Annotated in this window: 51 protein-coding genes, 1 other RNA gene and 3 pseudogenes (1 of these 55 only partly in view); 31 read left to right on the forward strand and 24 right to left on the reverse strand. The window is 72.0% G+C overall.

Translation table 11 applies throughout. The features are described from left to right. Positions 1-1,003 carry the 3' portion of a globin domain-containing protein gene (locus OHB41_RS15685; RefSeq protein ID WP_266698776.1) on the forward strand. It extends 191 nt beyond the left edge of the window, so the window shows 1,003 of its 1,194 coding nt (coding positions 192-1,194); the start codon falls outside the window, past its left edge; its stop codon occupies positions 1,001-1,003. A 112-nt stretch (positions 1,004-1,115) separates the two neighbouring features. Here OHB41_RS15685 and OHB41_RS15690 read toward each other — a convergent pair whose 3' ends face one another. Then, positions 1,116-1,550 carry an RrF2 family transcriptional regulator gene (locus OHB41_RS15690; RefSeq protein WP_266698777.1) on the reverse strand — a complete coding sequence of 145 codons (435 nt, stop codon included), beginning with the start codon at positions 1,548-1,550 and terminating at the stop codon, positions 1,116-1,118. A gap of 181 nt (positions 1,551-1,731) precedes the next feature. On the opposite strand from OHB41_RS15690, the gene OHB41_RS15695 reads away from it, so the two are divergent. The 4 genes from OHB41_RS15695 to OHB41_RS15710 all read left to right on the forward strand — a co-directional run bounded on the left by OHB41_RS15695 (position 1,732) and on the right by OHB41_RS15710 (position 7,450). Then, positions 1,732-2,403 carry a thioredoxin-like domain-containing protein gene (locus OHB41_RS15695; protein WP_266698779.1) on the forward strand — a complete coding sequence of 224 codons (672 nt, stop codon included), beginning with the start codon at positions 1,732-1,734 and terminating at the stop codon, positions 2,401-2,403. Positions 2,404-2,408: 5 nt separating this feature from the next. Continuing rightward, on the forward strand, positions 2,409-3,032 hold the full coding sequence (locus OHB41_RS15700; RefSeq protein ID WP_266705886.1) for a DUF305 domain-containing protein: 624 nt from the start codon (positions 2,409-2,411) through the stop codon (positions 3,030-3,032). 263 nt (positions 3,033-3,295) lie between these two features. Further along, on the forward strand, positions 3,296-5,236 hold the full coding sequence (locus OHB41_RS15705) for a S53 family peptidase (RefSeq protein WP_266698780.1): 1,941 nt from the start codon (positions 3,296-3,298) through the stop codon (positions 5,234-5,236). Positions 5,237-5,404: 168 nt separating this feature from the next. After that, the gene (locus tag OHB41_RS15710) at positions 5,405-7,450 is read left to right on the forward strand and encodes an NAD(+) synthase (protein WP_451289683.1); all 2,046 of its coding nucleotides are present in this window, start codon (positions 5,405-5,407) and stop codon (positions 7,448-7,450) included. A gap of 4 nt (positions 7,451-7,454) precedes the next feature. On the opposite strand, the gene OHB41_RS15715 is transcribed toward OHB41_RS15710, so the two are convergent. The 4 genes from OHB41_RS15715 to OHB41_RS15730 all read right to left on the reverse strand — a co-directional run bounded on the left by OHB41_RS15715 (position 7,455) and on the right by OHB41_RS15730 (position 12,461). Next, positions 7,455-8,678 (reverse strand): MFS transporter, encoded by a 1,224-nt coding sequence (locus OHB41_RS15715; RefSeq protein ID WP_266698783.1) that lies wholly within the window; start codon positions 8,676-8,678, stop codon positions 7,455-7,457. Between the two features lie 199 nt (positions 8,679-8,877). After that, positions 8,878-9,915, reverse strand: a complete 1,038-nt coding sequence (locus OHB41_RS15720) for an endonuclease/exonuclease/phosphatase family protein (RefSeq protein WP_266698784.1) — start codon at positions 9,913-9,915, stop codon at positions 8,878-8,880. Positions 9,916-10,135: 220 nt separating this feature from the next. Next, on the reverse strand, positions 10,136-10,756 hold the full coding sequence (locus OHB41_RS15725; protein WP_266698785.1) for a TetR/AcrR family transcriptional regulator: 621 nt from the start codon (positions 10,754-10,756) through the stop codon (positions 10,136-10,138). 112 nt (positions 10,757-10,868) lie between these two features. Further along, the gene (locus OHB41_RS15730) at positions 10,869-12,461 is read right to left on the reverse strand and encodes an MFS transporter (RefSeq protein WP_266698787.1); all 1,593 of its coding nucleotides are present in this window, start codon (positions 12,459-12,461) and stop codon (positions 10,869-10,871) included. Positions 12,462-12,863: 402 nt separating this feature from the next. Here OHB41_RS15730 and panB point away from each other — a divergent pair, with 402 nt between their 5' ends. The 3 genes from panB (at position 12,864) to OHB41_RS15745 (ending at position 15,795) form a co-directional block, all read left to right on the forward strand. After that, on the forward strand, positions 12,864-13,751 hold the full coding sequence (gene panB / locus OHB41_RS15735; RefSeq protein WP_266698788.1) for a 3-methyl-2-oxobutanoate hydroxymethyltransferase: 888 nt from the start codon (positions 12,864-12,866) through the stop codon (positions 13,749-13,751). 194 nt (positions 13,752-13,945) lie between these two features. Next, positions 13,946-14,974, forward strand: coding sequence for an efflux ABC transporter ATPase subunit, DrrA-related (locus OHB41_RS15740; RefSeq protein WP_266698790.1), 1,029 nt, complete (start codon positions 13,946-13,948; stop codon positions 14,972-14,974). Further along, the gene (locus tag OHB41_RS15745; protein ID WP_266698791.1) at positions 14,971-15,795 is read left to right on the forward strand and encodes an ABC transporter permease; all 825 of its coding nucleotides are present in this window, start codon (positions 14,971-14,973) and stop codon (positions 15,793-15,795) included. The genes OHB41_RS15740 and OHB41_RS15745 overlap by 4 nt, the downstream gene beginning before the upstream one ends. Before the next feature lie 36 nt (positions 15,796-15,831). Here OHB41_RS15745 and OHB41_RS15750 read toward each other — a convergent pair whose 3' ends face one another. Further along, positions 15,832-19,230 (reverse strand): AfsR/SARP family transcriptional regulator, encoded by a 3,399-nt coding sequence (locus tag OHB41_RS15750; protein WP_266705888.1) that lies wholly within the window; start codon positions 19,228-19,230, stop codon positions 15,832-15,834. A 203-nt stretch (positions 19,231-19,433) separates the two neighbouring features. On the opposite strand from OHB41_RS15750, the gene OHB41_RS15755 reads away from it, so the two are divergent. After that, positions 19,434-20,234, forward strand: a complete 801-nt coding sequence (locus tag OHB41_RS15755) for a site-2 protease family protein (protein WP_266698792.1) — start codon at positions 19,434-19,436, stop codon at positions 20,232-20,234. On the opposite strand, the gene OHB41_RS15760 is transcribed toward OHB41_RS15755, so the two are convergent. The 3 genes from OHB41_RS15760 to OHB41_RS15770 form a co-directional block, all read right to left on the reverse strand. Next, on the reverse strand, positions 20,224-20,439 hold the full coding sequence (locus tag OHB41_RS15760) for a hypothetical protein (RefSeq protein WP_266698793.1): 216 nt from the start codon (positions 20,437-20,439) through the stop codon (positions 20,224-20,226). The two genes, OHB41_RS15755 and OHB41_RS15760, sit on opposite strands and share 11 nt — an antisense overlap. A gap of 112 nt (positions 20,440-20,551) precedes the next feature. Next, positions 20,552-21,256, reverse strand: coding sequence for an NADPH-dependent F420 reductase (gene npdG, locus OHB41_RS15765; RefSeq protein ID WP_266698794.1), 705 nt, complete (start codon positions 21,254-21,256; stop codon positions 20,552-20,554). Positions 21,257-21,302: 46 nt separating this feature from the next. Continuing rightward, a complete protein-coding gene (locus OHB41_RS15770; protein ID WP_266698795.1) occupies positions 21,303-22,388 on the reverse strand; it encodes a sialidase family protein in 1,086 nt (361 codons plus the stop codon). A gap of 79 nt (positions 22,389-22,467) precedes the next feature. Here OHB41_RS15770 and OHB41_RS15775 point away from each other — a divergent pair, with 79 nt between their 5' ends. Then, positions 22,468-23,070 carry a hypothetical protein gene (locus tag OHB41_RS15775; RefSeq protein ID WP_266698797.1) on the forward strand — a complete coding sequence of 201 codons (603 nt, stop codon included), beginning with the start codon at positions 22,468-22,470 and terminating at the stop codon, positions 23,068-23,070. Positions 23,071-23,160: 90 nt separating this feature from the next. Then, positions 23,161-23,475: pseudogene (locus tag OHB41_RS52615) on the forward strand (hypothetical protein); the annotation flags it as partial. 233 nt (positions 23,476-23,708) lie between these two features. Here the strand turns inward: OHB41_RS52615 and OHB41_RS15785 are convergent. Beyond that, on the reverse strand, positions 23,709-23,939 hold the full coding sequence (locus OHB41_RS15785; protein ID WP_266698798.1) for a hypothetical protein: 231 nt from the start codon (positions 23,937-23,939) through the stop codon (positions 23,709-23,711). 59 nt (positions 23,940-23,998) lie between these two features. Between OHB41_RS15785 and map the strand changes: the two genes are divergently transcribed. Continuing rightward, the gene (map, locus tag OHB41_RS15790; RefSeq protein ID WP_266698800.1) at positions 23,999-24,856 is read left to right on the forward strand and encodes a type I methionyl aminopeptidase; all 858 of its coding nucleotides are present in this window, start codon (positions 23,999-24,001) and stop codon (positions 24,854-24,856) included. 237 nt (positions 24,857-25,093) lie between these two features. Continuing rightward, on the forward strand, positions 25,094-25,741 hold the full coding sequence (locus tag OHB41_RS15795) for a biliverdin-producing heme oxygenase (RefSeq protein ID WP_266698801.1): 648 nt from the start codon (positions 25,094-25,096) through the stop codon (positions 25,739-25,741). A gap of 32 nt (positions 25,742-25,773) precedes the next feature. Here OHB41_RS15795 and OHB41_RS15800 read toward each other — a convergent pair whose 3' ends face one another. Further along, positions 25,774-26,418 (reverse strand): PhzF family phenazine biosynthesis protein, encoded by a 645-nt coding sequence (locus OHB41_RS15800; protein ID WP_266698803.1) that lies wholly within the window; start codon positions 26,416-26,418, stop codon positions 25,774-25,776. Between the two features lie 175 nt (positions 26,419-26,593). On the opposite strand from OHB41_RS15800, the pseudogene OHB41_RS52620 reads away from it, so the two are divergent. The 5 genes and pseudogenes from OHB41_RS52620 to OHB41_RS15825 form a co-directional block, all read left to right on the forward strand. Further along, positions 26,594-26,734: pseudogene (locus tag OHB41_RS52620) on the forward strand (iron ABC transporter permease); the annotation flags it as partial. A 350-nt stretch (positions 26,735-27,084) separates the two neighbouring features. Next, on the forward strand, positions 27,085-28,233 hold the full coding sequence (efeO, locus tag OHB41_RS15810; protein ID WP_266698805.1) for an iron uptake system protein EfeO: 1,149 nt from the start codon (positions 27,085-27,087) through the stop codon (positions 28,231-28,233). A gap of 11 nt (positions 28,234-28,244) precedes the next feature. After that, positions 28,245-29,510 carry an iron uptake transporter deferrochelatase/peroxidase subunit gene (gene efeB / locus OHB41_RS15815; protein WP_266698807.1) on the forward strand — a complete coding sequence of 422 codons (1,266 nt, stop codon included), beginning with the start codon at positions 28,245-28,247 and terminating at the stop codon, positions 29,508-29,510. 3 nt (positions 29,511-29,513) lie between these two features. Next, positions 29,514-30,389, forward strand: coding sequence for an iron uptake transporter permease EfeU (gene efeU, locus OHB41_RS15820; RefSeq protein ID WP_266698808.1), 876 nt, complete (start codon positions 29,514-29,516; stop codon positions 30,387-30,389). After that, a complete protein-coding gene (locus OHB41_RS15825; protein ID WP_266698810.1) occupies positions 30,346-31,398 on the forward strand; it encodes an SCO2278 family lipoprotein in 1,053 nt (350 codons plus the stop codon). Before efeU ends, OHB41_RS15825 begins: the two co-directional genes overlap by 44 nt. A 63-nt stretch (positions 31,399-31,461) precedes the next feature. Here the strand turns inward: OHB41_RS15825 and OHB41_RS15830 are convergent, their stop codons facing one another. Together OHB41_RS15830 and OHB41_RS15835 are read right to left on the reverse strand one after the other, a co-directional pair. Then, positions 31,462-32,190 carry a bifunctional DNA primase/polymerase gene (locus OHB41_RS15830; RefSeq protein WP_266698811.1) on the reverse strand — a complete coding sequence of 243 codons (729 nt, stop codon included), beginning with the start codon at positions 32,188-32,190 and terminating at the stop codon, positions 31,462-31,464. A 198-nt stretch (positions 32,191-32,388) separates the two neighbouring features. Then, positions 32,389-33,036, reverse strand: coding sequence for a TetR/AcrR family transcriptional regulator (locus OHB41_RS15835; protein ID WP_266698812.1), 648 nt, complete (start codon positions 33,034-33,036; stop codon positions 32,389-32,391). Between the two features lie 140 nt (positions 33,037-33,176). Here OHB41_RS15835 and ddaH point away from each other — a divergent pair, with 140 nt between their 5' ends. After that, complete coding sequence (gene ddaH, locus OHB41_RS15840; protein WP_266698813.1) at positions 33,177-34,034, forward strand: dimethylargininase; 858 nt, start codon at positions 33,177-33,179, stop codon at positions 34,032-34,034. 59 nt (positions 34,035-34,093) lie between these two features. Here ddaH and OHB41_RS15845 read toward each other — a convergent pair whose 3' ends face one another. The 3 genes from OHB41_RS15845 to OHB41_RS15855 all read right to left on the reverse strand — a co-directional run bounded on the left by OHB41_RS15845 (position 34,094) and on the right by OHB41_RS15855 (position 37,945). Beyond that, on the reverse strand, positions 34,094-35,089 hold the full coding sequence (locus OHB41_RS15845; RefSeq protein ID WP_266698815.1) for a small ribosomal subunit Rsm22 family protein: 996 nt from the start codon (positions 35,087-35,089) through the stop codon (positions 34,094-34,096). A 304-nt stretch (positions 35,090-35,393) separates the two neighbouring features. Then, complete coding sequence (locus tag OHB41_RS15850; RefSeq protein ID WP_526025044.1) at positions 35,394-36,566, reverse strand: serine hydrolase domain-containing protein; 1,173 nt, start codon at positions 36,564-36,566, stop codon at positions 35,394-35,396. Continuing rightward, complete coding sequence (locus tag OHB41_RS15855) at positions 36,521-37,945, reverse strand: multidrug effflux MFS transporter (protein WP_266698818.1); 1,425 nt, start codon at positions 37,943-37,945, stop codon at positions 36,521-36,523. Before OHB41_RS15855 ends, OHB41_RS15850 begins: the two co-directional genes overlap by 46 nt. 99 nt (positions 37,946-38,044) lie before the next feature. On the opposite strand from OHB41_RS15855, the gene OHB41_RS15860 reads away from it, so the two are divergent. Together OHB41_RS15860 and OHB41_RS15865 are read left to right on the forward strand one after the other, a co-directional pair. Continuing rightward, complete coding sequence (locus OHB41_RS15860; protein ID WP_266698820.1) at positions 38,045-39,052, forward strand: Gfo/Idh/MocA family protein; 1,008 nt, start codon at positions 38,045-38,047, stop codon at positions 39,050-39,052. Between the two features lie 218 nt (positions 39,053-39,270). Further along, complete coding sequence (locus OHB41_RS15865) at positions 39,271-40,029, forward strand: SDR family oxidoreductase (protein WP_266698821.1); 759 nt, start codon at positions 39,271-39,273, stop codon at positions 40,027-40,029. 270 nt (positions 40,030-40,299) lie between these two features. On the opposite strand, the gene OHB41_RS15870 is transcribed toward OHB41_RS15865, so the two are convergent. Then, positions 40,300-41,571 carry a D-alanyl-D-alanine carboxypeptidase family protein gene (locus OHB41_RS15870; protein WP_266698822.1) on the reverse strand — a complete coding sequence of 424 codons (1,272 nt, stop codon included), beginning with the start codon at positions 41,569-41,571 and terminating at the stop codon, positions 40,300-40,302. A gap of 312 nt (positions 41,572-41,883) precedes the next feature. Here OHB41_RS15870 and OHB41_RS15875 point away from each other — a divergent pair, with 312 nt between their 5' ends. Further along, entirely contained in the window at positions 41,884-43,362 is a 1,479-nt protein-coding gene (locus tag OHB41_RS15875; RefSeq protein WP_266698823.1) for an ABC transporter permease, read from the forward strand. 95 nt (positions 43,363-43,457) lie between these two features. Continuing rightward, positions 43,458-44,177, forward strand: coding sequence for an ABC transporter ATP-binding protein (locus OHB41_RS15880; RefSeq protein ID WP_266698825.1), 720 nt, complete (start codon positions 43,458-43,460; stop codon positions 44,175-44,177). A gap of 159 nt (positions 44,178-44,336) precedes the next feature. On the opposite strand, the gene OHB41_RS15885 is transcribed toward OHB41_RS15880, so the two are convergent. After that, a complete protein-coding gene (locus tag OHB41_RS15885) occupies positions 44,337-44,660 on the reverse strand; it encodes a nuclear transport factor 2 family protein (protein ID WP_266698827.1) in 324 nt (107 codons plus the stop codon). A gap of 200 nt (positions 44,661-44,860) precedes the next feature. On the opposite strand from OHB41_RS15885, the gene OHB41_RS15890 reads away from it, so the two are divergent. From OHB41_RS15890 to OHB41_RS15900, 3 genes are all read left to right on the forward strand, one after another. Continuing rightward, the gene (locus OHB41_RS15890; RefSeq protein WP_266698829.1) at positions 44,861-45,406 is read left to right on the forward strand and encodes a DoxX family protein; all 546 of its coding nucleotides are present in this window, start codon (positions 44,861-44,863) and stop codon (positions 45,404-45,406) included. Positions 45,407-45,483: 77 nt separating this feature from the next. After that, positions 45,484-45,864, forward strand: a complete 381-nt coding sequence (locus OHB41_RS15895; protein WP_266698830.1) for a MazG-like family protein — start codon at positions 45,484-45,486, stop codon at positions 45,862-45,864. A gap of 113 nt (positions 45,865-45,977) precedes the next feature. Next, entirely contained in the window at positions 45,978-46,664 is a 687-nt protein-coding gene (locus OHB41_RS15900; RefSeq protein ID WP_266698832.1) for a histidine phosphatase family protein, read from the forward strand. A gap of 206 nt (positions 46,665-46,870) precedes the next feature. Here the strand turns inward: OHB41_RS15900 and OHB41_RS15905 are convergent, their stop codons facing one another. Then, the gene (locus OHB41_RS15905; RefSeq protein WP_266698833.1) at positions 46,871-47,893 is read right to left on the reverse strand and encodes a LacI family DNA-binding transcriptional regulator; all 1,023 of its coding nucleotides are present in this window, start codon (positions 47,891-47,893) and stop codon (positions 46,871-46,873) included. Positions 47,894-48,001: 108 nt separating this feature from the next. On the opposite strand from OHB41_RS15905, the gene OHB41_RS15910 reads away from it, so the two are divergent. The 3 genes from OHB41_RS15910 to OHB41_RS15920 all read left to right on the forward strand — a co-directional run bounded on the left by OHB41_RS15910 (position 48,002) and on the right by OHB41_RS15920 (position 51,040). After that, complete coding sequence (locus OHB41_RS15910; protein ID WP_266698835.1) at positions 48,002-49,168, forward strand: phytanoyl-CoA dioxygenase family protein; 1,167 nt, start codon at positions 48,002-48,004, stop codon at positions 49,166-49,168. Positions 49,169-49,191: 23 nt separating this feature from the next. Then, positions 49,192-49,956 carry an SDR family oxidoreductase gene (locus tag OHB41_RS15915; RefSeq protein ID WP_266698837.1) on the forward strand — a complete coding sequence of 255 codons (765 nt, stop codon included), beginning with the start codon at positions 49,192-49,194 and terminating at the stop codon, positions 49,954-49,956. Positions 49,957-50,035: 79 nt separating this feature from the next. Further along, positions 50,036-51,040, forward strand: coding sequence for a Gfo/Idh/MocA family protein (locus OHB41_RS15920; RefSeq protein ID WP_266698839.1), 1,005 nt, complete (start codon positions 50,036-50,038; stop codon positions 51,038-51,040). A gap of 33 nt (positions 51,041-51,073) precedes the next feature. On the opposite strand, the gene OHB41_RS15925 is transcribed toward OHB41_RS15920, so the two are convergent. Continuing rightward, positions 51,074-51,283 (reverse strand): DUF397 domain-containing protein, encoded by a 210-nt coding sequence (locus OHB41_RS15925; protein ID WP_266698840.1) that lies wholly within the window; start codon positions 51,281-51,283, stop codon positions 51,074-51,076. Continuing rightward, a complete protein-coding gene (locus OHB41_RS15930; protein WP_266698841.1) occupies positions 51,265-52,107 on the reverse strand; it encodes a helix-turn-helix domain-containing protein in 843 nt (280 codons plus the stop codon). Before OHB41_RS15930 ends, OHB41_RS15925 begins: the two co-directional genes overlap by 19 nt. Positions 52,108-52,274: 167 nt before the next feature. On the opposite strand from OHB41_RS15930, the gene OHB41_RS15935 reads away from it, so the two are divergent. After that, positions 52,275-52,532: a hypothetical protein gene (locus OHB41_RS15935; protein ID WP_526024916.1), complete on the forward strand. Its 258-nt coding sequence runs from the start codon at positions 52,275-52,277 to the stop codon at positions 52,530-52,532. Continuing rightward, positions 52,529-52,753 carry a hypothetical protein gene (locus OHB41_RS15940; protein ID WP_266698844.1) on the forward strand — a complete coding sequence of 75 codons (225 nt, stop codon included), beginning with the start codon at positions 52,529-52,531 and terminating at the stop codon, positions 52,751-52,753. Before OHB41_RS15935 ends, OHB41_RS15940 begins: the two co-directional genes overlap by 4 nt. A 323-nt stretch (positions 52,754-53,076) precedes the next feature. Here OHB41_RS15940 and rnpB read toward each other — a convergent pair. The 3 genes and pseudogenes from rnpB to OHB41_RS15955 all read right to left on the reverse strand — a co-directional run bounded on the left by rnpB (position 53,077) and on the right by OHB41_RS15955 (position 55,299). Continuing rightward, an RNA gene (rnpB, locus tag OHB41_RS15945) (RNase P RNA component class A) lies at positions 53,077-53,480 on the reverse strand. Between the two features lie 70 nt (positions 53,481-53,550). After that, positions 53,551-54,387, reverse strand: a pseudogene (locus OHB41_RS52330) (EamA family transporter); the annotation flags it as partial. Positions 54,388-54,480: 93 nt separating this feature from the next. Further along, a complete protein-coding gene (locus OHB41_RS15955) occupies positions 54,481-55,299 on the reverse strand; it encodes an AraC family transcriptional regulator (RefSeq protein WP_266698847.1) in 819 nt (272 codons plus the stop codon). Positions 55,300-55,582 lie beyond the last annotated feature (283 nt).

Here is a 55,582-nt window from a genome sequence, read left to right on the forward strand (position 1 = left end):
CTTCGCCGGTCACCTCGTCGCGCGGCCGGACGAGCGCCCCGACGTCATGCTGAGCCGCATCGCCCACAAGCACGCCTCACTGGGGATCGCTCCCGAGCAGTACGCGCTCGTGCGCGAACACCTCTTCGCGGCCATCGCCGAGATCCTCGGCGACGCCGTCACCCCCGAGGTCGCGGCCGCCTGGGACGAGGTCTACTGGCTGATGGCGAACGCGCTGACCGCTCTGGAGAAGCGGCTGTACGCCCGGCACGCGGCCGGTTCCTCCGGCTGGCGGACGTGGGAGGTCGTGGGTCGCGACGAGGAGACCGCCGACGTCGCCACCTTCCGGATGCGCCCGGCCGACGGCGGGCCGCTGCCGGACTTCCGGGCGGGCCAGTACGTCTCGGTCCGCGTGACGCTGCCGGACGGCGCCCGCCAGATACGCCAGTACAGCCTCGCCGGCGCCCCTGGCTCACCGGACCGCCGGATCGGCGTCAAACGGGTGCTCGACGCCGGAGGCCCCGACGGCGAGGTCTCGAACCACCTGCACACCCACGTCGGAGCCGGCTCCACCCTGGAGGTCTCCGCCCCGTACGGCGATCTGGTGCTCGACGCCACGGACGCCCCCGTGCTGCTGGCCTCCGCCGGCATCGGCGTCACCCCGATGATCGCCATGCTGGAACAGCTCGCGATCGCCGGACACCGCGCCCCGGTCACGGTCGTGCACGCCGACCGCTCCCCCGCCGACCACGCCCTGCGCGCCGACCACATGGCGTACGCGGAGAAGCTCGCCGACGCGGCGGTGCACTTCTGGTACGAGCGGGGCGCCGAGGAGGCAGGGGCCGGCCACCGCGGCCGCGCGGACCTCTCCTCGGTGCCGGTCGCCCCGGGCACACGGGCGTACCTGTGCGGCCCGCTGCCCTTCATGCGGGCGGTGCGCGCCCAGCTCCTCGGCAAGGGGGTGGCCGCCGCCGACATCCACTACGAGGTGTTCGGGCCCGACCTCTGGCTCGCACAGGACTGACAGGAGCGCGGGGCGGCTCGCCGTCCCGCCGGTCCCGTACCGGAAACACGGAAGGGAACGGAAGGGAACGGAAGGGAACGAAAGAGAACGGAAGGGAAGGCATACGGGACCCTCAGGGCCGGCTGGAGATTCCCAGCAGCAGTGGGCCGGTCGGTGCCGCGACCATGTCCCGCACCGTCAGCGGGTCCAGCGAGGCGAAGAAGGCCTCCTGGGCCCGGCGCAGCGCACCCCGCAGACGGCACGCGGAGTGCAGCGGGCAGGGCGCGGTGCCCTCGCAGTCGACGACGTCACCGTCCCCCTCGAAGGTCCGGACGACGGCGCCGACCGAGGCCGTACGGCCCGCCTCGGTGAGCGTGAGGCCGCCGCCCCGGCCCCGGCGGGCCGCGAGCAGCCCGAGGTGCTGGAGCTCGGCGACGACCTTCGCGGCATGCGTGTAGGGCACGTCCATGTCCGCAGCGACCTCCCGGGTCGTGGGCGTCGAGTCGCCCGCGACGGCGAGCCGCATCAGCACACGCAGGGCCAGGTCGGTGGAGCGGAGCAGCCTCATACCGTCAGCGTAGATAATGCGCATCCTCGGTTCAAATTATCCGCTCGGGGCGTACGGAACCGCCGGCGCCGTTGTCGCGGAGCGCGCACCTTTGGACATTCTGTGCCCTGATCGCCTGCTGGGCACCCTCTCCCCATTACGATCAGCGGACCCGACCGTCCCATCCCCATAAGGACTCGCCATGGGTTCCGCCAAGAACACCACCTCCGCGCAGCGCAAGGCGCGCATAGAAGAGATGCGCAAGGCCGACCGTTCCCGGGAGCGTCGTAACCGGATCCTCACGATCACGGCCAGCACGGTCGTCGTGGTCGGTCTCGTGGTCGGCGGTGTCGTCCTGGTCAGGTCGCAGTCCGACAAGAGCGACACCTCGTCGAGCGACTCCAAGGGCGGTGGCTCCGGGCACTTCGTCGCGGGCAAGGACGGCGTGCGGACGTGGTCGGGGAAGCTGTCCCGCAACCACGTCACCAAGACCGTGAAATACCCGATGGAGCCCCCGGTCGGCGGTGACCACAACCAGGTGTGGATGAACTGCAACGGCGACGTCTACGCCAAGCCGGTCAACAACATGAACGCCGTGCACTCGCTGGAGCACGGCGCGGTGTGGGTGACGTACAACGGCAAGGCCTCGGACGCCGACGTGAAGTCGCTCTCGGAGAAGGTCAAGAAGACCCCGTACACCCTGATGAGCCCCGTCGAGGACCAGAAGGACCCGATCATGCTCAGCGCCTGGGGCAAGCAGCGCACGGTGACCGGTGCGAGCGACCCGGCAGTCAACACGTTCTTCTCCGAGTTCGTGCAGGGCAAGCAGACGCCCGAGCCGGGGGCCGCCTGCACCAACGGCCTGTCGCAGTGAGCCAGATGAGGCAGGCGGGCTGGATCGCGGGCACCACGGCGGCGGTGCTGGTCGCCGCCGGGGCCATCACGTACGCGGTCGCCGAGAGCGACGACCCGGGGACCAGGGCGCCGGCCGCGGACTCCGCGGACGCGGGCTTCGCGCGGGACATGGCGGTCCACCACCAGCAGGCCGTCGAGATGTCGTACCTCGTGCGCGACCGCACGAGCGACGAGGAGGTACGGCGGCTCGCTTACGACATCGCGCAGACGCAGGCCAACCAGCGCGGCATGCTGCTCGGCTGGCTCGACCTGTGGGAGCTGCCGAAGGTGTCCGCGGACCCGCCCATGACCTGGATGGGCATGGGCGACATGGCGTCCGGCAAGGACGGCGCGCTGATGCCGGGCATGGCGACCAACACCGAGCTGAAGAAGCTGAACACGCTGAAGGGCAAGCAGGCCGAGATCCTCTACCTGCAGCTGATGACCGACCACCACAAGGGCGGCATCCACATGGCCGAGGGCTGCGTCCAGAAGTGCACGGTCGGCGTGGAGAAGAAGCTCGCGCAGGGCATGGTCGATGCGCAGCAGTCCGAAATCAAGCTGATGGCCGACCTGTTGAAGGCGCGCGGCGCGAAGGCACGCGACTAGGGCGTGCGCGGTGGCGGGGGAACCCCTTCACACGAAGTCGAGGGATATCCCTATGACCGTGGAAGGGGCCCTCTCCAAACCGCCCCAAACGACCTTCAATCACGTCCACTTGGCATTTCCTTGGCCTTCTCATTCCCCTTGCATGAACGGTTCATCGCCAGAGTGACCCCAGCGTGATCCATTCCGTGTGCCCTCCGTTCGGCGCACGGTCTCGCGCATCACGGACGACCGCACATGCGACGAACCGCATCGCAGGGGGTTTTATGAGATCCAATCGCGCTGCAGTACGCGCCGGAGTGAGCATGGCAGCGACATTGCCGCTGCTCGCCGGCGCGCTGGCGCTCGGCATACCCGCGGCCCACGCCGCGACCGGCCCGAGCCGGCACACCCTCGCGGGCACCAAGCCCGCGTGGGCCACGGCGAAGGCGGACAAGGGGGCAGCGTCCGACAGCTCCCAGGTCTCCGCCCGGGTCTACTTCGCGGGCCGGGACGCCGCCGGCCTTGCCGCGTATGCCAAGGCCGTCGCCGACCCGGCGTCTGCCTCGTACGGGAAGTACCTCTCCGCCGAGCAGACGCAGGCCCGCTTCGGCGCCACCAAGGCACAGGTCGCCGAGGTGACCTCGTGGCTGAAGTCGGCCGGCCTGAAGGTCACCGGCAGCACGCAGCACTACGTCTCCGTCACCGGTGACGTCGCCGCCGCCGAGAAGGCGTTCGGCACCCAGCTGCACAACTACGCCAAGGGCGGGAAGACCTACCGGGCTCCGGCCGGGTCGGCCTCCGTCCCGGCCGCCCTGAACGGCGCCGTCCTGACCGTCACCGGCCTGGACAACGCCCCGCACAAGGCGACGCACAACGACACCCTGCCGCCTCCGGACGCGGTGTTCCGCAACGCCGGGCCGTTCTCCTCGTACTACGGCTCGAACACCGCGAGCACGCTGCCGGACGCGTACGGCAAGAAGATCCCGTACGCGGTGCAGGGATACACCGGCAAGCAGCTGCGCGCCGCCTACGGCGCGGGCAAGCACACCGGCAAGGGTGTCCGCGTCGCCATCACCGACGCGTACGCCTCGCCGACCATCGCGTTCGACGCGGCTTCGTACGCCAAGAAGCACGGCGACGCGAAGTACTCCACCAGTCAGCTGCGTCAGGTGCTGCCCGGCACCTACACGAAGACCGAGGAGTGCGGCGCGGCCGGCTGGTACGGCGAGGAGACCCTCGACGTCGAGGCCGTGCACGCGGTCGCGCCGGGGGCGAACATCACGTACGTGGGTGCCGCCTCCTGCTACGACGACGACCTGCTCGACTCGCTCAGCAAGATCGTCGACGGTCACCTGGCCGACATCGTCTCCAACTCGTGGGGCGACATCGAGGCCAACCAGACCCCGGACCTCGCCGCCGCCTACGACCAGGTCTTCCAGTTCGGCGCGGTCGAGGGCATCGGCTTCTACTTCTCCTCCGGCGACAACGGCGACGAGGTCGCCAACACCGGTACGAAGCAGGTCGACACCCCGGCCAACTCGGCGTGGGTGACGGCGGTCGGCGGTACGTCGCTGGCGGTCGGCAAGGGCGACAAGTACCAGTTCGAGACCGGCTGGGGCACCGAGAAGGCCGCGCTCGCGGCCGACGGCAAGAGCTGGACCGGCTTCCCGGGCGCGTTCACCTCGGGCGCGGGCGGCGGCACCAGCAAGACCGTGGCGCAGCCCTTCTACCAGAAGGGCGTCGTACCGAGCGCGCTCGCGAAGGCCAACGGCACCACGGCCATGCGTACCGTGCCGGACATCGCGGCGATCGCCGACCCCAACACCGGTTTCCGCGTCGGCCAGACGCAGACCTTCCCGGACGGGTCGCAGCAGTACAGCGAGTACCGGATCGGCGGCACCTCGCTCGCCGCGCCGGTGATCGCGGCCGTCCAGGCCCTGGCCCAGGAGGCGCGCGGCGGCAAGGCGATCGGTTTCGCCAACCCGTCGATCTACGCGAAGTACGGCTCCAAGGCGTACCACGACGTGACGGACAACCCCAAGGGTTCCGGACTCGCCGTGGCGCGTGTGGACTTCGCCAACTCGTTCGACGCGTCCGAGGGTCTGCTGATCTCCGTGCGCAGCCTCGGCAAGGACAGCTCGCTGTCGGCGGTGAAGGGCTACGACGACGTGACCGGCGTGGGTTCCCCCGCCTCGGGCTACGTCAGCTCGTTCAGCCGTCACTGACCGGCGTGCACGGTCGATGCGCCCGCCTCTCCAGTGGAGGCGGGCGCATCGTCGCGTCCGGCCCCGCACGGTGCTCTCCGCACCCGGCGTCCGCCGTCGATGGGGCCCGCCACACGCCCCAGGCCCCCATCGCGTCGCTCTGACGATTACACTGGGCGGGTGCCTTCTCTGAACTTCCGGTCGCTCTATCAGCACGGCTTCGCACGCGTCGCCGCCTGCACGGGCCACACCGTCATCGCGGACCCGCCCGCCAACGCCGAGGCGGTCCTGCGCCAGGCGCGCAGGTGCGCCGGGGAGGGTGTCGCCGTCGCCGTCTTCCCGGAGATGGGACTGTGCGGCTACTCGATCGAGGACCTGCTGCTCCAGGACGCGCTGCTCGACCAGGTCGAGGAGGCGCTCCGGACCGTGGTGGCGGGGTCGGCGGAACTCCTGCCGGTCCTGGTCGTGGGCGCCCCGCTGCGCCACCGCAACCGGGTCTACAACTGCGCGGTGATCGTGCACCGCGGCCGGGTCCTCGGTGTCGTACCCAAGTCGTACCCGCCCAACTACCGGGAGTTCTACGAGCGTCGGCAGATCGCCGCGGGCGACGACGAGCGCGGCGGCACGATCCGGGTCGACGGGGAGTCCGTGCCGTTCGGTGTGGACCTGCTGTTCGCCGCGGACGACGTCCCGGGCCTGGTGCTGCACACGGAGATCTGCGAGGACATGTGGGTGCCGGTGCCCCCGAGCGCCGAGGCGGCCCTGGCGGGCGCCACCGTCCTCGCCAACCTCTCCGGCAGTCCGATCACCGTCGGCCGGGCCGAGGACCGCAAGCTGATGTGCCGCTCGGCGTCGTCGCGCTGCATCGCCGCGTACGTCTACGCGGCGGCCGGCCTGGGCGAGTCGACCACCGACCTGTCCTGGGACGGACAGACCATGATCTACGAGAACGGGGCCATGCTGGCCGAGTCCGACCGCTTCCCGCTCGACGACCAGTTCGCCGTGGCGGACGTCGACCTCGACCTGCTGCGGCAGGAGCGGCTGCGGACCGGCAGCTTCGACGACAACCGGCGCACCCACAGCCCCCGCACCGCCGATTTCCGCACGGTGTCGTTCCGGCTCGAGCCGCCGGCCGGCGACCTGGGCCTGCGGCGTCGCGTCGAGCGTTTCCCGTTCGTGCCCGCGGACCCCGACCGGCTGGCCCTGGACTGCTACGAGGCGTACAACATCCAGGTCGCGGGGCTCCAGCAGCGGCTCGCGGCGATCGGTGGCCCGAAGGTCGTCATCGGAGTGTCCGGAGGACTCGACTCCACGCACGCGCTGATCGTCGCGGCCCGCGCGATGGACCGGGCGGGCCGCCCGCGCAGCGACATCCTCGCCTTCACCCTGCCCGGCTTCGCCACCAGCGACCACACCAAGGGCAACGCGCACGAGCTGATGCGCTCCCTCGGCGTCACCGCGGCCGAGCTGGACATCACGCCGACCGCCCGGCTGATGCTGAAGGAGATGGAGCATCCCTTCGCGTCCGGCGAGCCCGTGTACGACGTCACCTTCGAGAACGTGCAGGCCGGACTGCGCACCGACTACCTGTTCCGGCTCGCCAACCAGCGCGGCGGCATCGTGCTCGGGACCGGCGACCTGTCGGAGCTGGCGCTCGGCTGGTCCACGTACGGCGTGGGCGACCAGATGAGTCACTACAACGTCAACTCGGGTGTGCCGAAGACCCTGATCCAGCATCTGATCCGCTGGGTCATCGGAAGCCGTCAGTTCGGCGAGGACACCGACCGGACGCTCGCCGCGATCCTCGACACGGAGATCAGCCCGGAGCTGGTCCCGGGCGAGGAGATGCAGTCGACCGAGTCGAAGATCGGCCCGTACGCGCTGCACGACTTCACGCTCTTCCACGTGCTGCGCTACGGGTTCCGGCCGTCGAAGATCGCCTTCCTCGCCTGGCACGCGTGGCACGACCCGGACGCGGGCGCCTGGCCGCCCGGCTTCCCCGAGGCCGAGCGGGTCGCGTACGACCTGCCGGAGATCCGGCGCTGGCTGGAGGTGTTCTGCCGCCGCTTCTTCGGGTTCGCGCAGTTCAAGCGCTCGGCGATGCCGAACGGGCCGAAGGTCTCGGCGGGCGGTTCGCTCTCGCCGCGCGGCGACTGGCGCGCGCCGTCCGACAGTTCGGCCCGCACCTGGCTGCGTGACCTGGCTCGCTTCGACCCGCCGGAGACGGAGGGCTGACCGTTCAGCGGCGCACGGTCTCCTGCCGGTCGGGGACGTGAGCGGCGACCAGACGGCCGGGGGTGACCGCCTGGGCGGCCCGGTGGCGGCGGTCGACCGTGTACGCCGCCCCGGCGACGGCGAGGCCGAGCACGGCGAGGGCGGCTCCCGCGAGCGCCGGGGAGGTGGCGCCGAAGCCCGCCGCCAGCGCGAGCCCCCCGATCCACGCACCTCCCGCGTTCGCGAGGTTGAACGCGGCCTGGTTCGCGGACGAGGCCAGCGACGGGGCCGCGGAGGCCTTCTCCATGACCATCAACTGGAGCGGCGAGCCGGTGACGAAGGCGGCCGTGCCGAGCAGGGTGACGGCGAGAGCGGCACTCCACTGCGCCCCCATCAGGACGGGGAAGAGCGCCAGCACCGCGACCAGGGACGCGAGACCACCGAAGAGCGTGCCGCGCAAGGAGTGGTCCGCCAGCCGTCCGCCCACCAGGTTGCCCACCGTCGCGCCGACGCCGAACAGCGCGAGCAGCAGCGTGACGGTGGACTCGGCGTACCCGGCGGACTCGGTGAGCATCGGCGTGACGTAGCTGTACGCGGAGAACAGCGCGCCGAAGCCGGCCACCGTCGTCCCCAGCGCCAGCCAGACGGGGAGGGACCGCAGGGCCGCCAGTTCGCCGCGCAGGCCGCCGGTGGCCGCGTGGGTGTGGTCGTGCGGGATGAGCAGCGCCAGCGAGGCGATCGCCGCCAGACCGATCACGCTGACCCCGAGGAAGGTGGCCCGCCAGCCGAAGTGCTGGCCGATGAACGTGGCCACCGGCACCCCGGCGATGTTCGCGACGGTCAGCCCGAGGAACATCAGCGAGACGGAGCGCGCCTTGCGCTCGGGCGCGACGAGGCCGGTGGCGACGACGGCGCCGACGCCGAAGAAGGCGCCGTGCGGCAGACCGCTGAGGAAGCGCGCGGCGAGCAGCCAGTGCTGGTCGGGGGCGAGGGCGGAGAGCGCGTTGCCCGCGACGAAGAGGACCATGAGGCCGATCAGGACCTTGCGGCGGGACATCCGGGCGGTGGCCGCCGCGAGCAGCGGGGCGCCGATCACCACGCCGAGCGCGTACGCCGAGACGAGGTGTCCCGCGGTGGGGATGGATATGTGGAGGTCGTCCGCGACGTCGGGCAGCAGGCCCATCATCACGAACTCGGTGGTGCCGATGCCGAAGGCGCCCACGGCGAGGGCGAGCAGGGCCAGGGGCATGAAGGGGCCTTTCAAAGGAGCGGAGGGGCGGGGCGGAGGGCCTCGCAGGGGCGAGCCGACGGGCCGGCGGGCGGGGAGGACGGGCCGGCCGGGGCCGGGGCCGTTCGGCACGCACGGAGGCGCCCGTGCACACCGGTGTGCACGGGCTCCTTAAGTTCAACTATGGAACAAACTCTCTCAGGCCCAGTATTCCAGCAGGTTAAGAACCGGTTGCCGCGACCTTCACCCGGGCGGCGATCGGAAGATGGTCACTGGTGGTCTCGGGCAGCGTCCAGGAGGTCACCGGCTCGATGCCCTTGACCATGATCTGGTCGATCCGGGCCATCGGGAACGACGCCGGCCAGCTGAACCCGAAGCCGCTGCCCGCCGCGCCCTGCGTGGAACGCATCTGCGAGGTGACGCCGTTCAGCGCGCGGTCGTTCATCGTGCCGTTGAGGTCGCCGAGCAGGACGACCCGCTTCAGCGGCTCGTCGGCGATCGCCTCGCCCAGCGCGTCGGCGCTGCGGTCGCGCTGGCGGGCGGTGAACCCGGCCTCCAGCTTCACCCGTACCGAGGGCAGGTGGGCGACGTACACGGCGACGCCGCCGTCCGGTGTCGCCACCGTCGCCCGCATCGCCCGCGTCCAGCCCAGCTTGATGTCCACGGGCCTGGCCCCGGTCAGCGGGTACTTGCTCCACAGCCCGACGGTGCCCTGCACGGAGTGGTACCTGTACGTGGCGGCCAGCGCCTTCTCGTACGTCGGGACCGCCGTCGCCGTCAGCTCCTCCAGGGCCACCACGTCGGCGCCGGAGGCGGCCACGTCACGTGCGGTGCCGGACGGGTCGGGGTTCTCCGCGTTGACGTTGTGCGTGGCGACGGTGAGGTCGCCGCCGCTGCCGGTCCTGTCGACCAGCAGCCCGCCGAAGAGGTTCAGCCAGACGATCGCGGGGAGCAGCACGGCGATCAGGGCGCTCGCGGACTTCCGTACCAGGGCGAGGACCAGCAGGACCGGGACGAACAGGCCCAGCCACGGCAGGAACGTCTCGGTGAGACTGCCGAGGTTGCCGATCCGGTTCGGGATCTGCGCGTGCAGCAGCATCACCAGCGCGAGGAGCAGCGCGAGCGCGGCGAGGATCAGGCCGCGGCGCCAGATGCCGCGGTCGCCGCGCCATTTGTCCCACAGGCGTCGAAGCCGGGGTCCTCGGCGCTCGGGCCCCGAGCCGCCGCTGCCCGTCTCCGTCATATACGCCTGCGCCATACCGTCGCCTCACAACCTGCCGTGCACACCGTCAGCCCCGCGGTTACGACCCTAGGGGATGATCGGTCTCGTTCCTGCCGTCCCATGACGGCCGTACGGGCACGAGGACGAACAACTCGGGGTCAGGAGTTCCGAATCGGGGGTGGAGCGCGCCCTCTGTGACGAAACGCGCACATTCGGCCCATCGGTCGGCCGGGTGAACGAATGTCGAACCGACGGGCTAACGTCCGGGCGGGCGGAGCCCCGTGAGCACCGTGTCGACGATCTGCTCCGCGAGGTCCTCTGGGAGTTCGGCGTCCGGGCGCATCACGGCACGCACCAGCATGGGTCCGACGAAGAGGTCGTTGATGACCTCTATGTCCACGTCGTCACGGAGTTCACCGTCGCGCTGTCCGCGGCGCAGGACCTCGAAGGTGGTCCGCCGCCGCGGTTCGATGACGGTCGCCTGGTAGGCCGCCCAGATCTTCGGACTGGTCTTTATCTGGGCGTAGACGTTGTGCAGCATCGCCGACGAGCGGCTGGCCAGACCCCGCTGGCGCAGCGGTTCCAGAAGGGCGATCAGATCGTCGCGCATCGAGGTGCCCGGGAGTTCGGCGTCCGGGGGCTCGGTGGCGCGCATGACGTCGACGAAGAGTTCCTCCTTGCCGCTCCAGCGGCGGTAGATGGTCGCCTTGCCGACGCCCGCGGTGCGGGCCAGACGTTCGATGGAGATGTCCGCGAGCGGGACACCGTCCTCCAGGAGCTTCATCGCGCCCTCGATGATGGAGCGTTCCACGGCCTCGCTGCGAGGGCGTCCCCGAGGGGAACCGTCGTGCCTGGCCCGGCTGTCCGCGAGGCTCACGTGTCGCTCCGTTCCTTCGTCCTGCCGTGGTGGTTTCTTCCCGGCGTACGGCGTGTACGGCCTGTGGGGCACCCGGTGCCGATGCGTGGAGGTGCCCCGCCGCGTCCTTCCGTCAGTGCTCCGCGGTCACCAACTCCGTCCGGTCCTCGTCCTGTTGCCGGGTGGGCGGACGGCCCGGCAGGAACAGGGCCACGATGACGGCGCCCACGATCGCGACCCCCGCGCCGCACAGAGCGGTCACGTGCATGGCGTGCAGGAAGGCGGCGTTGGCCGGGGTGACGAGGGCGTCGCCCCGGGGGCCGAGCTTGGCGGCGACACCGAGGGTGGCCTCGATGGACTCGCCCGCGGTGTGACGCAGGCCGGGCGGGAGCAGGGAGAGCTTGTCCTCGATGCCGTTGCGGTAGGCCGAGGAGAGGACCGAACCGAGGACCGCGATGCCCAGGGCGCCGCCGACCTGGCGGAAGACGTTGCTGAGGGCGGAGGCGGAGCCGGCCTTCTCGCGCGGCAGGGCCTGCATTATGACGACACTCGTCGGGGTCATGATGTGGGCCATACCGGTGCCCATCAGGAAGAAGACGACCTCGAGGAGCCAGATCGGGGTGTCCGCCTTCAGCGTCGCGAACGCGCCGAGCATCGCGGCGAGCAGCAGCAGGCCTCCCGTGCAGGTGGCCCGGTTGCCGATGCGGTCGACGACGAGGCGGGCGCGCGGCGCGAAGATGAGCTGGGCGGCGGCGAGCGGCAGCATCAGCACACCGGTCTTCAGCGGTGAGTAGCCGCGCACGCTCTGGGTGTAGAAGACGGAGAAGAAGGTCACGCCCATCAGCGCGAAGAAGACGAGCGCGATGGCGGCGATGGCGGCCGAGAAGACCTTGTTCTTGAAGTACGTGACGTCGATGGAGGGATGGTCGCTGCGCTTCTCGTAGACGACGAAGGCGACGAGGACGGCGACTCCGGCGCCGATGGTGGCGAGGACCGTCGCGTCGGTGAAGGAAGCCAGCTGGCCGCCCTTGATGATGCCGTAGACGAGCAGTACGAGCCCGATGACGGACAGGACGACACCGACGAGGTCGACGCGGCCGGGGTTCGGGTCGCGGGAGTCGGGGACCAGCCAGAACATCAGGCCGAGCGCGAGGACCACGATCGGCACGTTGATCAGGAAGACCGAGCCCCACCAGAAGTGGGCGAGCAGCACACCGCCGGTGATGGGGCCGATGGCGATGGCGAGGCCGACGCCGCCGGCCCAGATGCCGATGGCCTTGGGCTGCTCCTCGCGCTCGAAGACGTTCATGAGGACGGCGAGGGTGGCGGGCATCACGAAGGCGGCGCCGAAGCCCATGACGGCGCGGAAGACGATGAGCTGGACGGGCGAGCCCGACTCCGCCGCCAGTGCCGAGCCCACTCCGAAGACGGCCAGACCGGCGAGCAGGACCTTCTTGCGGCCGAGCCGGTCGCCGAGGAGGCCCGCGGTGAAGAGCAGCCCGGCGAAGACGAGCGTGTAGGCGTTGATGGCCCACTCCAGCTCGCTCTGCGTGGCGCCGAGTCCGGTGGGTGCCGGGGTGGAGATCGTCTTGATCGCGACGTTGAGGATCGAGTTGTCCAGAACCACGATCAACAGGCTGAGCATGAGCACGCCGAGAATGGCCCAGCGGCGCCGATGCACCGCTTCGGACACACGCCGTTCGGCGGGGGCAGCGGGAGTTGTCATGGGCGGGAGCGTAACGAGATTCGATACGGAACCGTCTCGTATCGAAAATCCTTTACGGAGACCTTACGAAGCGGCGGGGACCAACCGGACAGACGGGTCGAACGGGCCCGTCCGACGGGTGAAGCGGCGGGCGGACGGATGGCCGGCGGACGGTCGGCGGGGCGCACGGCGCGAGCCGAACCCGGAGAGCCGAACCCCCCGGAACCGGCCCCGAACCGCCTGGAGCCGGCCCCTGAGCGCCGGGCCGCGGGGGACGAATCCGCGGAAAGACGGATCCCGGGGGCGGAGGATGAGACGCGTGTCGCTCGACCCGGTCTGGCCCCCGGTGGCACGAGGTGCCACCATGGAGGGGATCCGGGGACGCCGTCAGGGCGCCTCGAGATGACTGAAGGAGCCGTTGCGATGACGCAGCTCTCTACTGCCCCGAAGCAGCCCGTGGACGGTGCGCGGGCCACCACCGACAGCGGCAAGGCGCTGTACGGAGGCAAGAGCACCCGCCGCATCACGGTCCGCGACATCACCGCGGCCAAGGAGCGCGGCGAGAAGTGGCCCATGCTCACCGCCTACGACGCGATGACCGCGTCCGTCTTCGACGAGGCCGGCATCCCGGTGATGCTCGTCGGCGACTCGGCCGGCAACTGCCACCTCGGGTACGAGACGACCGTGCCCGTCACCCTCGACGAGATGACGATGCTGTCCGCCGCGGTCGTCCGCGGCACCAGCCGCGCCCTGATCGTCGGCGACCTGCCCTTCGGCTCGTACCAGGAGGGTCCGGTGCAGGCCCTGCGCTCCGCCACCCGGCTGGTCAAGGAGGCCGGGGTCGGCGCGGTGAAGCTGGAGGGCGGCGAGCGCTCGCACCGCCAGATCGAACTGCTCGTGGAGTCCGGCATCCCCGTCATGGCGCACATCGGCCTGACCCCGCAGTCCGTGAACTCCATGGGCTACCGCGTCCAGGGCCGTGGCGAGGAAGCCGCCCAGCAGCTGCTGCGCGACGCCAAGGCGGTCCAGGACGCGGGCGCGTTCGCCGTCGTACTGGAGCTGGTCCCGGCGGAGCTCGCCGCCGAGGTGACCCGCACCCTGCACATCCCGACCGTCGGCATCGGCGCGGGCCCGGAGACCGACGCGCAGGTCCTGGTGTGGACCGACATGCTCGGCCTCACCGGTGGCAAGGTGCCGAAGTTCGTGAAGCAGTACGCCGATCTGCGCGCGGTCATGGGCAACGCGGCCCGCGCGTTCGCCGACGACGTCGTCGGCGGAACGTTCCCCCTCGAGGAGCACTCCGTCCACTAGCGCCACCAGGCCCCAACCGAGCCATTGCGGCACGAAGACAGCCCGCCGAACTTCCCCCGTCGGCGGGCTGTCGCCGTTCCCGGACGGCGGGGTGCGTACCCCTGTCGGCGGCCTGTCGGCGGCCTGTCGGTGACCGCGGAGCGCTGTAGGCACCCTGTAGGCGGTTTGTCGGTGGGCACTGACATCTTGTGGCCATGACGCGAATCGACAAGAACCCCGGCAGCGGCGCCCGCAGCGCCGTCACCGTGCGGGGACTGGTCAAGCACTACGGCGAGACCAAGGCACTGGACGGCGTGGACCTGGACGTCCACGAAGGCACCGTCCTCGGCGTGCTCGGTCCCAACGGCGCCGGCAAGACCACCCTCGTCCGCATCCTGTCCACCCTGGTCACCCCCGACGCCGGCCTGGCGACGGTGGCCGGCTACGACGTGCTCACCCAGCCCCGCCAGCTGCGCCGGGTGATAGGCCTCACCGGCCAGTACGCCTCGGTCGACGAGAAGCTCCCCGGCTGGGAGAACCTGTACATGATCGGGCGGCTGCTCGACCTGCCCCGCAAGGAGGCCCGCCGGCGCGCCGACGAGCTCCTGGAGCGCTTCTCCCTCACCGACGCCGCCAAGCGCCCCACCTCGACGTACTCCGGCGGTATGCGCCGCCGTCTCGACCTGGCCGCATCCATGATCGGCAACCCGTCCGTCCTCTATCTGGACGAGCCGACCACCGGGCTGGACCCGCGCACCCGCAACGAGGTGTGGAAGGAGGTCAAGCGGATGGTGGCGGACGGCGCGACCGTGCTGCTCACCACCCAGTACATGGAGGAGGCCGAACAGCTGGCCTCCGAGCTGACGGTCATCGACCGCGGCAAGGTCATCGCGAACGGCCGCATCGACGACCTCAAGGCACGGGTGGGCGGCCGTACGCTGCGCATCCGCCCGCTGGACCCGCTGGAGCTGCGTCCGCTGGCCGCCCTCTTCGACGAGCTGGGCCTCACCGGTCTCGCGGCCACGGCCGTGGACATCGAGACCGGCACCGTGGTGGTGCCGATCCTCAGCGACGAACAGCTCACCGCCGTGGTCGGCGCGGTCAGCGCGCGCGGCATCACGATCGCCTCCATCTCCACCGAACTGCCCAGTCTGGACGAGGTGTTCCTGTCCCTCACCGGCCACAAGGCCAGTGCCCCGCAGGACCCGTCCCCCGCCCGCGCCTACGAGGAGGTCTCCGCATGAGCACCGCCGTCGCCGATGCCCCCCTCGCCGCCCAGGGCGACCCGCGTATCTCACCCCGCGCGCACGCGCGCCACATCGGCGCCCTCGTCCGCCGCAACCTGCTGTGGATCCGTCAGGACCCGGAGTCGATGTTCGACGCCGTCCTGATGCCGATCGTCTTCACCCTGCTGTTCGTGTACGTCTTCGGCGGTTCCATCGGGCAGTCGCTCGGCGGCGGGCAGGACCGGTACGTGCAGTACGTGGTGCCCGGTCTGATGGCGATGACGGCCATGAACATCGCGACGGCCGTCGGCACCGGCTTCAACCAGGACTTCCAGACCGGTGTGATGGACCGCTTCCGCACCCTGCCGATCGGCCAGGGCTCGGTGCTCTTCGCCAAGATCGTGGTGGAGCTCATGCGGATGCTCGTCGCCACGACGATCCTCATGATCGTCGGCGTGCTGGTCGGCTTCGACATCACGAACTGGCCGGGCCTGTTCGCCTCCGTGGGCCTCGCCGTCCTCTTCGGCTCGGCCCTGATGTGGATCTTCCTGGTCCTCGGTGTGACGATGAAGAACGCGCAGTCCGTGCAGGCGATGGGCTTCCTCGTCCTGATGCCCCTGCAGTTCGGTTCGTCGATCTTCTCGCCGCCCCGGACCATGCCGGGCTGGCTGCGCGCCTTCACCGACTACAACCCGCTGTCCACGCTCGCGGACACCACGCGCGGCCTCATGGTGGGCGGCCCGGTCGCGCACAGCCTGTGGGTGACCCTCGCCTGGACTGCGGGACTCACCGTGGTCATGGCGCCGATCGCGATCCACAAGTTCCGTACCAAGAGCTGACGTCCGCCCGGGTCATGACCGGGACTCCGGCTCGCGTCACACGAGGGCGGCGGCCTCCACCACGGAGAGCGCGCCGCCCTCGGCGTACGCGGCCTCGTACGCCCCGTCGTCCAGCAGGGCCCGTACCCCGGCCTCGGCCCGGACCCGCACCTCGTCCTCCATCGGGCCCACGAAGTGGCCCGACGGCAGCAGCCGGTCGGCCGCGCCGAGCAGCACGGCCGCGTCACGCACCCGACGGCCGCCGTCCAGACCGGTGAGGGCGACGGCGGCGGTGGTCAGATGCGCGGAGGTCAGATGCGGCGCGATGACCTGCGACAGCGGATCGGCCGCCCGCGCCAGCGCCTTGCGCACCTTCACCAGGGCGGCCTCGTGCAGGCCCTCCAGCGCGTCCAGCCAGGCCTCGATGCCCAGCACGAATCCGTCGAAGACCACGAAGGTGACGGCCTCGAAGTCCGCGCGCAGCAGCCGCATCTGCTCGCGCGCCTCGGAGACCCGGCCGCTGCGGGCCAGCCACATCGACAGGAAGAGCCGGGAGGCGGGCATGGCCTCGTTCAGCGTGCCCTCACCCCGGGCCAGCACGTCCCGCAGCATCCGCTCACCGCGCTCGGACTCGCCGGACTCGATGAGGACGCCGCCCAGCCGGGTGCTGAGCACGGCCGTCTGCGCGTGCGCGCCGAGCCCTTCGGCGTACGTCATCGCCTGGGCGTAGTCGTCGGCCGCGAGCCGGTAGGCGCCCCGGCGTTCATGGGCCTCGCCGCGCGCCGAGAGCGCCTCGGCGGCCCCCCAGGCGTCTCCGATCCGGGTGAAGATCTCCAGCGCCTCGTCCGCGTCCCGGACCGCGTCACCCGCCCAGGTGGCCCGGTTGGCGAGGACGTTGGCGCGCATCTGGAGGGCGACGCCCAGCTCCCACGCGTAGCCGAGCTCGCGACAGGTGCGGACGGTCTCGTCGATGACGGCGCGCATCCGGTCCATGTCGCCCGTCATGATCACGGCGTAGAACCAGAGGTTGCCGGGGCTGCGACAGGTCTGCGGCAGTCCCGGGCTGTAGGTCCGGCTGATGGCGCGCAGTTTCTCCTTGGCCTCGGGGGTCTCCCAGGCGCCCATGTCCATGTCCATGCAGGCGAGATGGACGAGATGCAGACCGCGGCGGGCCTCGTCGAGGATCTCGGGGCGCATCGGCGGCGGGGCGTCCGTGCAGCTCTCGGCCAGCGGGGGGACCGGCCGCAGGGGCTCGGCGAAGGGGTCGGGGCCGAGGGCCATGACCTCACGGGACCAGTGGCGGGCCATCAGCCGCAGGTCACGCATCTGCCAGTACCAGGCCAGCGAGAGGACGAGGCAGAGCGCCTCCTGTTCGTCACGGGTGGCGACGGCCCGCTGCAGGGCGGCCCTGAGGTTCTCCGACTCCCGTTCCATCCGCTCGATCGCGGTGCGCTGGCCGGTGCTGCGCAACTGGGGGTCGGTGGTGCGGGCGAGTTCCCGGTAGTACGTGAGGTGGTCGCGCTCGGCGGCGGAGCGCTGCCCGGACTCGTCGAGCCGTTCACCGGAGTACTCGGCGACGGTCTCCAGGAGCCGGTAGCGCATCGCTCCGTCGCCGGAGGGGGCCGCGACGACGAGGGACTTGTCGACGAGCGAGCCGAGCGCCTCCAGGACCGCCGGGCCGCAGACGGCCTCGGCGGCGGCGAGGTCGCAGCCGCCCGCGAACACCGACAGCCGCCGCAGGACGTCCCGCTCGTCCCCGTCGAGAAGGTCCCAGGACCAGTCGACGACGGCCCGCAGGGTCTGCTGGCGCGGCAGCACCGTACGACTGCCCGAGGTCAGCAGCCGGAACCGGTCGTCGAGCCGGTCGGCGATCTGCCGCGGGGTGAGCATCCGCAGCCGGGCGGCGGCGAGTTCGATGGCGAGCGGCAGGCCGTCGAGCCGGCGGCAGATCTCCGCCGCGGCCTCGGCGGTCCCGGCGTCGGCGTCGATCCGGAAGCCCGGCCGGGCGGCGGCCCCGCGGTCGGCGAACAGCCGCAGCGCGAACGGCTCCGGCAGCGGTTCCACGGGCCGCAGCAACTCCCCCGGTACGCCGAGGGGTTCACGGCTGGTGGCCAGCACGGTCAGCCCCGGGCACCGCTCCAGCAGCTCCTCGGCCAGGTGCGCCGCGGCGTCCACCACGTGCTCGCAGTTGTCGAGGATGAGCAGCATGTCGCGCTTGGAGCAGTACTCGGCGAGCCGGTGGAGGGGGTCGTCGTGCCGGTCGGAGGCGGCCCGCATCTCCTCGGCGCCGGCGCCGCGCAGCACCGTCTCACGGGCTCCGACGGCGGTGAGTACGGCGTCGGGCACGGCCTTCGGGTCGTCGATCGGCGCGAGTTCGGCCAGCCACACCCCGTCGCGGGCCCCGGACGCGACGGCCTCCGCCGCCTCCTGCGACAGCCGGGTCTTCCCGGCGCCGCCGGGACCGAGCAGGGTCACCAGCCGTGCCGAGGCGAGGTCGCCCCGGATGGTGTCGATGTCGGCCTGCCGCCCGACGAACGAGGTCAGCCGGGCGCGGAGGTTGCCGGGCGGCGCGGACGCGACGGGGGCGGCGGGACCTCCCCCGGCCGCGGGGACGGGCGACGCGGGTGCGGGCCTGTGCCCGGTCGGCGCGGGGGTGGGTCGCGCGGGCGCGGTGCGGACGTCGGTGCCGCCCGCGTGCGCCGGGGGCCGTGGGGGCGGTGTCGGACCGGCCGGGCGCAGCAGCTCTCCGTGCAGCGCGCGGAGCTCCGGGCCGGGGTCGGAACCCAGCCGGTCGGCCAGCAGCGCGCGCAGCGACTCGTAGGCAGCCAGGGCCTCGGCGGGGCGGCCCGCGTCGCGCAGGGCGCGCAGCCGCAGGGCGTGCAGGGGCTCGTCCAGGGGGTGAAGGTCGCACAGGGCGGTGAGCTCGGGCAGGGACTGTTCGGCGTGGCCGAGTTCCAGGGCGGCGCCGAGGCGGGCGCGGCGCACGTCGAGGCGGCGGGTCTCCCAGCGGGCCGACTCGGCGGTGCGGTCCGGTAGGTCGGCCAGGGCCGGCCCGTGCCACAGCGCGAGGGCGTCGTCGAGGATCACGGCCGCCTTCGCGGGGTCGCCGTCGGCGAGCGCGCGTGCGCCCTCCCCCGCGAGCCGCTCGAAACGGTGCAGGTCGATGTCCTCGGGGGTCGCGACGAGCCGGTAGCCCCCGTCGACCGAGTCCACCACGCCCGCGCCGAGCGCCCGGCGCAGCCTTCCGACCAGCGCCTGCAGGGCTGCGGGCGCGTCGGCGGGCGGGTCGTCGTCCCACACCTCGTCGACCAGGACGGCGGCGGGCACGGTCCGGCCCGGCCGCAGCGCGAGCACGGTCAGCAGGGCACGCAGTCGCGCCCCGCCGACCGGGACGGCCGTGCCGTCGGTGCGGAGTGCCTGAGTGGTTCCGAGGATGCGGTAGCGCACGGGGTCCATTGTCTCCGGTGACATCAAGTGCGGGCTTCGGGTACGGCGAGCCGGGCCGGTGTCCCCGTCCGGTCCGGGAGTCGAACGCCTCCGTCCCCGTACGGCCGTGGGCCCACCCTCTCCGGAACCAACGACCGATCGCGAGACGTTTTCCGTCCGAGCCCGGTACGGTCGGGCAGGCCCAGCACACGCGTACCAGTCCAGGGAGTCCCATGACCACCGCCGCGTCCCGTCGCAGCGACCGGAGGATCAGCCCCGTCTTCGTCGGGATCGTGGCCGTGATGGCGGTGACGGGGTGGGCGGCCTGGACCGGGTTCGCCGAGCAGCCCGGTGTGGCCGTGTTCCTGTTCGTGACGGCCGCGTGGATCGTCTCGCTCTGCCTGCACGAGTACGCGCACGCGCGCACCGCCCTGCACAGCGGCGACATCTCGATCGGCGCCAAGGGCTACCTGACGCTCAACCCGCTGAAGTACACGCACGCGCTGCTGAGCATCGTGCTGCCGGTGATCTTCGTGATCATGGGCGGGATCGGCCTGCCGGGCGGCGCGGTCTTCATCGAGCGGGGCCGCATCCAGGGCCGCTGGAAGCACAGCCTGATCTCGGCGGCGGGCCCGCTGACGAACGTGCTGTTCGCGGTGGTGTGCACGGCGCCGTTCTGGCTGCACGCGCTGGACGGCGTGCCGCCCGCCTTCCAGTACGCGCTGGCGTTCCTCGCGCTGCTCCAGGTCACGGCCGCGATCCTGAACTTCCTGCCGGTCCCGGGCCTGGACGGCTACGGCGTGATCGAGCCCTGGCTGTCGTACGGCGTCCGCCGCCAGGTGGAGCCGTTCGCACCGTTCGGCCTGCTCGCCGTGTTCGCGGTGCTGTGGATCCCGTCGGTGAACACGACGTTCTTCGACGCGATCTACTCCATCCTGGGCGGCCTCGGCATCGACGACCTGCACCGCTACTGCGGCCAGAACCTCTACCGCTTCTGGGACAGCGCCGACCAGTTCTGCACCGTCAGCCGGTGACGGACCCGGACCGGCGGCGCGTCCGGCCGCGCCGCGCGTAGTACCAGGTCATGTTGGACGACAGACCGGCCAGCAGCACCCACACGATCCCCAGCCAGCTGCCCTGGACGAAGGAGACCACGGCCGCGGCGACGGAGAGGACACAGACCGCGAGGGCGTAGTAGGCGAGTCGCCGGGTCGGGTCGGACGAGGGCGAGGCGGACATGGGGGACGGCTCCTGACAGACGGACGGATCGCTGGTGCTGCGGCGTCCAGTGTCCCCCATGTCCGTGCCCCCCACGCCCGTGCCCCACGCCCGCCCCGGGCCCGTGCGGCCGCTATACGTCCGTCACCCGCAGGCCCGCGTGGGCCTTGTAGCGCCGGTTCACCGAGATCAGGTTCGCGACCAGCGACTCGACCTGGTGGGCGTTGCGCAGCCGGCCCGCGAAGACCCCGCGCATGCCGGGGATGCGCCCGGCGAGCGCCTGTACGAGCTCGACGTCCGCGCGCTCCTCGCCGAGGACCATCACATCGGTGTCGATCTCCTCGATCTCCGGGTCCTGGAGGAGCACCGCGGAGAGGTGGTGGAAGGCGGCCGTGACCCGCGAGTCCGGCAGCAGGGCCGCGGCCTGCTCGGCGGCGCTGCCCTCCTCCGGCTTCAGGGCGTAGGCGCCCTTCTTGTCGAAGCCGAGCGGGTTGACACAGTCGACGACGAGCTTGCCCGCCAGTTCCTCGCGCAGGGCTTCCAGGGTCTTGCCGTGCCCGTCCCACGGCACGGCGACGATCACGAGGTCGCTGCGCCGGGCGCACTCGGCGTTGTCGGCGCCCTCGACACCGTGCCCCAGTTCCGCGGCGGCGGCCTGCGCCCGCTCAGCGGCACGCGAACCGATGATCACCTTCTGGCCGGCCCTGGCGAGCCGGTAGGCCAGGCCCTTGCCCTGGGGACCGGTGCCGCCGAGCACGCCCACGACGAGCCCGGAGACGTCGGGCAGGTCCCAGGGGTCCTTGGCGGGAGCCTTCTGTGCACTGTCAGTAGAGGTCATGGGCCGACCTTACGTGCGCGGATCCCGCCACGGGGGCTGCGGGTGCTCAGGTGAGGGCGGTCACCGGGACACGCCGGAAGGTGATCGTCTCGTACGGGCCGAAGTCGCCGGTCTCGTAGAGGAGTCCCACGGTCTCCGGGTCGACGCGGACCAGATCGCAGTACGCGGCGGGCAGTCCGTCGACCGTGTGCACGGGCCGCCAGGTGGTGCCGCCGTCGGCGGAGGCACGGACCGTCATCAGGGCGCGGGCGGCGGGGTCGGCGGGGCCCGCGTACAGGAGCAGGTCGGGATCACGCAGCTGGAGGACGCTGCCCTGGACCACCGGGGTGACGAGCCCCGCCTGCGGACGGAAGGGTTTCAGCAGGGTCCGCCCGCCGTCCGCCGAGTGGGCGTCGGCGCGGCAGCCCGGCGACGGGGAGTCGTTGCGGGTGTTGAAGTAGACACGTCCGTCGGGGAGTTCGGCGGCCGTCGTCTCGTTCGCGTTGACGTATCCGTCGGTGTTCTCGTCGAGGTAGCCGAGGTACCAGCTCGCGCCGCGGTCGTCGCTGAGGAGGCAGTGGCCGCTGTTGTACCGGCCCTCCGTGCCGTTGTCGGTGCCGGTGGGCGGCAGGGTGTGGTTGCCGGGCACGACCACGCGGCCGGTGGTGAGCTGGATCGCGTGCCCCGGCGTGGTCGCGTACCACCGCCATCCCGTTCTCTTCACCTGCGGGGTGATCTCCCGCGGCGCGGACCAGGTGACGCCGTCGTCGTCGCTGTACTGCACCCACACGCGACGGCCGTCGGCGGCGCTCACCCTGCCGCGCAGGATGGCGTCCTCGGTGGCGGTGGCCGCGGCGCGGACGTGCACGAGCAGGATGCGGCCGGTGTCGAGGACGACGGGGGCGGGGTTGCCCGCGAGGTCGTTCCCGTTCTCGGCCACGGTCTGCAGCCCACCCCAGGTGCGGCCGCCGTCCGTCGACCGTTTCAGGACGACGGCGATGCGGCCGTGGTCCTGGGCGGAGTCGACCCTGCCCTCGCAGAAGGCGAGCAGGGTGCCCGCGCGGGTGACGACGAGGGCGGGGATCCGGAAACTCGCCCGGCCCTCGGTCCCCGCGCGGAAGGGGACGCTGGTCGCTGCGTTCGGTTCGGTCATGGGCGGGCTCTGCCCCACTTGGGCGAATTCATGGTGAACTCCGCCTGACGAGTCGTCGGTTGCGGCAGGATGCGTGCGCATGGATGCCGTACGGGTCGCATTGTTGCGCGAGGTCCTGGCCGGGACAGAGTGGCCGGGGGCCACCCGGCGGTTCGCGGGGGCCCTGCGGGGGTCCGTGGTGTCGTACGGGGGTGGGTTGCTGCTCGTGGGCACGGCGCGGTACGAGCCGTGGCACCTGGCCGCGCACCTGGTGGACGAGGCCGCCTGGTCGGGCACGCCGGAGCTGTCACCGACGCTGGTGCGGCACGGGGCGCGGGCCTCGGACCCGGCCCACCTCGCCGTGGGCCTCGGCCGCATCGAGGCCGCGCGCCGTGGGGAGACCCTGCTCGTGGTGGCGCCGTCCGCCCCCGGGGCGCCGCTCCTGGAGCGGGTCCACGACGCCCGGCGGGCCGGGGCGACCGTGCTCGCGCTCGACGCCGGCGACCGTGAACTGGGGGCGATGGCGCACGAGGCCCTGACCGTGCCGCCGGAGCACGAGCTCGACCTCGACACCGTCCAGCACCTCGTCAGCGCGGCGGCCGGGGAGAACACCCTGCCCTCGCAGCGGGGGCGCCGCCGGCTGCGCGACCGGCTCTCCCGGCTCGCGGACCAGCTGACGGCCCCGCCCGCGGCACGGTGGTAGGGGGCTCCCGCCGACCCGCAGGGCCCTGTCCGCGTACGGGCCTTCGTCCGCGGGGAAAAGTGGTTGCCGCTCGGGAGGCGGCCGTTCACCATGAGCGCCCACGTGACCGAAGAAGCCCCCGCGCCCCCGGCTCCGCCGACCCGGGTCGGACCACCCCCGGACGACTCCTCCCCCGACTCGCGCGACCCGCGGGACGCGCACGCCTCACCTGACGCACGGGCCTCGCGTGCACGGTCGCTGCTCCCCGATCTCGCGCCCTGGTGGGCCTCCGCCGACTTCCGGCGGCTGTGGCCGTCCGGGCTGATCACCCACTTCGGCAGCTCGCTGATCCTGGTCGCGCTGCCGGTGCAGATGAAGGTGCTGACCGGGTCCGTGGGCGCGATCGGCGCCGTGGAGGCCGGTCCCCGCGACCTCCGACGCCCCGGAAGGGGTCCGGGACGGCCCCTTGCCGAGGCGGCCCGACGGTGGTGGGGCGGTGGTCGGATGGGGGGACGCCGGACCGGGACGGTGACGCCGGTCCGGGGCCGACCGGACTGCCGCGTCCCGCCGGGCGGTCACCGGCCCGGTGCGCTCGGGCGACGTCCTGAACCGTCGCCCCGCCGGTGGGGCCGCGCCTGGCGACGAGGCCGGACCAGGGGTCAGTCGTCCTCCGGATTCTGGCCCTGGGCGTCGTGCCACTTGGGGTCCGTCTCCCACTCCAGGTTGCGTTCCTGGGCGGTCTCCATGGCGTGTTCGGCCTCCGCACGGGTGGTGTAGGGGCCGAAACGGTCCTTGGCAGGGCAGTCGGGCCCCTCCTCGACCTTCTGGTGGACGAGGCAGTAGTACCACTCGCCGGGTTTCGCGACGGTCCGCTTCTTGAAGAGGGCCATGACCTGCTCCTTTCGCCACGGACATAGTGCCCCCATGCCCGCTGGTTAGACTCGCTGGCATGTCTGGCCAGTCGCTGCTCGTACCAGGAGAGCTCTCTCCCACCCGTCCCGTCCCGGGAAACATCAGGCGCCCCGAGTATGTGGGCAAGCCCGCCCCGACGCCGTACACCGGTCCGGAGGTGCAGAACGCCGAGACGATCGAGGCGATGCGGATCGCCGGCCGGATCGCCGCGCAGGCGATGGCGGAGGCCGCCAAGCTGATCGCGCCCGGTGTCACCACGGACGAGCTGGACCGCGTCGCGCACGCGTACATGTGCGATCACGGCGCCTACCCCTCCACCCTCGGCTACCGCGGTTTCCCCAAGTCGCTGTGCACCTCCCTCAACGAGGTCATCTGTCACGGCATCCCCGACTCCACGGTCCTGCGGGACGGCGACATCATCAACCTCGACGTGACCGCGTACATCGGCGGGGTGCACGGCGACAACAACGCGACGTACCTGGTCGGCGACGTGGACGAGGAGTCGAGGCTGCTGGTCGAGCGGACCCGGGAGTCCCTCGACCGCGCGATCAGGGCCGTCAAGCCCGGCCGCCAGATCAACATCATCGGGCGCGTCATCGAGTCGTACGCCAAGCGCTTCGGGTACGGGGTCGTGCGGGACTTCACGGGGCACGGGATCAACTCCTCGTTCCACTCCGGACTGATCGTTCCGCACTACGACAGCCCGCATGCCACGACCGTCATCCAGCCTGGGATGACCTTCACGATCGAGCCGATGCTCACGCTCGGCACGCACGAGTACGACCTGTGGGACGACGGCTGGACGGTCGTGACGAAGGACCGCCGGCGGACGGCCCAGTTCGAGCACACCCTGGTGGTGACGGAGACCGGCGCGGAGATCCTGACGCTGCCGTAGCCCGCCCGCCCGTACGTACGTCCCCCGCCGAAGCCCGCCCCGTCCTGCCGGACGGGGCGGGCTTTCGCGTGCGCGCTCCCACGGGCCTCACCTGTGGGCTCGGCCCGGATCCGGGGTACGGTTTTACCGACAGCGTGTCGGAAACTTTGCCGACGGGGAGTCGACAACCCGTTGATTTAGGTAAGCCTAACCATACAAAATCCGAATGGCTCTCGTTCCCTCGGCCCCGGAGATCCCATGGACCCTTTCTCGACGCTCATCCGCACCGCCTCGCACGAGCAGCACGTGGAGGCGGAGACCTCGACGTTCATGAGCGACCTGCTCGGCGGAAGGCTCGGCGTCGACGCGTACGCGCGCTACACCGAGCAGCTGTGGTTCGTGTACGAGGCCCTGGAGGCGGACGCCGGGACCCTGGCCGCCGATCCGGTCGCCGGGCCGTTCATCCAGCCCGCGCTGCTGCGCCGCGCAGCCCTGGAGCGGGACCTGACGCATCTGCGGGGCGCCGGCTGGCGCTCGACGCTCACGGCGCTCCCGGCCACCGAGACGTACGCGGCGCGTGTCGCGGAGTGCGCCCGAGCGTGGTCCGGCGGGTACATCGCCCACCACTACACCCGTTACCTCGGCGACCTCTCCGGCGGCCAGATCATCCGCGACAGGGCCGAACGCACCTGGGGCTTCGCCCGGAAGGGCGACGGAGTCCGCTTCTACGTCTTCGAGGACATCGCCAACCCCGCCGCGTTCAAGCGCGGTTACCGCGAACTCCTGGACGCGGTCCCGGCGGACGACCTGGAGCGGCAGCGGATCATCGCGGAGTGCAGGCGGGCGTTCGCGCTGAACACGGCGGTGTTCGGAGCGCTGGACGAGGAGTTCCGGCTGAGCGCCTGACCCTCGCGCACGGGCCCGCCCGCCGGGTCGTCTCAGCGTTCCAGGAACACCCGGCCGCCGATCTCCACCCATCCCTCCGGCTGCGGTGCCGTGAGGATCTGGGAGCCCCCGCCCTGGACGATGTTGAGCGCGCGGCCGAGCCGGGCCGTCAGCAGGAGGGCCGCCGCCCCGGTCGCCTCGTCCTCCTCGATCCCGTCGTCGCGGCCGGGGAAGGCGCGGGCGCGCACCCGTCCCGCGGATTCGTCCTCCCAGGCCCAGGCGTAGATCCACTCGCCCTTCGGCGGCACGGGAAGGCCGTCCACCTCGGCCGCCGACGCGTACTGGCGCAGGGTGCGGGGCGGCGCCCACTCGGGCCGCGCCTCGATCCAGCTGAACTCGCCGTCCAGCCGGACTCCCGCCACTCCGGCGGGTGTGACCAGTTCGGGCACGTCGAGCAGCCATCCCACCCCGACGCACGGATGCCCGGCGAAGGGCAGCCGCAGGGTCGGGGTGTAGATGTCGACGACGCCGCGCTCGGGGTCGTCGACGAAGACGGTCTCGCTGAAACCGAGTTTGGCCGCGAGGGCCTGACGGTCGTCGGGGTCCGGCAGCACCGAGCCCTCACGCACGACACCGAGTTCGTTGCCGTATCCACCGTCGGGTCCGCAGAACACCCGCAGCACGTCGTAATCAGTCACGCGGGCATTGAAACATCACAGGAACCACGGTCGCCTCCGGACCGGACCCGCCGGACGGTCACGACCGCCGCGCAGCCGACGTCGGGACCGGCGTCGGCTGCGCTCTTCGGCCCCGGCGTCGACCCCGGCTGCGGGCGTCAGCCCAGAGCTCGCCGCCCGCGCACCGCGACGACGACGCCTCGGCCTGTCCTTCCTCGGCACCCGGACGGTCCCGGCCGCCGCCTTCGTCACGGGTCTCGCCACCGCGCTCCTCGTCTACGGGATGTCGCGCTCGGGCGGCCGGACGGAGGTCGTCACGCCGATCCTCACCGGCATCCCCCGGCGGCGGCCGGGGCGAGGGGGGGCGCGGGGCGCGGCGTACGCGGGAATCTCGTGCCCAACCTCCTTGTCGGCGACGGGTCCTGCGCAACAGCCAGAAGGAGAACGGACTACGGCCGGCGCCGTCCTGGTGCCCCCCCGGCCGCGACCCTTGACCATTCTTTGACCCCAGGGTGGCGACTGCTTTGAGCCACCGTGATCAAGCCGTGTCCGTGTGCCGACCGTGAGAGCTGAATCACGGGACGGGCGGGTAGCACTCAGGTATGCCTCAGGTAAGTTAGGCCAGCCTCACCATACGAACGCGGTTCCGTCCGTGCCGTTCGTCCCCCTCGTTCTCCTGGAGCCTGAATGCGAGCCGTCCGACTCTCAGTTGTCACCGCCGCCGCCACCGCGGCTGCTCTGGCCGCCGTCACGGGCTGCACCGAGAAGAGTGAAGCCCGGGACGGCGACGCGATCCAGGTGACCGCCGCCGACTCGAAGTGCACCACGTCGGCGAAGTCGGTCCCGGCGGGCCAGGTCACGCTGAAGATAGAGAACAAGGGCTCGCAGGCCACCGAGGTCGAGATCCTCTTCCCGGACGACCGGATCGTCTCCGAGAAGGAGAACATCGGCCCGGGCACCAAGTACACCCTGACCGCCGAGGTCAAGGCCGGCTCCTACGAGATCGCCTGCCGCCCCGGCATGAAGGGCCACGGCGTCCGACAGAAGCTCGCGGTCACCGGTGGCAAGGCCGCCCGGCGCGACCCGCGCCTGGACAAGGCCGTCGCCGCCTACCGCGAATACGCGCAGGAGCAGGCCGACTCGACGATCCCGAAGGTGCAGACGTTCGCCGACGCCGTCAAGGCCGGGAACATCGAGGCCGCCAAGCAGGCCTACGCCCCCTCGCGCGTGGGCTGGGAGAGCACCGAGCCGATCGCCGAGTCCTTCGGCGACATCGACCCCAAGACCGACACCCGCGCCGACGGCCTGGAGAAGGGCCAGAAGTGGACCGGCTGGCACGCGCTGGAGAAGTCCCTCTGGGCGGACAAGAAGATCGGCGCCGAGCAGAAGACCCTCGCCGACCAGCTGGTCACCGACCTGAAGGACTGGCAGAAGCGGGTCGGCAAGGCCGAGATCACCCCGACCTCCATGGCCAACGGCGCCAAGGAACTGCTCGACGAGGTCGCCACCGGCAAGGTCACCGGCGAGGAGGACCGCTACTCGCACACCGACCTCAGTGACTTCAAGGGCAACGTCGACGGCGCGCAGAAGTCTTACGAGCTGCTCAAGCCGGTCGCGCAGGAGAACGACAAGGCGCTGACCACCGAGCTCGACAAGCAGTTCGCGGCGCTGAACACGGTGCTCGACAAGTACCGCTCGGACGATCCGCGGGAGAAGGAGCAGAACGGCTTCGTGTCGTACGACAAGGTCACCAAGGACCAGCGCAAGGAGCTCTCGGACGCGGTCAACGCGCTCGCCGAGCCCCTCTCCAAGCTCGCCGCGGCCGTGGTCAAGTAGGCGAGGCGATCATGACGACGGACAGCACGGAATCCACCGACGGGCCCACACCGTCGCGGCGTTCACTGATCGGCTGGGGCGGTGCCGGGCTCGCGCTCGGTGCCGCCGCGGCCGGCGGCGCGGTGGCGATGACCCGTACCGGCAACGACGTGGACCCGGCGGGCGCCGAGACCGGCGCCGCCGTCGCCTTCCACGGAACCCACCAGGCGGGCATCGCCACGCCGGTCCAGGACCGGCTGCACTTCGCCGCGTTCGACGTGAAGACCGACGACCGCGCCGAGTTCGTCCAGATGCTCAAGGACTGGACGGCGGCCGCCCGCCGTATGACCGGCGGCCACACGGTCGGCGAGGGCGCCTACGGCGGCCTGGCCGAGGCGCCGCCGGACGACACCGGTGAGGCGCTGGGCCTCAAGCCGTCCCGGCTCACCCTGACCATCGGCTTCGGGCCGTCGCTCTTCGAGAAGTTCGGCCTGGCGCGGCAGCGCCCGCAGGCGCTCGTCGACCTGCCGACGTTCCCGGGCGACAACCTGGAAGGGGCGCGCAGCAACGGCGACCTGTGCATCCAGGCGTGCGCGGACGACCCGCAGGTCGCGGTGCACGCGATCCGCAACCTGGCCCGGATCGGTTTCGGCAAGGTCGCCATCCGCTGGTCGCAGCTCGGCTTCGGCAAGACCTCGTCGACGACGCCGGACGCGCAGACCCCCCGCAACCTGATGGGTTTCAAGGACGGCACCCGCAACATCGCGGGCACCGAGCCGGAGCGGCTGAAGAAGTTCGTGTGGGTCGGCGAGGGCGACGGCGCGGACTGGATGACCGGTGGCTCGTACCTCGTGGCGCGCCGTATCCGGATGAACATCGAGACCTGGGACCGCACCTCGCTGCAGGAGCAGGAGGACGTGTTCGGCCGGGACAAGGGCGAGGGCGCGCCGGCCGGCAAGGCCAAGGAGCGCGACGAGCCGTTCCTGAAGGCGATGAAGCCGGACGCGCACGTCCGGCTCGCGCATCCCGAGTCCAACGACGGGATCACCCTGCTGCGCCGCGGCTACTCCTTCACGGACGGCACCGACGGTCTGGGCCGGCTGGAGGCGGGGCTGTTCTTCCTCGCGTACCAGCGGGACGTGCGCAAGGGGTTCATCCCCGTGCAGCGCCGGCTCTCGCACTCCGACGCGCTCAACGAGTACATCCAGCACGTGAGTTCGGCGGTCTTCGCCGTCCCACCCGGCGTCCGCGACAAGGACGACTGGTGGGGGCGCACGCTGTTCGCCAAGGAGGCGTAGCCGGTGTTCGGCAATTATCTGATCGGCCTGCGCGAGGGACTGGAAGCCAGCCTCGTCGTCTGCATCCTCATCGCCTACCTGGTGAAGACGGGCCGCAGGGACGCCCTGCGGCCCATCTGGACGGGCATCGCCGTCGCGATCCTGCTGGCGCTCGGCTTCGGCTGCGCGCTCGAATTCGGCTCCCAGGAGATGACGTTCGAGGCGCAGGAGGCGCTCGGCGGTTCGCTGTCGATCGTCGCTGTGGGCCTGGTGACCTGGATGGTCTTCTGGATGCGGCGCACCGCCCGGCATCTGAAGTCCGAGCTGCACGGCAAGCTGGACGCCGCGCTGGCGATGGGGACCGGCGCGCTGGTCGCGACCGCGTTCCTGGCCGTCGGCCGGGAGGGCCTGGAGACCGCGCTGTTCGTGTGGGCGTCGGTGCACGCGGCGAGCGACGGCACGCCACGCCCGCTGATCGGTGTCGCCCTGGGCCTGGCGACCGCGGTGCTCCTCGGCTGGCTGTTCTACCGGGGCGCCCTGCGGATCAACCTCGCCAGGTTCTTCACCTGGACCGGCGGCATGCTGGTGGTGGTCGCCGCGGGCGTGATCGCGTACGGCGTGCACGACCTGCAGGAAGCCGACTGGATCCCCGGGCTGCGGAACCTGGCCTTCGACATCAGCGGTGCGATCCCGCCGGACAGTTGGTACGGCACCCTCCTCAAGGGCGTCTTCAACTTCCAGCCCGATCCGACCGTCGTTCAGATCACGGTGTGGGCGCTCTACTTGGTCCCGACCCTCGCGATCTTCCTCGCCCCGGTAGGGTTCGCCTCCGGGAAGGGGAAGGTGAAGGTACCTGATGAGCAGGGATCGCGCGGGTCACAGCCCTCGAAGACTTCTTAGCCTCGTACGGGCGGCTCTTCGCCGTCCCGGACCTGGCGGTCACCACCGTTTCGCCCTGGCGACGGGCGCGGTGGCCGTCCTGTCCGTGACGGCGAGCGGCTGCGTGGTGGTGCACGGGGAGCGGGAGGTCGTCCCGGCGGCCACACGGGGCGAGGCCGCCCGCGCCCTCGGCGACTTCACCACCGCGTACAACAAGGCGGACAAGGCCAACGACCGTTCACTGGACGCGGACCGCGTCACGGGCGCCCTCGGGGCCATCGACGGCGCGAAGCTGAAGGCCGGCCGGCAGAACAACCCGGGCGGCAACCCGGGGTACTCGCCGCTGGAGCTGAGCGACGCGAAGTTCGCCATACCCGCGAAGGCGGGCTGGCCGCGCTGGTTCGTGGCGGACACCGCGGCCAACAAGGGCCTGGCGGGCAGCCGTTGGCTCCTCGTCTTCACGCGCGGCAGTGCGAACGACGTGTGGCAGGCCTCCTACCTGACCGTGCTGGCGGGCGCCGATGTGCCGAAGTTCCAGCAGGACAAGGACGGTTGGGCGCAGCCGGTCACGCCGGACGACGCGGCCCTCGCCGTGGGTCCGGGGAAGCTGAGCCAGTCCTACGCGACGTATCTGAAGAGCGGCGGCGAGACCTTCGCCCCGGGCGTCCACACCTCGCAGTGGCGGGCTCTGCGCGGCAGGAACGCCAGCAGGCCCGGCCTCGCCCGGCAGTACATCGACGAGCCGCTGACTTCGGGCGACTACGCCCCGGTCGGGCTGCGCACCACGGACGGCGGGGCGCTGGTCTTCTTCGCCACGCAGCGCTACGAGAAGCAGACCGCCGCGCAGGGCACCGAACTTTCCGCGCAGAGCGCGGACGTCAAGGCCCTGACGACCGGTGACGTCAAGCAGTCCCTCACCCTGGGGTTCGTCTCCAACCAGGCGGCCCTGGACCCGGCGAAGGGTGCTCAGGACCAGCGGGTGACGGTGCTCGGCCGGGTCGAGGGTCTGACGGCGGCGAAGGGCGGCTGACGGCCCGGCCCGTGACACCCGCCGGGGGTGCCCGGCGGGTGTGGCGCCGGTGTCCAGCCGCTGCTAGCCGCGGTGGGGCCAGGCGGCCAGCTGGTCGGACTCGTTCTCCCCCACGTAGCGGGCGCAGGCGTCCGTCAGGGCCTCGAGCAGGGTCAGCGGGTCGGGGAGCGGGTGCTCGGGGCCGCGCAGCCAGTCGACGCTCAGCTCACCGGGGAGCTGGGCCGGCGGGACGAGGACGTAGGAACCACGGCAGTGCCAGCGCAGGCCGGGGTGTTCGTCCGTCGTCTCGGGGTGCGAGTCCAGCTCGCAGGGCCACCACTCGTCCTCGTCCTCGGGCGTACCGCGGGTGAGCGTGAAGAAGAACATGCGTCCGTCACCGCTCTCGGCGACGGGTCCGACCTCGACGCCGGAGGAGAGCAGCCGCTCCAGGGCCTCGCGGCCCGCGTCGACCGGCACGTCGAGCACGTCGTGCACCATGCCGGTGGCGGTGATGAAGTTGGCCTGCGGCTGGTGCCGTACCCATCGCTCGATCTGGGCGCGGTCGGTCGTGGACTGGGTCTGCCAGGCGAAGGACACGGGGTGGCGCGCGGGGGTGGGGCAGCCGACGCGATCACAGGAACATCGGTAGCCGGAGGGGTACGCGGCCTGCGCGAGCGGCAGCCCAGCGGCGGCAGCGGCGAGCAGCAGGGCTTCACGCCCGCCGTCGTCGGCGATCTCCTTGGGACGGCGACCACGCAGCCACTGGGAGATCCTGCCCTGCGCGCCGGAGCGGCGGCCGAACTCTGCGCTCATCAATCTCCTCGCCTAGCAGTGGTGCCGACAGCGGTCGTGCCGATGCGGTCGTACCGGCGGACGCCTTCGCGACCGGCATCCGACAAGCCCTATGGTCCCACCATCCTGCGCCCCGGGTGGACAGAGCTCGCATCCGGGGTGGGTGGGACCAGGGCTCCACCGGCCGGAGTCGGGCAGAACGGACCACTTTGGTGTGATTTATCTCCGTGGGGCGAGCCCGTACAGGGCGTAGTCGACCAGGGTGTCCGTGTACGCGTACGAAATCGGGCCGGTGCGCTGGAGCCAGCGCTGGGCGAGCGGGGAGACGAAGAGCTCCAGGGCGATCCGGGGGTCGAGGTCGGGCCGCAGGGCGCCTTCGTCCTGGGCGGACCTGAGCCGCTTCACGTACAGCTGGAGCTGGGGTTCGAGGAGTTTGGCGACGAACTCGGCGCCGAGCGCTTCGTTCACCAGGCCCTCGGCGGCCAGGGCGCGCGACGGGACCTCGAACGCGGGGTTCAGCAGCTCGTCGACCGTGCCGCGCAGGACCCGTTTGAGGTCGGCGGCGAGGTCGCCGGTGTCCGGGATCTCGTACGACTCCTGTCCCGCCTCCCGGGCGGACCGCTCCGCGAGGTCCGTGAAGGCGTCCAGGAGCACCGCGGCCTTCGAGGGCCACCACCGGTAGATCGTCTGCTTGCCGACGCCGGCGCGGGCGGCGACGCCCTCGATCGTGGTCCGGGGGTAGCCGACCTCGCCGACGAGGGCGAGGGCCGCGTCGAAGATCGCGCGACGGGACTTCTCGCTGCGCCGCGAGGAGTCGGGGGCGGACCTGCCGGCGGGCGGGGCGGGCTGGGGAGACGTCGGGTCCATGGGGCGAACCTAACAGGTCGGCAAGACGGGGCGTCTCGCCGCCGTTCGGCCTGACGGGTGGGGTGCGGAGGGGGTCCGGGGGCGGCCCGCGGGCGGACCACCCGTTCGCCACCGAGCCGGACGGTGTCTCCCGGCGCACCATGGGCATCATCTGCCCCGCGGTACGTGAGGAGCGCTCCTTGCACCCTCTGCGCAGCGCCACACCCCGGCGCTATCTGATGTGCCCGCCCGAGCACTTCGCCGTCACCTACACCATCAATCCCTGGATGGACCCGGCCAAGCCGGTCGACGGGGCGCTCGCCGTCGCCCAGTGGGAGGACCTGCGGGACCGCTACCGCTCACTGGGCCACACGGTCGAGGAGCTCGTCCCGCGCCGCGGCCTGCCGGACATGGTCTTCGCCGCGAACGGGGCGACGGTCGTGGACGGCCGGGTGCTGGGCGCGCGCTTCGCGCACCGGGAGCGGGAGGCGGAGGCGGCGGTGCACCTGGAGTGGTTCCGCGCCCACGGCTTCCCGTCCGTGCGCGAGCCGGTGCACGTCAACGAGGGCGAGGGCGACTTCGCGGTCACCGCCTCGTACCTGCTCGCCGGGCGCGGCTTCCGGGCGAGCCCGCTCTCGCACGGTGAGGCCCAGGAGTACTTCGGCCGCCCGGTGCTCGGGCTCGACCTGGTCGATCCCCGTTACTACCACCTCGACACGGCCCTCACCGTCCTCGACGACGCCACGGACGAGATCATGTACTACCCGCCCGCGTTCTCTCCCGGAAGCCGCGAGGTGCTGCGCCGGCTGATCCCCGACGCGTTGACCGCCACCGACGAGGACGCGGCCGCGTTCGGCCTGAACGGGGTCTCGGACGGCCTGCACGTGCTGCTGCCGCAGGCCGCGACCGGGCTCCTCGAGCCGCTCCGCGACCGGGGGTTCGAGCCCATCGGCATCGATCTGAGTGAACTCCTCAAGGGCGGCGGCAGCGTGAAGTGCTGCACGCAGGAACTGAGGTGAGGCGGTGAGGCGGTGAGGCGGTGAGGCGGGAGACCGCGCGGCCGTGAACGTACCGGGTGTCAGTCCTCGTCGGCCGGGGGCGGCCAGGGGTCGCCCCAGTCCGCGTCCCGGGCCGCGCGGTAGAGCGGCCCGTGGCGCTTGGTCACCGTCTCGCGGTGCAGGGACTCGTCCGGGCCGCACAGGTCGAGCAGCACCTGCCCCTTGCGGATCTGCGGCTTGCGCACCACGCGGGAGGAGGCCGGGTCCGCCGGGAGGCGGGTGGCGGCGACGTAGCTGAACTTCTCGTCCTCGTACGCCAAAGAGCCGCCCTTGACCTGCCGGTGGAGGGAGGAACGGCTGACCCTGGCGGAGAAGTGGCACCAGTCCTCGCCGGGCACGATGGGGCAGGCCGCACTGTGCGGACAGGGCGCGGCGACGCGGAACCCGGCGTCGATCAGACGGTCGCGGGCCTCGATCACCCGAGCGTATCCGTCGGGCGTGCCCGGCTCGATGATCACGACGGAGGCGGCCGCGGCGGCCGCGGCCGTCACCACGGAGACGCGGTCGGCGGCGGTGAGTTCACCGAGGACGTAGGACACCGTCACGAGATCGGTGCTCTCGAGTGTGAGCGCCGCTCCGATGCGGGTGCGGTGCCACTCCGCGGGCTTCAGCTCCGGGTTCGTGGCGGCGATCTCGCGGCCCAGCGCGAGAGCGGGCTCGGCCCAGTCGAGCACGGTCACGGGGCGTGCGCCCGGCCAGGTGGCGTTCACCGCCCAGGTCGCGGCGCCCGTGCCGCCGCCGATGTCCACGTGGCTCGTCGGTGCCCACGCCGGCACCGCGTCCGCGAACGCCTCCAGCGCGGCGCGCACCGCCTCGAACGTCGCCGGCATCCGGTAGGCGGCGTACGCGACGACGTCCGAGCGGTCGCGGAGGATCGGTGCGTGGGTCGGGGTGGTCCCCCGGTAGTTCGCGATCAGCCGCTCGACGGCCTGGGCGGCGGCCTTCGGCGGCAGCCCGTCGAGCAGACCCGCGAGGGCGGTGCGCAGGGTGTCGGCGGGGGGTGCGGGGGCGTTCACGCGGTGATTCTACGGGGGTGGAGCGACCCGCCCGTATTCTCGCCCCCGCCGCCCCTACCCGACCCATCCCGTACCCGGGGGCTCCGCCCCCGGACCCCCTACCGGCCTCAAGGGCCTTGTCCTCAAACGCCGGACGGGCTGATGGTGCGGGCCTGGGCTGCGGATATTCAGCCCGTCCGGCGTTTGAGGACGAGCCCTTCGGGCGATGCGGGGGTCCAGGGGGCGCAGCCCCTTGGCGGGGTCCGGGGCGGAGCCCCCGGGTGAAGGGGAGGGCAGGGGCGGCGGGGGCGAAAGAAACCCGGGGTCAAGCGCCCCGTACCGCCCGAGCCATCCGCGTCGCCGCCTCCACCCGCGGCCCGTTCCGCACCGCCCGCCGCCGGGGATGCACGGTGTTCGCGAGCAGCACGAGAAACGTGCCCGTCGCCGGGTCCAGCACCAGCGACGTCCCCGTGAAGCCCGTGTGTCCCGCCGCGCCGCCCTCCGCCAGGGCCCCCATGAACCAGGACTGACCGATGGCGAAGCCGAGGCCGGGCGGGGTGAGCATCAGCTCGACGAAGTCGGGACCGAGGATGCGCGCGGGGCCGTAGGAACCGCCCGCGAGCAGCGCGCGGCAGAAGACGGCGAGGTCACGGGCGGTGGAGAAGAGGCCCGCGTGCCCCGCCACCCCGCCGAGCGCCCACGCGTTCTCGTCGTGCACCACCCCCCGCAGCATCCCGCGGTCCGCCTTGGCCCACGGCCGTCGCTGGTCCTCGGTCGCCGCCGCGTCCGGGCACGGCCCGAAGCGGGTGGCCGTCATCCCCAGCGGCCGGGTGATCCCGTCCCTGATGAGGACGTCGAGGGAACGGCCGGTGATGCGTTCCAGGACGTGCTGGAGGAGGAGCAGGTTCAGATCCGAGTAGAGGTACTCCCCCGGCTCGGACGAAGGCCCTTCCGCCCGCAGCATCGCCAGGCGCGCCCGCTCGTCCGGGCAGTCGTACAGCGGGAGTTCGGGCCGCAGCCCGGAGGTGTGCGTGAGCAGCTGCCGCACGGTGACGTCGTTCGCGGACGCCGCGCGGAACTCCGGCAGGTACGCCCCCACCCGCGCGTCGATGCCGAGCGTGCCGCGCTCCAGCTGCTGCACCGCGGCGACCGCCGTGAACAGTTTGGTGAGGGAGGCCAGGTCGAAGGGGGTGCGCACGCTCATCGGAAGCCGCTCCGTGGGCGGCAGTTCGACCCCGGTGTCGGTCTTCTCGTCGTACGACGCGTAGCGCACCGCCCAGCCCGCCGCCTCCTCGACGGCGATGACCGGGCCGCGTCCGGCGACCACGACGACGCCGGCCGCCCAGGGGTCGGGGCCCCGGGTGAGGGCGCGGACGTCGCGTACGAGGTGGCGCAGTTCGGCCGGATCGAGCCCGGCCCGCTCCGGTGTGTCGACGCGCAGTTTCGGTGCGCTCAGCTGTCCGCCGCCTTTCCGTCCATGGTGTGTCCCGTCCGCCAGGGACGGCACAGTCCCATGAAGCAGGCGACGGCCACCAGTACCGCCACCAGTTGGACGACGGCCATCGGGACGGCGGTGCGCTCACCGGCGATGCCGACCAGCGGCGAGGCGACCGCTCCGATGAGGAAGGAGGAGGTGCCCAGCAGCGCGGAGGCGGAGCCGGCGGCGTGCCGTACGCGCATCAGGGCGAGCGCCTGAGTGTTGGGCAGCGCGAGACCCATCGCGGACATCAGGACGAACAGGGCGGCGGCCACCGGCGCCAGCCCGACCTCGCCGAAGACGCCGGAGGACATCAGGAGCAGCGCGCTCGCGCCGAGGCCGATGAGGGTGAGGCCCATGGCGAGGACCTTGTCGAGGCCGACCCGGCCGACCAGGAGCTTGCCGTTGATCTGGCCGACGACCACCAGGCCGATCGAGTTCACGCCGAAGAGCAGGCTGAAGGTCTGCGGGGACGCGCCGTAGATCTCCTGGATCACGAAGGGCGAGGCCGAGATGTACGCGAAGAGCGCGGCGAAGGCGAAGCCGCCCGCCAGCATGTAGCCGGTGAAGACCCGGTCGGCCAGCAGGGCGCGCATCGAGTGGAGGGCTTCGCCGACTCCGCCGCCGTGCCGGTCGCCGGGCGGGAGGGTCTCGGGGAGCTTCGTCCAGACGAGCGCGGTGAGTCCGACGCCGACGGCGGTGAGGACGACGAAAACTCCTCGCCAGTCGGTGGCGCGCAGGATCTGCCCGCCGATGAGGGGCGCGACGACCGGGGCGACGCCGGAGATCAGCATGAGGGTGGAGAAGAAGCGGGCCATCGCCATGCCGTCGTACAGATCGCGGACGACGGCCCGCGCGATCACGATGCCGGCCGCTCCCGCGAGACCCTGCGCCAGCCGGAAGGCGACGAGGAGTTCGACGTCGGGCGCGACGGCGCACAGGGCGGTGGCGAGGACGTAGACGACCAGTCCCACGAGCAGCGGTCTGCGCCGCCCCCACTTGTCGCTCATCGGCCCGACGACGAGCTGGCCGAACGCCATTCCCGCGAGGCACGCGGTCAGCGTGAGCTGGACGGTCGCGGCCGGGGCGTGCAGGGAGCGGGTGACCTCCGGCAGCGACGGGAGGTACATGTCCATGGCCAGCGGGGGTGTCGCGGTGAGCCCGCCGAGGATCAGGGTGACGAGAAGTCCGGTACGGCGGAGCGCCCCGGGGTCGCGCGGTTCGGCGTCCCCCGGGCGTGCGTCCCGTGGGCCGCAGTCCTCCGCCGCGGGCGTCGCCCTGGGGGGCACGACGGCGGGCGCCGGGCCGGCGAAGACCGCCGAGGTGTCGGCGACGGCGGTGTTCGGTATGTGCCCCTGCGGGCCTTCCTGGTCCCTCGTGGTGCGCCCGCGCTCGGGCATGTGCCCCTCCCTCTCCGGGTGATCCGCCACCTATGCTCTCAGTTCGAACGGAGTGTTCGGGGTCACAGAGCATCAGGGTGACAGAGCGAAGGGCCGGGAATGACGGGCGAGCACGAGCGGGTGCGGTGGGGGATTCTGGCGACCGGTGGGATCGCCGCGGCGTTCACGGCGGATCTGGTGGACATGCCGGACGCCGAGGTGGTGGCCGTGGCCTCACGGACCGACGCCTCGGCGAAGGCGTTCGCCGAGCGGTTCGGGATTCCCCGGGCGTACGGGGACTGGGCGTCGCTCGCCGCCGACGAGGACGTCGATGTCGTGTACGTGGCCACTCCGCACTCGGCGCACCGGCAGGCGGCCGGGATGTGTCTGGAGGCCGGGCGTCATGTGCTGTGCGAGAAGGCGCTGACGCTGAACGCGCGGGAGGCGGAGGAGCTGGTCGCGCTCGCCCGCCGCCACGACCGCTTCCTGATGGAGGCCATGTGGATGTACTGCAACCCGCTGGTCCGCAGGCTCAAGGGGCTCGTGGACGACGGAGTGATCGGTGAGGTCCGCACCGTGCAGGCCGACTTCGGGATCAACGGCCCGTTCCCGCCCTCCCACCGGCTGCGCGACCCGGCGCAGGGCGGCGGGGCGCTGCTCGATCTCGGTGTCTACCCGGTGTCGTTCGCGCATCTGCTGCTCGGGGAGCCGTCGGGCATCACGGCGAGAGCGGTGCTCTCCGACGAGGGCGTCGATCTCCAGACGGGAGCGGTGCTCACCTGGGAGAGCGGTGCTCTCGCTTCGGTGCACTGCTCCATCAACGGCAGCACCCCCGTCACCGCCTCCGTCACCGGCTCGCAGGGCCGCATCGACGTCCCCGGCGGCTTCTTCTTCCCGGAACGGCTCGTACTGCACCGCGACGGGCGCGACGCGGAGGAGTTCACGGCCGACCCGGCGCACGGCCCCCGCACCAGCCTCAAGCACGAGGCCGCCGAGGTGATGCGCGCACTGCGGGCCGGCGAGAAGGAGTCCCCGCTCGTCCCCCTCGACGGCAGCCTCGCCGTGATGCGGACGCTCGACGCGGTACGCGAGCAGATCGGCGTCCGCTACCCCGGCGAGACCGACTGACCGGCCCGACGGCCGAACGGACGGGAAGACTCACGGCTGACGGCTGACGGCTGACGGCTGACGGCTGACGGCTGACGGCTGACGGCTACCGGCTACCGGCTACCGGACTGATGGCTGACGCCCGACGGCCGTTGGCCGTCGGCTGACGCTGACGGCTCCGGAAAGGGGGACGCGAGGCGCCCCGCCTCCCCGCCATGCCGTCGATACGCTGCGTCCCCATGAATGCCAAGCAGACGAAGATCGCGGTGGTGACCGGGGCGGGCTCCGGCATCGGCCGCGCGGTGGCCGTCGAACTGCTGCGCGCCGGCTGGTCGGTGGCGCTGGCCGGACGCCGGACCGAGCCCCTGGAGGAGACGGCGGCCCTCGTCCCCGAGGCCCCCTCGGCGGCCGTACGGGCCGACGTCGCCCGCCCCGAGGAGGTCGCCGCCCTCTTCGCCTCCGTGCGCGAGCGCTTCGGACGGCTCGACCTGCTCTTCAACAACGCCGGGACGTTCGGTCCGGGCGGCGTCCCGGTCGAGGAACTGCCGTACGAGGCCTGGCGGCACGTCGTGGACACCAACCTCAACGGCGCTTTCCTGTGCGCGCAGGCCGCGTTCCGGCAGATGAAGGAGCAGGACCCGCAGGGCGGCCGGATCATCAACAACGGCTCGATCTCGGCGCACGCGCCGCGTCCGCGGTCGATCGCGTACACGGCGACCAAGCACGCGGTGACGGGCCTGACCAAGTCGCTGTCCCTGGACGGGCGCGCGTACCGGATCGCGTGCGGTCAGATCGACATCGGCAACGCCGCGACCGACATGACCTCCGGCATGCGCACGGGAACGCCGCAGGCGAACGGGGAACTGGCGGTCGAGCCGGTGATGGACGCGGCGGACGTGGCCCGCACCGTGCGGCACATGGCGGAGCTGCCGCTGGCGGCGAACGTGCAGTTCGCGACGGTGATGGCCACCGCGATGCCCTATGTGGGGCGCGGCTAGGGGACGTCCGCGCCTTTGGTCGACGTCTCAACTTGCACAAACGGAAGCTGAACCTCCGCACTATAAGGCCCGGTAGCGGGCTTATGCTCGTGTCGCCTCCACGAGAGCTTCACACTCGGAGTGGAGGACTTCGGTACGACCACGGTCCACACCGAGGGGGGAGGTGGCAGCCGTTCCGCGGCCCCGCTGGGGGGCGGACCTCGCGCGGGACCGCGAGGTGGGCCATGGGACGGCTGCCTCCGCATCATTTCGACGACGGCCCCGGCACCGTCAGGGCCGACGACGAGCGCCGGAATCTCCCGGGTCCGAAGTCCCCAGGTCGGAGGTCCCCGACGCCGGGGCCCCGCCGGCCGCCACCGCGCGCCGCCGCCTGTGCCACGCGACCGCGCCGCCCGCGAGCAGCGCGACCGCTCCCCCGGCCCCGCCGACCAGCCCCCACGACGAACTGCTCGTCTCCGCCCGGGCGGGCGCCCCGGCGGCGGCCTTCGGGGCCTTCCTGGTGGGCGTCGCCCTGGCGCCGCCCTCGCTGAGCGGGGCGACCAGCGTGCCCACCGGACGCGCGTTCGCGCCCTGCCGGAACCCCCAGTCGAGCAGCGCCGCCGTCTCCTCGTAGACGCCGCTGCCGCCGCTCTTCGGGTGCATCACCGTGACCAGGAGGGTCCGGCCGCCGCGGGTCGCGGCGCCGGTGAAGGTGTTGCCGGCGTTGCTGGTGTAGCCGTTCTTGACGCCGATGAGACCGTCGTACGTCGGCACGCCCCACGCGCCGGTCAGCAGACGGTCCGTGTTCTGTATCTGGAAGGTCTTCTTGCCGCCCGCCGGGAAGTCCGCGGTCCTCGTCGAGCAGTAGGCGCGGAAGTCGGCGTCGGCGAGGCCGTGCCGGGCGAAGAGCGTCAGGTCGTACGCGGAGGACACCTGGCCCTTGTGGTCGAACCCGTCGGGGCTGACCACGTGTGTGTCCAGGGCCTGCAGGTCCTCGGCCCTGGCCTGCATCTGCGCGACCGTGGTGTCCACGCCGCCGTTCATGTGGCTGAGCACGTGCACCGCGTCGTTTCCGGAGCGCAGGAAGACGCCGAGCCACAACTGCTCGACGGTGTAGGTGATTCCGGGCTTGACGCCGACCAGGCTGGAGCCGGCGGGAATCCCGGCGAGGTCGGCGTCGGTGACCCGGTGGCGCTCGGTGCGTTCGAACTTCTGCAGCACGGTGTCCGCGAAGAGCATCTTCAGCGTGGAGGCGGGCGCCAGCAGCCGGTGCGCGTTGTACGACGCGAGCACCTCGCCGCTGACGTGGTCGGCGACGAGCCAGGAGCGGGCGGTGAGCCGCTTGGGCAGTCCCGAGGCCCCGCGCACCTGGACGCCGCCGCGGCCCAGCAGTTCACCACCGATCGTGGCGGCGCGGGCGGCGGACGGCGTGACAGCGGGCGTGGCGGAGGGGCTGGCGGCCGCCGGGGACGCCGCGGCCAGCGGGACGGCCGCTGCGAGGCCGAGCGCGGCACGGCGGGACAGCACGGCGGCACGCGGGGGAAGCGGAGAGGAATCGCGCATCTCGGGACCGTACAAAGCCGGTCCGCGGCACCGTACGGCGGGGTCGCACAAGAAAGGCACAGCGTGTCCACAGGCGTGGCGGGACGGCGGCCCGTGCGCCGCACCGGCTGTCGTGTGCCACCGACACCCCACCCAACAGGGGTTTCCTGGCAATGACCCCTCCGGACCCTGGGAATCAGCTGTCTTACGCGATATTGATTCCGCAGCCGGCTTTCTCAGCTCTCGCACACCTCCCGCTCAGCCCCGCTCAAAGGTTTCTCCATAGCTTGTGGCCGCGCCCACAGCGGGCGCCGAGAACCTTTGGGGAACGGGATGTTTGGCATCTATCTCAAGCGTGAGCTGAGCCGGCGCAAGAAGGCGGCCCTGGTGATCGCCATGGGTCTGGCGCTCGGAATCGCGCTGGTCATCACCGTCGACTCGGTGTCGGCCGGCATGCAGCAGGCCCAGGGCAAGGTCCTGAAATCGCTGTACGGGCTCGGCACCGACATGACCGTCACGAAGGCCCGTCCGGCGGCCACGGGCAGCTCCTCCGGACGGCCGAAGTTCGATTTCGACGCCAAGTCCGACAGCAGCACGACACAGAGCTCGGACCGGGTGATGACGCAGGGCGGGCAGTCCCTGAAGTCCTCGCTCGTCACCCAGGTCGCCGCGCAGAAGGGCGTGTCGAGCGCGGTGGGCGCGCTCAGCCTGAACGTCACCAAGGTCGACGGCTCCTTCACCCGGGGCACGGCGAAGTCCTCCACCTCCTCGGGGTCCGCGGGCTCCTCCGGGTCGCAGCAGGGCGGCCCCGGCGGCGGCACGGGCCAGCCGCAGGTGCAGGGCGGCGGCGCGTCCTTCGACGTGAACTCGTACTCCGTCGCGGGCGTCGACGTCACCCACCAGGACCTCGGCCCGCTCGCCACCTCGAAGATCACCACGGGCCGGACCTTCACCGCGGCCCAGACCGACGCGAAGGTCGCGGTGCTCAGCGCGTCGTACGCCAAGGAGAACAAGAAGACGGTCGGGGGGACCCTCACGATCTCCGGCACCAAGTACACGGTCATCGGGATCGCGACGCCGGACAGCGGCGAGTCGACGACCGACGTCTACCTGCCGCTGAAGCAGGCGCAGACACTGGGCGACTCGAAGGACGAGGTCACCACGATCTACGTCAAGGCGACCGACTCGCAGCAGATCGACACCGTCAAGGCGACCATCCGGAAGAACATCTCGGGGACGACGGTCACCACCTCCGCGGACCTCGCGTCCACCGTCTCCGGCTCCCTGTCGACCGCCTCGAACCTGGCGACCAGCGTCGGCAAGTGGCTGTCCGTCGCGGTGCTCGTGGCCGCGTTCCTGGTGGCGGCGCTGCTGACCTCCTCGGCCGTGTCCCGCCGGGTGCGCGAGTTCGGCACGCTCAAGGCGCTCGGCTGGCCGTCCCGCAGGGTCACCCGCCAGGTCGTCGGTGAGTCCGTCGTGAACGGTCTGCTCGGCGGCGCGCTCGGCATCGCCCTCGGCCTCGGCGCGGCGTACGCGGTGACGGCGATCAGCCCGAAGCTGACCGCGGAGCTCGGTGCCACCGGCGGTGGCGGCGCGGGCGGTGGCGGTATGGGCGGTGGCCCCGGTGGTGGCGGGCCCGGCCGGCAGGCGGTCAAGAACACCATGGAGATCGCGCTCTCCGCGCCGGTGTCGGTGACCACCATCGCGCTCGCGGCGGGACTGGCCATCGCGGGCGGCCTCGTCGCCGGCGCGATGGGCGGCTGGCGCGCCTCCCGGATGCGCCCCGCGGACGCGCTGCGCAGCGTCGCGTAACCCCTCCCCCTGGGCGAAGGACACCCGAGCCGGGGCGCCGCCTCCACTTCGCCCCCGACCATGGCGCCCCACCCCTTTCATCTTCGGAGAACCTCATGTACAAGCTCACCGGCGTCACCAAGCGCTACACGCGGGGCAAGGAGACGGTGGAGGCGCTGCGCGGCGTCGACCTCGCCATCGAGGACGGCGACCAGCTCGTCATCCAGGGCCCCACCGGCGGCGGCAAGTCGACCCTGCTCCAGATGATCGGCGGCCTGGACCGCCCGTCCTCCGGCAGCGTCGAACTGGACGGCGTCGACCTCGCCTCCGTCGGCGAGGCCGGACTGACCCGGCTGCGCGCCGAGAAGATCGGCATCATCTTCCAGTCGTTCAACCTCATCCCGACGCTGACCGCGCAGGAGAACGTCGAGACCGCGCTCGTACCGCTCGGGGTGAAGCCCGCGGAGCGACGCGAGCGCGCCGCCGAGGCGCTGCGCTCGGTCGGTCTGGGCGAGCGCCTGACGCACGCGCCGTCCGAACTCTCCGGCGGCCAGCAGCAGCGTGTCGCCATCGCGCGTGCCCTGGTCAAGAAACCGAAGGTGCTCCTCGCGGACGAGCCGACCGGCAACCTGGACGAGGGCACCCGTGACGACATCATGGGGTTGCTGGAGGGGTTGTGGCACGAGTACGGGCTGACCTTCGTCCTGGTCACCCACGACTCGTCGATCGCCCGCCGGGCGCCGCGTCTCGCCACCATCAGGGCGGGGCGGATCACGCTGACCGAGCGGGGCGGCAGCGGCACGCGGCGCGCCGAGCCCCGGCACTCCGTCGGCTGAGGGGGCGGCGGACGGCGGTGAGGGGCGGCGGGAGCGGGCGGGAGCGGCGTTCGGCACGCGAGCCGGGGGAAGGGGCCGGAGATCCGGCCCCTTCCCCCGTTCTCCGTACGGGCGTTACGGGTGTCACAGGTGTTACGTGCGCTGCGGCTGCTACGGGTCCTACGCCTGGCCCGTCTCGAAGCGGGTGATCCTGCCGCCGTCGACAGTGAAGCTCCACCGCGTCTTCATCTCGCCCCAGGTGTCGTTGCTGTAGCGGACGACGAGGGCGTGGCCGCCCCGGGACTCGTTGTCGACGTCCATGTGGCCGTGGGAGGAGAAGATCTCCTGCTCGGTCCAGTCGGCGAGGTCCCGGTCGGAGCCGTCGTCGGACATGGTCGCACCGGGCGCGAGGACGGCCTCGAACGCCTCTCGGTCGTGGGCGTTCACAGCGGTGACGAAGGCCCGCACGGCCGGGTCGCTGAGTCTGGCTACCTGAATCGTCATGGCAGTCAGCGTCACACCGCTCCCGCCGGCCCGCCACCCGTCCCACCGCGCGGCCGGCCCCGGTCGACCGCACGAACAGCCCCCGGACAGCCACCCGAACAGCCGCGCGCGCCGGGTGCGGGACGGCGGCACGGGCGACGGTGGACGAAGGCCGGCGGAGGAAGCACGCCGTCATCACGCGAGCCCGGTTGGGAGCCACCGTGACCTGTTTCGACCGTAGAGACCTCGGACTGCTGCTGCTCCGTCTGGGCACGGGCGGCGTGCTGGCCGCGCACGGGGCGCAGAAGCTGTTCGGCTGGTTCGGCGGGGGCGGGCTCTCCGGGACGGGAATGGCCATGGCGGCGATGGGTTACGTGCCCGGGAAGCGGAGCGCGCTCGCGGCGGGCCTCGCCGAGGCGGGCGGCGGCACACTGCTCGCGCTGGGCCTCGCGACACCCGCGGCCGGTGCCTCCGCGGCCGGTGCGATGACGGGCGCGACCGCGGTGCACCGGCCGCACGGGTTCTTCGCCCAGGAGGGCGGCTACGAGTACGCGGCCTCGCTGGGCCTGACGGCGGCGGGCCTCGCCGTGACGGGCCCCGGCCGGATCTCGCTGGACCATCTGCTCGGCCACACCGTGAACCGGGGCTGGATGATCCCCGCAGCGCTGGGGGTGACGGCCGCGGCCACGCTGGCCGTGGTGGGCGCGCGTAACAACCGGGTGCGGCGGGCCGCCGAGGGTGAACAGCCCACGCTGTTCGACGAGTAGGAACGGTTCCACGGCTCTCCCGGGCGACGGGTCCACGAACAGGCGTCGGGAGCACCGCCCCTGGGGAGGCTGGTCCCATGGCTGATGAAGACGTCTGGGACTCGATCGACCGCCTGCACGACTGGCTCGACGCCGACCGGTCGCGAGAGGGTCACCCGCACGACGACCGGACGCACGTAGACCGGGCGCACGACGGCCGTGAGGAGCTGCTCCTGCGCATCCTGAAGCTGTCGGAGGAGGTCGGCGAGGTGGCCCGGGCGGTGATCGGCGCGACCGGTCAGAACCCGCGCAAGGGCACCACGCACACGTGGGACGACGTACGGGCCGAGCTCTGCGACGTCGTGATCACGGGCCTGGTCGCTCTGCGCACCCTGGGGCCGGACGCGCGCGAGGTGTTCACGGCCCACCTGGCGGGCGTCACGGACCGGTCGCTGGGGACGGACCGCGGCTCCGGGTGAACTGCCGCCGGTGCCACGGGAGTCCTCCGGGCGACCGGGTTCGCGGTCGGAGGCCGGGACGTACCGCGCGGGGGGCTCCGTACCGTCGTACCGCCGTCTGAGAGGGTGACCGTATGCGCCTCATTCTCGTCCGCCACGGACAGACACCGTCCAATGTGGAGTTCCTGCTGGACACCGCCACGCCGGGGCCGGGGCTCACGGCCCTCGGGGAGAAACAGGCCGCCGCGCTGCCCCAGGCCCTGGCGGACGAGAAGATCGACGCGCTGTACGCCTCCACGCTGACCCGCGCCCAGCTGACCGCCGCTCCGCTGGCGGCCGCGCGCGGGCTGGAGGTGCGCGTCCGGGAGGGTATCCGCGAGCTGTCCGCCGGGGACCTGGAGATGCTGCGCGGGGACACCAAGGAGGCGCGGGCGTACCTCACGACGGCGTTCGCCTGGGCATCCGGGGAGACCGCGCTGCGGATGCCGGGCGGGGAGAGCGGCACGGAGGCACTGGGCCGGTTCGACGCGGTGGTCGCGGAGGCGGCGGAGAGCGCGGCGGGCGCCGTCGCGATGGTCAGTCACGGCGCCGCGATCCGGGTGTGGACGGCGGCACGCGCGCGCAACGTCGAGGTGTCCTTCGCGACCGGCCACCGGCTGGACAACACGGACGTGGTGATCCTGGAGGGTTCCCCGGAGGACGGCTGGACGGCCGTGTCCTGGGCGGGCACACCGCTGGACGAAGCGGCTTCCGGCCGGGAGAGCGGGCCCACGGGACAGCCGCTGGGTCCCGCCGGGGAGTCGGCGGTTCCGAACGAGTAGGCCGCCGGCGCTCGCGGGCTGCCGCCCGGCGGAGGGACGACGGCCTCCTGCCGGCCGCCGCCTCCCCGTCCGGCGCCCGCGGGCTGCCGCTGGGCCGGCCTGTCCGCTCCCCCCGGGAATTCCTGCCCGGCCCATCGGGTCATCGGGTCCCCGCCCGGGTCACCCCAGCCAGCGGGTCACCCGGTCGCCGGGTCACCGCGGAGACCTCACCCCGGCGGCATGTTGTACGGCGTGACCACCTGGATCGCCGACGGGAGGAGCGGGCCCTCGTCCGGGAGTGCCTGGTGGGCCCGCATGATGGTCTGGCAGGCGCGGCGCATGTCCTGGCGCAGGTCGTGATGGAGCACCGCGGACAGCCGCCGCTCCCCCAGGAGCCGGGTGTTGTCGTGGTCCAGGTCGTGCGCGACGAAGGCCAGCAGGTCCCGGCCGAGCGTGTCGAAGGCCTCGATGGTCGCGGTGTTCCCGCCGCCGATGGAGTAGACGGCGTTGATCTCCGGGTCCCGCTCCAGGGCCTCGCGGACGAGTTCCCGCTGGGTGGAGTCGAGCCCGTCGCTGTCGGTGACCTCGACCAGCCGGCGTTCCGGCCGCGCGGCGCGCATCTCGCTGCGGAAGCCCATCTCGCGCTCCTCCTCGTTGCGGAAGGAGCCCCGGCTGATGGTGACGAGCACATGGCCGGGACCGTCGCCGAGCCACTGCCGGACCAGGTAGGCGGCGGTCGCTCCGGCGGCCCGGTTGTCGATGCCGACGTACGCCCTGCGCGGGCTGCTGGGCAGGTCCGTCACGAGCGTGACCACGGGGATGCCGGCCGCCACCAGCCGTCCGACCGCGGTGGTGACCTCGGGCACGTCGGGCGCCTTGAGGATCACTCCCTGCGAGCCGCGCGCGGCGATCCTGTCCAGGTCCTTCACCAGCTCCGCGGCGGGGTCCGTCTCACGGAAGTGGAAGCGTGAGCGCACGATCGCCGGGTGCAGGGACGGCAGTTCGGCCTCCAGGGCGTCGCGCACCGCGGACGAGAACCGCTCGGGTGTCTGCATCACGATGTCGATCATGAAGGTGCGCCCGCCGATACGGACCTGGGTGCGCTGGCGGTCCAGGTCCTCGATGGCCTGCCGGACCTCCCGGGCCGTGCTCTCGCGGACGCCGCCCCGGTGGTTGAGGACCCGGTCGACCGTCGCCTCGCTCAGTCCGGCCTGACGGGCGATCTCACGGATCGTATAGGGGTGTCCCATGGCTGTTCCCGGGGTCGGTGATGGGTTTTTGATGGGTTTCTGCTCATTGAATGATGGGCTCGGGTTCATAAGACTGACGGAAACGGCCGCGCGGCGAAAGGACCCTGCATGGCTTCCCGGAATGCGGGACCTCGGATGTGGCTGAGCGGGGAGACGGACTGCGACCTCGACGCCTTGCGCGCGCTGGTCGCCGAGCGCACCGATCCGCGCGACTACCCGCACGCCGCCGAAGTCGAGCGCAACGTCCCGCTCTACGACAGCGACCGTGTCCGGGCGGCCGACCCGACGGCACTGCGGACCGAGTGGGTGCGCGCGCTGCTGGACGGGCCCGGCATCGTGGTGCTCCGGGGCGCGTTCGCGGACCTGGACGTGGTGGACCGGGCCTCGGACGTCTTCCGCGCGCTGATCGAGCGGGAGCGGGCGAGCGGCACGGCCCGCGGCGACCACTTCGCGAAGCCCGGCGCCAACGACCGGGTGTGGAGCGCCCTGGACAAGACGGCCCTGCACGCTCCCGACGTCTTCGCCGACTACTACGCCAACGACATGCTGGCCCTGGTCTGCGAGGCCTGGCTCGGCCCCGGCTACCAGGTCACCTCCCAGATCAACGTGGTCAACCCGGGCGGCGCGGCGCAGAGCGTGCACCGGGACTACCACCTCGGTTTCCTCTCCGACGAACGGGCGGCCCGCTATCCGGCGCACGTCCACCGGCTCTCCCCCGTGCTCACCCTGCAGGGCGCGGTGGCGCACTGCGACATGCCCGTGGAGTCCGGCCCGACGCTCTACCTGCCGCACTCGCAGAAGTACGAGCCCGGCTATCTGGCCTGGCGGCGCCCGGAGTTCATCGCGTACTTCGAGGAGCACCACGTGCAACTGCCGCTGGCCAAGGGGGACGCGGTCTTCTTCAACCCCGCGCTCTTCCACGCGGCGGGCCACAACCGCACGACGGACGTCAGGCGGATGGCGAACCTGCTGCAGATCTCCTCCGCGTTCGGCCGGGCGATGGAGACGGTGGACCGGGAGGCGATGGTGAACGCGCTGTTCCCGGTGCTGCTGCGGCGCCGGGGCGAGGGTGTCGGCGAGGCGTGGCTGCGCCGGGTGGTGGCGGCCTCCGCGGAGGGCTACCCGTTCCCCACGGACCTCGATCTGGACCCGCCCCTGGAGGGGCTCGCCCCGCCGTCCCAGGCCGACACGGTGTGGCGGGCCGTGGCGGAGGAGTGGGACCCCCCGCGGCTGCGCCGGGAACTGCGGGCCGGCGCCGAGCGCCGCCGCACCTGAGTACTCACGTCAGGGGAGAACCGATGGGACCACTTCTCGAGGACAGGGTCGTCCTCGTCAACGGCGGCAGTCAGGGCGTCGGCGCGGGCGTCGTACGGGCGGCCGTACGCGAGGGCGCGACCGTCGCGTTCACCGGGCGCCGCGCCGAACTCGGTGAGCGGTTCGCCGCGGAGACCGGCGCCACCTTCGTACGGGCCGATCTGGCCGATCCCGCGCAGGCGCACGCCGGTGTCGAGCGCGTCGTGGCGGCGCACGGGCGGCTCGACTGCCTCGTCAACGCGGCCGGGCTGACCTCGCGCGGCACCCTCCTCGACACCACACCCGAACTCTTCGACGCGCACATCGCGGTCAACCTGCGGGCGCCGTTCTTCGCGATGCAGGCTGCGGTCCGGCACCTGGTGGACCGCGGGGCGCCGGGCACCGTCGTCAACATCATCACCTCCTCCGCGCACGGCGGACAGCCCTTCCTCGCCCCGTACGTGGCCGCCAAGGCCGGGCTGGCCGGCCTCACCCGCAACGCCGCGCACGCCCACCGCTGGGACCGGATCCGGATCAACGGCCTGAACATCGGCTGGACGGACACCGAGGGCGAGGACGAGATCCAGCGCGCCTTCCACGGCGCGGGCGACGACTGGCGGGAGGAAGCGGCGAGGAGCCGCCCGATGGGCAGGCTCGGCCAGGTCGACGAGATCGCCGACTTCGTCGTCTTCCTGCTCTCCGACCGCAGCGGTGTGGTCACCGGTTCGGTCGTCGACTGGGACCAGACCGTTCTCGGCGGACTGGACTGAAATGCGGCCCCGCTTCCGCCCCACGGGGCTGCGCACCGGGCCGACGGTTATGAATTTTGGGCTTTAGGAGCAACTTCTCATGCGTATAGGCATCTTGGGACTGGGCCGGATCGGCGCCTTCCACACCGCGACGCTCGCCGGGCTCGACGCGGTGGACTCGCTGGTGGTCACCGACCCGGTGGCCGCGGCGGCCGCGGCGGCGGTCGAGCGCTTCGGGGCGACGGCGGTGGACTCGCCCGAGGCGGTGCTCGCCGCCGGGGTCGACGGCATCGTGGTGGCGGCGGCCACCGACGCGCACCCCGCGCTGATCCTGGCCGCGGTCGAGGCGGGCATCCCCGTCTTCTGCGAGAAGCCGGTGGCACGGACGGTCGAGGAGAGCGTCGCCGTGCTGCGCGCGGTCCAGGACAGCGGCGTCGAGGTGCACATCGGCTACAACCGGCGGTTCGACGCGGGCTGCGTGGCCGCGCGCAAGGCCGTGGTGAGCGGCGAACTCGGCAAACTGCACACCGTACGGTCCACGACCTTGGACCCGGCGCCGCCGCCGGCCGCGTACGTGGCGGTCTCCGGCGGCATCTTCCGCGACTGCGCCGTGCACGACTTCGACATCGTGCGCTGGGTCACCGGCCGCGAGGTGGTCGAGGTGTACGCGGCCGGCGGCAACCGGGGGGCCGAGTACATCGCCGAGGCGGGCGACGTCGACACCGCGTCCGCGATTCTCACCCTCGACGACGGCACCCTCGCGCTGGTCTCCAACTCCCGCCACAACGCGCGCGGTTACGACGTCCGCCTGGAACTGCACGGCATGCGCGACAGCATCGCCGTGGGCCTGGACGACAAACTCCCCCTGCGCTCCGTGGAACCCGGGGCCACCTTCCCCGCCGGCGTCCCGCACGACTTCTTCATGGACCGCTTCGCCCCCGCCTACCGGGCCGAACTGACCGCCTTCACCGAGGTCGTCGCGGGCCGCGCCACCTCACCGTGCACGGTCGCCGACGCGATCGAGGCGAGCTGGATCGCGGAGGCGTGCGCGCTGTCACTGGCGGAGCGGCGGGCGGTGCGGGTGGAAGAGGTGCGACGGGGCTGAGCCGGTCCGGCGGGGTGCGGCCGGCCCGCCGGGTCAGCGGGGCAGGCGGCCGCCCTTGACCGCGGCGACGAACGAGGCCCAGCCGCCGGCGGGGAACACGAGCACCGGCCCGTGCGGGACCTTGCTGTCCCGCACGGGGATGCCTGCGGTGAGGTCGTCGGAGACCTCGAGGCAGGCGCCGCCGTCCGAGTTGCTGTACGAGCTCTTACGCCACGTCACGACGCTCAGGTCGATGGATCGCACGGCACTTCCTCCAACATGCGCAGGACGAACTTCCGCGACTCGGCCGGAGACAGCGCCAGGTCACGCACTGCATCGTAGGCACCTTGCAGCTTCTCGACCGCCGCGCTGTCCTCGATCAGGTCCCCACGGTGCGCGTTCTCCGTGTATGCCACCGTACGTCCCTGTGACAGACGCAGGAACCAGACGTCGGTGCTGTCAAGCCCGTAGGGACCGGCGCTGAACGGCAGCACCTGAACGGCGATGTTCCGGCGCCGCGCCATCTCAGCCAGGTACTCCAACTGCCCCCGCCACTCAGGCATGTCCAGTAACGCCGTCCGCAAGACGGCCTCGGAAAGGATGGTCCGGAAGCGGGGCGCATCCTCCCCTTCCAACAACTCCCGCCGCCCCATGCGCGCCTCGACCTGCTGCTCGAGTTCCTTCCCCTTGAGCCCGCCCGCCGCCAGCACCTCTCGCGCGTACCCCGGTGTCTGCAACAACCCCGGCAACACGCTCACCGCGAAGTGCCACAGGCTCACCGCCTCCGCCTCCAGCGCCATGTACCGCCGGTACCGCTCGCGGAACTGCGTATGGTCCCCGGCGGCCAGCTCCCACAGCGCGAGCAACAGCCCCGGGGTCCCGTAGTGCTGGTCGAGTGCCTGGACGACCTCCGGGCTGCCGAGCGTCTCGCCCTTCTCCATCTTGCCGAACAACGACCAGTCCCAGCCGAGCCGTTCGCCGAGCGCCCGCAGGCTCGTCCCGCTCCCGGCCCGCAGGGTCCGCAGCTCCTCCGCGAACCGCTGACGGGGCTCCTGGCTGCGGCCGGTGATGACGCGGCGCTGCGGCATACCGCTCCCTTCGGGACGTTCGCGCGAGCGATGTGGAACGTGTGGAACCACCTTCGTACGACGGGGAAGCACGGCCCCGTCCACAACGTGGTCGCCCACGACCGGGTGCATTCTCGTAACTCCCGGACTACGCAGCGTAATACGCCCAGCGCAGCCCGGGTCATGGAATGGGTCATGGAACCCGCAGCACCGGACCGACAAGGACGCTGATGCCCCGCACGCCCAAGACCCAGGAAGCCCTGGACGCCCGAGACACCCTCGCCTCCGCCCTCAGCCGGGCCGGCATCCAGCTCCCCGCGATGGACGTCCGCACCCCCTGGGCGGACGACGGCGAAGTCCGCTACGCGCTCGTGCACCTCGGCGTGTGCTCCGCGCCCGTGGCTCTGATGCTCGCGGACGTGATCCTCAGGGGGATCGCCGCATGACGGAGAACGCGGCGCCCGGCGTCGGAGTGGCCGTCCACGACACGGTCCGCGACCGCGACGGACGCGTCATGGGCCACGAAGGCCCGTACCTCCAGGTCCGCCCGCTCGGCGGCGGCGTCGAATGGGACGCCGACCCGGACCACCTCAGGCCCCTGAGCCAGGACGAACTGCTGAGCGCCCTGGTCTCCGAGGCGAACGCCCGCAGCCGACGATCCGGCTGACGTTCCGTCGGCCGAGGGGACGATCCGCTCGGAGCGTGCCGGCGGCGGAGAGGCCGTTGGGGCCGCTCCTACGACGGAGGTGTCGTGCCAGCTAGTCACGCGAAGATCCGCCACCCGCGAGAGGAGCCGGTTATTACCTTCACTATGAAACCTTTGCCGTGCGATGGGCACTTCGGACGCACCCCGAGCACCACGAGTACGTGACAGGGCGGAGGGACTTCCAGGGGACTCTTCGCCGACCTACGCGGCAAGCCCCCGAGAGCTCGGAAAGGGCCTGCGACACAGGTCGGAGGCCCTTTCCAAGGCAAAGCCGCAAGTGGCGGCAGACGAGTCGGGCTGTACGCCGGGTTCTGTCGCCCGGTCGCCTCGCGGCGGCCGGGGAGACGGCCATCCATCTAGGGCCGGTGTTGCCACCGGCCTCGTGCGGTCTACCCGCGGACTCGGGCGAGCAGCCCTCGAACGTCCGCGCAGAGCACGTTTTACGGCGCTCCTTTTGACCTTGCTCCGGGTGGGGTTTACCTAGCCGCCTGAGTCACCTCAGGCGCTGGTGGTCTCTTACACCACCGTTTCACCCTTACCGGGGACCGAAGTCCCCGGCGGTCTGTTTTCTGTGGCACTGTCCCGCGGGTCACCCCGGGTGGCCGTTAGCCACCACCCTGCCCTGTGGAGCCCGGACGTTCCTCGGGAAGGTCCGCAAGGACCTCCACGCGGCCGTCCGCCCGGCTCGTCTGCCGTGTGGACCATGCTACCGGGCGCGCGGCCCGCTTCGGTCCGGCCGTCGCCGTCGCCAGGACCGAGCCGGCCAGGATGAGGGCGAAGGCCGCGAGGGTGCCGGGGGTCAGGCGTTCCTCCAGGAAGAGGGCTCCGGCGGCGACGGCGATCGCCGGGTTGACGTACGTGATCACCGTGGCCCGCGTCGGGCCCGCCTCCTTGATGAGTTCCAGGAAGGCCACGAAGGCGACCGCGGTGCAGATGACGCCGAGGCCCGCGAGGGCGGTCAGGACCTGGGCCGAGGGGGCAGAGGAAGGCCAGGTGGCGGCAGCCGCGGGGGCGTAGACCAGGGCCGCCAGGGTCAGGCAGGGGGCCGTGAGGTGGAGTGAGGGGACGTCCTTGAGGTGGCGGGCGGCTATCACCGGCGCCGTCGCGTAGCCGACGACCGTCAGCAGCACCTCGGCGAGCGAGCGGGAGTCGCCGCCGGTCAGGTGCGGGATCGTGAGGACGGCGACGCCGGACAGCCCGAGTGCCAGCCCCGACATGCGGCGGGCGCCCAGGCGTTCGGTGTCGCCGAAGAGGCGGGCGGCGGCCACGCCGACGATCGGTACGCCCGCGATCAGCAGGCCCGCCGTGGAACTGGAGAGGTGACGCTCGGCGTCGGTGAGGGTCCACCAGGGAACGATGATCTCGATGCACGCGAAGGCCAGCATGGGGCGCCAGTGCGTCCGTACGCTCCGGGTCAGGCCGGTGAAGCCCCCTTGGCGCAGCGCGAACGGCAGCAGCAGCGCGGCGCCCACCGCACAGCGCGTGAACACCACCACGGACGGGGACACCCCCTCCACCGCCACTTTGATCATCAGGTAGGGGATGCCCCAGACCACTCCCATCAGGGAGAACAGGAACCAGCCGCGTGCAGTCATGCGGGCAGTGTGGGCCGAGTGAGGGGTCTTCGTCTTGAACGTCGTTGCGCCGCGATCGGCCCGACGCCCTGATGCCGCCCGGACTCGGACAAGCTACGACCGCACGCTCGCGCGGTACACCGCCGGGGTCACCCCCAGCACCCTGCGGAACCAGCGCGTCAGATGCGCCTGGTCCGCGAAGCCCACGAGGGAGGCGACCTCGGCCGGGCGCAGACCGCGCTCCAGCAGGCCGCGGGCCCGGTTCACCCGGTGCTGCGCCAGCCAGGCGTACGGGGGCATGCCCATCGTCGTACGGAAGGCGCGCAGCAGTTGGTAGCGGGACAGGCCCAGGTCGGCGGCGAGGTCCGCGAGGGAGGGCGGGGTGAGGAGTTCGTCGGCGAGGCGGTCGCGGACCGTGCGGGCGACGGTGCCCGCGCCCGGGATCGTGTCGCGGGCCGGGTGGGCCGTGGAGTGACGGCAGGCCAGGGCGGTGAGCAGCCAGGGGATGCGCGACTCGGCCTCCAGCGGGTCGGGGCAGACGCTCAGGTCGGTGTGCGCGGCGCGCAGGGCGGCGGCCAGTTCGGGGTCGTCGATGATGGGGTCGCGGAAGTGGGGGACGGTGCGGGTGCCTTCGGCGAGGAGGGCGGGCTGCGGGTACAGGGCGCGGTAGGCGTAGCCGTCGGGGATCGCGGGGCCGCCGGTGTGGGCCTCGCCGGGGGCGAGGACGACGATCGAGCCCGGGCCGGTGTGGATACGACTGCCTCGGTAGTCGATGAACTCGGCGCCGCCCACGCAGACGCCGACGGTGTACTCGTCGTGGGCGTGGGGGGCGTAGCGGTGGTTCTCGAAGCGGGCGGTGAGGAGGTCGAGGGGGTGGCCGTCCCGGCCGAGGGTGGCTCGGGTCCAGCGGGTCTCTTCACGTCCTGTGCGCATGTTTCTTCCCCCGGTTTCGTCAGGGAAGGGAACACCCGTGGGGGCTGTTCCATGCCCTGGCCTCCGGCTCGGGGCCGCCGTTCTTCGCCCCCGCCGCCCCTACCCGTCCCATCCTCAACCTGGGGCTCCGCCCCAGACCCCACCGGAGGCTCCGCCCCCGTACCCCCTGCGGGGCTCCGCCCCGGCACCCCGCCAAGGGGCTGCGCCCCCTGGACCCCCGCTTCGCCCGAAGGGCTCGTCCTCAAACGCCGGACGGGCTGGATATGCGGGCCCGGCCCGATTC

Source organism: Streptomyces sp. NBC_01571, assembly GCF_026339875.1.
Lineage (GTDB): Bacteria > Actinomycetota > Actinomycetes > Streptomycetales > Streptomycetaceae > Streptomyces.

Coding starts and splice junctions, on each gene's coding strand:
- OHB41_RS15745 (WP_266698791.1), top strand. CDS start 14,971: ATGAGCACCGCCGTCGCCGATGCCCCCCTCGCCGCCCAGGGCGACCCG.
- ddaH (WP_266698813.1), top strand. CDS start 33,177: ATGGGCATCATCTGCCCCGCGGTACGTGAGGAGCGCTCCTTGCACCCT.
- OHB41_RS15860 (WP_266698820.1), top strand. CDS start 38,045: ATGACGGGCGAGCACGAGCGGGTGCGGTGGGGGATTCTGGCGACCGGT.
- OHB41_RS15940 (WP_266698844.1), top strand. CDS start 52,529: ATGACGGAGAACGCGGCGCCCGGCGTCGGAGTGGCCGTCCACGACACG.
- OHB41_RS15695 (WP_266698779.1), top strand. CDS start 1,732: ATGGGTTCCGCCAAGAACACCACCTCCGCGCAGCGCAAGGCGCGCATA.
- OHB41_RS15910 (WP_266698835.1), top strand. CDS start 48,002: ATGGCTTCCCGGAATGCGGGACCTCGGATGTGGCTGAGCGGGGAGACG.
- OHB41_RS15785 (WP_266698798.1), bottom strand. CDS start 23,939: ATGGCCCTCTTCAAGAAGCGGACCGTCGCGAAACCCGGCGAGTGGTAC.
- OHB41_RS15700 (WP_266705886.1), top strand. CDS start 2,409: ATGAGGCAGGCGGGCTGGATCGCGGGCACCACGGCGGCGGTGCTGGTC.
- OHB41_RS15755 (WP_266698792.1), top strand. CDS start 19,434: ATGACCACCGCCGCGTCCCGTCGCAGCGACCGGAGGATCAGCCCCGTC.
- OHB41_RS15900 (WP_266698832.1), top strand. CDS start 45,978: ATGCGCCTCATTCTCGTCCGCCACGGACAGACACCGTCCAATGTGGAG.
- panB (WP_266698788.1), top strand. CDS start 12,864: ATGACGCAGCTCTCTACTGCCCCGAAGCAGCCCGTGGACGGTGCGCGG.
- OHB41_RS15715 (WP_266698783.1), bottom strand. CDS start 8,678: ATGCCCCTGGCCCTGCTCGCCCTCGCCGTGGGCGCCTTCGGCATCGGC.
- OHB41_RS15830 (WP_266698811.1), bottom strand. CDS start 32,190: ATGAGCGCAGAGTTCGGCCGCCGCTCCGGCGCGCAGGGCAGGATCTCC.
- OHB41_RS15920 (WP_266698839.1), top strand. CDS start 50,036: ATGCGTATAGGCATCTTGGGACTGGGCCGGATCGGCGCCTTCCACACC.
- OHB41_RS15865 (WP_266698821.1), top strand. CDS start 39,271: ATGAATGCCAAGCAGACGAAGATCGCGGTGGTGACCGGGGCGGGCTCC.
- OHB41_RS15750 (WP_266705888.1), bottom strand. CDS start 19,230: ATGGACCCCGTGCGCTACCGCATCCTCGGAACCACTCAGGCACTCCGC.
- OHB41_RS15705 (WP_266698780.1), top strand. CDS start 3,296: ATGAGATCCAATCGCGCTGCAGTACGCGCCGGAGTGAGCATGGCAGCG.
- OHB41_RS15835 (WP_266698812.1), bottom strand. CDS start 33,036: ATGGACCCGACGTCTCCCCAGCCCGCCCCGCCCGCCGGCAGGTCCGCC.
- OHB41_RS15870 (WP_266698822.1), bottom strand. CDS start 41,571: ATGCGCGATTCCTCTCCGCTTCCCCCGCGTGCCGCCGTGCTGTCCCGC.
- OHB41_RS15760 (WP_266698793.1), bottom strand. CDS start 20,439: ATGTCCGCCTCGCCCTCGTCCGACCCGACCCGGCGACTCGCCTACTAC.
- efeO (WP_266698805.1), top strand. CDS start 27,085: ATGCGAGCCGTCCGACTCTCAGTTGTCACCGCCGCCGCCACCGCGGCT.
- OHB41_RS15955 (WP_266698847.1), bottom strand. CDS start 55,299: ATGCGCACAGGACGTGAAGAGACCCGCTGGACCCGAGCCACCCTCGGC.
- npdG (WP_266698794.1), bottom strand. CDS start 21,256: ATGACCTCTACTGACAGTGCACAGAAGGCTCCCGCCAAGGACCCCTGG.
- OHB41_RS15825 (WP_266698810.1), top strand. CDS start 30,346: ATGAGCAGGGATCGCGCGGGTCACAGCCCTCGAAGACTTCTTAGCCTC.
- OHB41_RS15730 (WP_266698787.1), bottom strand. CDS start 12,461: ATGACAACTCCCGCTGCCCCCGCCGAACGGCGTGTGTCCGAAGCGGTG.
- OHB41_RS15775 (WP_266698797.1), top strand. CDS start 22,468: ATGGATGCCGTACGGGTCGCATTGTTGCGCGAGGTCCTGGCCGGGACA.
- map (WP_266698800.1), top strand. CDS start 23,999: ATGTCTGGCCAGTCGCTGCTCGTACCAGGAGAGCTCTCTCCCACCCGT.
- OHB41_RS15740 (WP_266698790.1), top strand. CDS start 13,946: ATGACGCGAATCGACAAGAACCCCGGCAGCGGCGCCCGCAGCGCCGTC.
- OHB41_RS15855 (WP_266698818.1), bottom strand. CDS start 37,945: ATGCCCGAGCGCGGGCGCACCACGAGGGACCAGGAAGGCCCGCAGGGG.
- OHB41_RS15935 (WP_526024916.1), top strand. CDS start 52,275: ATGGGTCATGGAACCCGCAGCACCGGACCGACAAGGACGCTGATGCCC.
- OHB41_RS15915 (WP_266698837.1), top strand. CDS start 49,192: ATGGGACCACTTCTCGAGGACAGGGTCGTCCTCGTCAACGGCGGCAGT.
- OHB41_RS15795 (WP_266698801.1), top strand. CDS start 25,094: ATGGACCCTTTCTCGACGCTCATCCGCACCGCCTCGCACGAGCAGCAC.
- OHB41_RS15880 (WP_266698825.1), top strand. CDS start 43,458: ATGTACAAGCTCACCGGCGTCACCAAGCGCTACACGCGGGGCAAGGAG.
- OHB41_RS15875 (WP_266698823.1), top strand. CDS start 41,884: ATGTTTGGCATCTATCTCAAGCGTGAGCTGAGCCGGCGCAAGAAGGCG.
- OHB41_RS15690 (WP_266698777.1), bottom strand. CDS start 1,550: ATGAGGCTGCTCCGCTCCACCGACCTGGCCCTGCGTGTGCTGATGCGG.
- OHB41_RS15770 (WP_266698795.1), bottom strand. CDS start 22,388: ATGACCGAACCGAACGCAGCGACCAGCGTCCCCTTCCGCGCGGGGACC.
- OHB41_RS15930 (WP_266698841.1), bottom strand. CDS start 52,107: ATGCCGCAGCGCCGCGTCATCACCGGCCGCAGCCAGGAGCCCCGTCAG.
- OHB41_RS15895 (WP_266698830.1), top strand. CDS start 45,484: ATGGCTGATGAAGACGTCTGGGACTCGATCGACCGCCTGCACGACTGG.
- OHB41_RS15720 (WP_266698784.1), bottom strand. CDS start 9,915: ATGGCGCAGGCGTATATGACGGAGACGGGCAGCGGCGGCTCGGGGCCC.
- OHB41_RS15885 (WP_266698827.1), bottom strand. CDS start 44,660: ATGACGATTCAGGTAGCCAGACTCAGCGACCCGGCCGTGCGGGCCTTC.
- efeB (WP_266698807.1), top strand. CDS start 28,245: ATGACGACGGACAGCACGGAATCCACCGACGGGCCCACACCGTCGCGG.
- OHB41_RS15905 (WP_266698833.1), bottom strand. CDS start 47,893: ATGGGACACCCCTATACGATCCGTGAGATCGCCCGTCAGGCCGGACTG.